Below are 56,006 nucleotides of genomic sequence, written 5' to 3'. Positions count from 1 at the left end.
GGCGAGAACTCGCGCCAGGACGACATGGACATCAACATCACCAAGGAGAAGAAGCTCACCAACATGCGTGCCGCTTCCTCCGACACCACCGAGAACCTGGTGCCGCCGCGCAAGCTCTCGCTGGAGCAGTCGCTGGAGTTCTGCCGCGAGGACGAGTGCATCGAGGTGACCCCGGAGACCGTGCGCATCCGCAAGGTCGTCCTGGACCAGAAGGAGCGCGGCCGTTCGGCTTCGCGCGCCAAGAAGGCCTGACGCCCGGGTTTAAACGGCCTTTGGGCTGAATCGATCGCCCCCCTTTCCACTGGAGAGGGGGGCGATCGTTTTCAACTACTCCAAGTTGTCGACGCGCGTATAAACGGAATAGCGCTTACCACGGTCAGGTGTCCGCTGAGCGAACGTGACAGTCCGTCATTCATGACGACTGTCCGTTTAATGCCTGTCTGAGTATGTCTTATATGTCCGATTTTCGAAACTTACCGACCGTTCATGTGACCTAATTGAGATCGCCAGTGGTCACATTCGTGTCCGTACGTGACACATAGTGGGTGCAGTCAGGCTCGGGTCAAGGGTTAACGCGCAGGGGTGCGCGCCGAAACCACGAGCGCGGACGGCACAACGGAAGCGGCGTCAGCCGCCCGCAGTGCTCTCCTCGTTGGAAAGTCGATTTCAGGAGGCATCCCCCATGCGCGGTGCAACCCAGACCAAGTGGATCGTCGCGGCGACCGCTATCGCCCTCGCGGCGACCGCTTGCAGCACCAGCTCGAAGAGCAGTGACAAGGCCTCTTCCGGTGGCGGCAGCATCGCCGTCCAGCTCGGTGAGCCGCAGCACGGTCTGGTTCCGCAGAACACCGCGGAGTCCGAGGGCACCGAGGTCGAGAACGCCCTCTTCGCCGGCCTGGTCGACTACGACTTCAAGACGAACGCCCCGACCCTGCGCGTGGCCGAGTCGATCGAGTCCCCCGACAGCAAGGTCTGGACGATCAAGCTGAAGGACGGCTACACCTTCCACAACGGCGAGAAGGTCACCGCCAAGTCCTTCGTCGACGCCTGGAACTGGGGCGCCAACCAGGACAACGCCGCCGAGGGCCTCCCCTTCTACGCGAAGATCGACGGCTCCGAGGAGCTGGCTCCGGGCAAGGACAAGAAGCCCACCGCCAAGGAGCTCAAGGGCCTGAAGGTCGTCGACGACAAGACCTTCACCGTCACCCTGTCGGCGCCGTTCTCGCAGTTCAAGACGATGCTCGGGTACAACCCGTTCTACCCGCTGCCGCAGGCGTTCTTCGCCGACCCGAAGGCCTTCGGCGACAAGCCGATCGGCAACGGCCCGTTCGAGATGGACGGCAGCTGGGAGCACAACAAGCAGATCAAGGTCAAGCGCTACGAGAACTTCCCGGCCTCGGACGGCAAGGCGAAGCTCCAGGGCGTCACCTTCAAGATCTACGACAACCTGGACACCGCGTACAACGACCTGCGCGCCGACAACATCCAGGCCACCGACAAGCTGCCGATCTCGGCCATGTCGACCGTCAAGAGCGAGTTCGGCGACCGCTACATCTACAAGCCGGAGTCGGGCGTCGGTTACATCGGCTTCCCGATCTCGACCAACCCGGCCGCGTACGGCAAGCCGGAGATCCGCAAGGCGATCTCGATGGCGATCGACCGCGAGGCGATCACCAAGACCATCTTCTCGGGCACCCGCGTCCCGGCCGACGACTTCGTCAACCCGCTCATCCCGGGCTACCGCAAGGGCGCCATGGGCGACGCGGCCAAGTACGACCCGGTCAAGGCCAAGGAGCTCTTCACCCAGGCCAACGGTGTTCCGGGCAACACCATCGAGCTGGGCTACAACGCCGACGGCGGCCACAAGGAGTGGATCGAGGCCGTCGGCAACCAGCTGAAGAAGAACCTGGGCGTCGAGGTCACCTTCAAGCCGTTCGAGAAGTTCGGCAAGATCCTGGACGACCTGCAGGCCAAGCAGTACTCGGGCGCCTTCCGGATGGCCTGGTCGATGGACTACCCGTCGATCGAGGACTACCTGCGCCCGATCTTCTCCAAGGTCGCGATCGAGAACGGCTCGAACTACGGCGGTTACGTCAACGAGCAGTTCGAGACCCTGCTGGACCAGGCCGACCAGGCGAACACGGACGACGCGGCCATCAAGCTGTACCAGCAGGCCGACGACATCCTCGTCCAGGACCTGCCGTACATCCCGGTGTACACCTACATGTCCTCCGCGGCTTACACCAAGAAGATCAAGAACTTCGACACCGACGCCCAGGGTCGCATGAACCTGGCCCAGGTCGAGCTCGCCGGCTGATCCGGTAGTCAGACGAACGGGGGCGGGTGGACCGGACTACAGTCCGGTTCCTCCCGCCTCCCTTCCTTGTCCGAAAGTATGGAGGTCTGATGGGCCGCTATGTCATCCGCCGACTGATACAGGCGATCCCTGTCCTGCTCGGTGCGACGCTGCTGATCTACGGGCTGGTTCACTACCTGCCCGGTGACCCGGTGCAGGCACTGGCCGGCGAAAAGCGAGCCGACCCGATCGTGGCGGACATGATCCGCCAGAAGTACCACCTGAACGACCCCTTCCTGCTCCAGTACTGGAACTACATCTCGGGGGTCTTCCAGGGGAACCTCGGTGAGAGCCTGACCGGTCGCTCCGTGACCGAAATGATCAGTGAGGCGTTCCCGTACACCCTCAACCTCGCCCTGGTCGCCTTCATCATCGAAGCGGTCATGGGTGTGCTGGCGGGTGTCCTGGCGGCCCTTCGCAAGGGCAAGTTCATCGACCAGCTGGTCCTCATCAGCACGCTGTTCGTGATCTCGATCCCGGTCTTCGTCACCGGCTTCGTGCTCCAGCTGGTGCTGGGCGTGAAGCTCAAGAACGACTACGGCTTCGACTTCTTCCCGGTCTCCTTCAACGAGGAGGACGGACTGCGGGCGTACCTGCTGCCGGCCTTCGTGCTGGCGTCCACCTCGCTCGCGTACGTCGCCCGACTGACCCGCACCAGCCTGATGGAGACCATGCGCGCGGACTACGTCCGCACCGCGGTCGCCAAGGGCCTGAAGCGCCGTCGGGTGATCGGCCGTCACGCCCTGCGCAACGCGCTGATCCCGATCGTCACCTTCCTCGGTGCCGACCTGGGCGGCCTGATGGGCGGCGCGGTCATCACCGAGAAGATCTTCAACATGCACGGCATCGGCGGCCTGCTCGCCCAGTCCGTGTACCAGAAGCAGGGCACGGTGATCGTCGGCATGGTCACCCTGCTGGTGATGATCTACCTCATCACCACCCTGCTCGTGGACCTGCTCTACGCCGTGCTCGACCCGAGGATCCGCTATGAGTGACACCATCACCGTGGGCAGCGAGGCCCCGTCCGAGGACAACAGCCCGAAGACCGCCCCGGAGAAGAAGCAGAAGCCGGAGCGGGTGGCCAGCCTCTGGACGGACGCGCTGCGCGACCTGCGCCGCAACCCGGTCTTCATCATCGGTGCCGTTCTGGTGCTGTTCCTGCTGGTCATCGCGGCCGTGCCGCAGCTGTTCACGGACGGCAGTCCGACCGCGAACGGTGCCTGCGACCTGGCCGACTCCCTGAAGCGCCCGAGCGCCGAGCACTGGTTCGGCTTCGACGTGCAGGGCTGCGACGTCTACACCCGTACGGTGTGGGGCGCCCGCAACTCGATCATCGTCGGTGTGCTGACCACGCTGCTGGTCACCCTGGTCGGCTCGCTCCTCGGTCTGCTGGCCGGCTGGAAGGGCGGGATCACCGACTCGATCCTGTCGCGCTTCACCGAGATCTTCTTCTCGATCCCGCTGCTGCTCGGCGGCATGCTGATCATGTCGATGCTCGGCAAGGGCAACGCCTACACCGTGTCGCTGGTCATGGCGGTCCTCGGCTGGCCGCAGATCTTCCGCATCATGCGCGCCTCGGTGATCTCCAACAAGCACAACGACTACGTGATGGCGGCCAGGGCGCTCGGCGCCGGCAGCTTCCGGATCACCTTCCGCCACATCCTGCCGAACGCCATCGCACCGGTGATCGTGATCTCCGCGATCAGCCTGGGCGTGTACATCGGCGCCGAGGCGGCCCTGTCCTACCTGGGCATCGGCGTCCAGTCCCCGGAGATCTCCTGGGGCCTGATGATCAGCGACGCCCAGCCCCGCTTCCTGAACGCCCCGCACGTGCTGCTCTTCCCGTCCGCGGTGCTGAGCATCACGGTGCTCGCGTTCATCATGCTCGGCGACGCGGTGCGCGACGCCCTCGACCCGAAGCTCCGCTGAGAGAAGAGGTGACGACCCGATGACCACCGTGATCGAGAAGAACAGCAAGAGCGGCCGCCTTGAGGTTGGCACCCCGCTGTTGGAGGTCCGCGACCTCCACGTGGAGTTCCACACCCGGGACGGCGTGGCCAAGGCCGTGAACGGCGTGAACTACTCCGTCGCCGCCGGTGAGACCCTGGCGGTGCTCGGCGAGTCCGGCTCCGGCAAGTCGGTGACCGCCCAGACCATCATGGGCATCCTGGACATGCCGCCCGGCAAGATCAGCCAGGGGCAGATCCTCTTCCGCGGCGAGGACATGCTCGCCATGAAGGAGGAGCAGCGCCGGCTGATCCGCGGCCAGAAGATCGCGATGATCTTCCAGGACGCGCTCTCCTCGCTGAACCCGGTGATGACCGTCGGTGCCCAGCTCGGCGAGATGTTCCGGGTGCACCGCGGCCTGTCCAAGAAGGACGCCCGGGCCAAGGCCATCGAGCTGATGGACCGCGTGCGCATCCCCGCCGCCAAGCAGCGCGTGGGCGACTACCCGCACCAGTTCTCCGGCGGTATGCGCCAGCGCATCATGATCGCCATGGCGCTCTCCATGGAGCCCGACCTGATCATCGCCGACGAGCCCACCACCGCCCTGGACGTCACCGTCCAGGCCCAGGTGATGGACCTGCTGGCGGAGCTGCAGGCCGAGTACAACATGGGTCTGATCCTGATCACCCACGACCTCGGCGTGGTCGCCGACGTCGCGGACAAGATCGCCGTGATGTACGCGGGCCGGATCGTCGAGACCGCCCCGGTGCACGAGCTGTACGCCAATCCCGCGCACCCGTACACCAAGGGCCTGCTCCGCTCCATCCCGCGCCTGGACCAGAAGGGCCAGGAGCTGTACGCGATCAAGGGCCTGCCCCCGAACCTGCTGAAGGTCCCGGCCGGCTGCGCGTTCAACCCCCGCTGTGACGTCGCCACCGACCTGTGCCGCTCGGAGACCCCGAAGCTGCACCAGGTGACCGACAAGGACGGCACGGAGCTCACCGGCCGCCGCAGCGCGTGCCACCTCTGGAAGGAGACCCTCCATGGCTGAGCCCATCCTGGAGGTCAAGGACCTGGTCAAGCACTACCCGCTGACCCAGGGCATCCTCTTCAAGAAGCAGGTCGGCGCGGTCAAGGCGGTCGACGGCATCTCCTTCGACCTGATGAAGGGCGAGACGCTCGGCATCGTCGGCGAGTCCGGCTGTGGCAAGTCCACGCTGGCCAAGGTGCTGATGAACCTGGAGCGGGCCACCTCCGGCCAGGTGCTGTTCAAGGGCGAGGACATCTCCAAGCTGTCCGGCGCCGCCCTCAAGGCGGTCCGCCGCAACATCCAGATGGTGTTCCAGGACCCGTACACCTCGCTCAACCCGCGGATGACGGTCGGCGACATCATCGGCGAGCCCTTCGAGATCCACCCCGAGGTGGCTCCCAAGGGCGACCGCCGCAAGGCCGTCCAGGACCTCCTGGACGTCGTCGGCCTGAACCCGGAGTACATCAACCGGTACCCGCACCAGTTCTCCGGCGGTCAGCGCCAGCGCATCGGCATCGCCCGCGGCCTCGCGCTCAAGCCCGAGATCATCATCTGCGACGAGCCGGTCTCCGCCCTGGACGTCTCCGTCCAGGCGCAGGTGATCAACCTGCTGGAGCAGCTGCAGAGCGACTTCGAGCTCTCGTACATGTTCATCGCGCACGACCTCTCGATCGTCCGGCACATCTCCGACCGCGTCGGCGTGATGTACCTCGGCAAGATGGTCGAGATCGGCTCCGACGAGTCGATCTACGAGAACGCGACGCACCCGTACACCCAGGCGCTGCTCTCCGCGGTGCCGGTGCCGGACCCGACCGCGCGCGAGTCCCGCGACCGGATCATCCTGACCGGTGACATCCCCTCGCCGGCCAACCCGCCGTCCGGCTGCCGGTTCCGCACCCGCTGCTGGAAGGCGGAGGAGCGCTGCTCCACCGAGGTCCCGCTGCTGGCGGTGCCCACCACGCTGAGCGGCGCGGCCGCCCACGAGTCGGCCTGCCACTTCGCCGAGGTCCGGGAGACGGCCGCCGCCGTCTGATCCCGAGGCGTTCTCCCCGGAAGGGCCCGCGGCTTCGAGCCGCGGGCCCTTCCGGCGTTCCGTCAACTTCCGTCAGGGCCCGCTGCACCCATCCGGGGGTACCCGACTCGCGCCGCCGAGCGGTCGCGCTTCTCATGGGGTGTGATGCGACACACACCTTGAGGAGGGACCTCCATGCCCGCAGGCACTCGCGCTCGATGGGTCCTCGCCGCTGCGACATCTGTGGCCCTGGTGGCCAGCGGGTGCAGCAGCAGCGGCGGAGGCAGTAGCTCGTCGGACAGCAGCAAGACCTTCAGCTACCAGAGCAGTGAGCCGCAGAACCCGCTCCAACCGGCGAACGCGAACGAGACCGGCGGCGGGCGCATCCTGCAGAACCTCTTCAAGGGGCTGGTCGACTACGACCCCACCAACGCCAAGCTCCGGATGCAGGTCGCGGACTCGATCGACACCAGCGACTCGCAGACCTTCAACGTCACCCTGAAGAGCGGCTGGACGTTCCACGACGGCACCCCGGTCACCTCGCAGAACTTCGTCGACGCCTGGAACTGGGGCGCGACCACGAGCAACAACCAGATCAACAGCTCCTGGTTCTCCGACATCGAGGGCTACCAGGACGTCCACCCGGCCAGCGGCCAGCCGACCACCACCAAGATGTCCGGCCTGACCGTCACGGACGACACGCACTTCACCATCAAGCTGCGGAACAAGGTCTCGTACTTCGAGTACAAGCTGGGCTACATCGCCTTCTCCCCGCTGCCCACCGCCTTCTTCAACGACCCGGCCGGGTACGGGCAGAAGCCGGTGGGCAACGGCGCCTACCAGTTCGTCAGCTGGGACCACAACCAGCAGGTGGTCACCAAGGCCTACCCGAACTACCAGGGCGTGGACAAGCCGAAGAACGGCGGCATCGTCTTCAAGATGTACAACACGGCCGAGGCCGCCTACGCGGACCTGCAGTCCAACAACCTCGACGTGATGGACCAGGTGCCGCCGTCCGCGCTGGCCACGTACAAGACCGACCTCGGGGACCGCGCGATCGACTCGCCGCAGGGCGCGATCCAGAACATCGGCTTCACGCTCTACCAGCCGGAATGGGCCGGCCCGGAGAAGGCGAAGGTCCGGCAGGGCCTGTCGATGGCGATCGACCGCCCGACCATCACCAAGACGGTCCTCCAGGGTTCGCGCGCGCCGGCCTCCGCCTGGGTCGCGGACGGCGTCGAGGGCTACAAGGCCGGCCAGTGCGGGGACTTCTGCAACTTCGACCCGACCAAGGCCAAGCAGCTGATCACCGAGGGCGGCGGCGTCCCCGGCAACAAGCTGACGATCACCTACAACGCGGACGGCGGCCACAAGGAGTGGGTCGACGCGGTCTGCAACTCGATCCGGCAGAACACCGGCGTGGACTGCGTGGGCGACCCGAAGCCCGACTTCAAGACCGCCCGTGCGGCGATCACCGGCCACCAGATCAGCGGCGTCTTCCGCACCGGCTGGGTGCAGGACTACCCGCTGAACGCCAACTTCCTGGCCGACGTCTACCGCACCGGCGCGGCGTCCAACGACTTCGGCTACAGCAGCCCGCAGTTCGACCAGCTGGCCGACCAGGCCGACCGGGCCGCCAGCGTGAGCGACACGGTCACCGGCTACCAGAAGGCCGAGGCGGTGCTGGCCAACGACATGCCGGCCATCCCGCTCTGGTACTACCGCACCAACTCGGGCTACTCCAACAACGTCCAGAACGTCACGTTCGACTCCTTCGGCAACCCCGCCTGGACCCAGGTCGAGGTCAAGGGCTGATCCAGCCCCTCGCGCCGGGCCCCGCCCTCCCCGCACGGAGGGCGGGGCCCGGGCACTCGACCCCCAACCGGCCCTCCGGACCCCGGTCACGGGCCGACCAGTCACCCTAGGAAGGAGGCTCGGATGGGCAGTTATGTGCTGCGGCGCGTGCTGCAGATGATCCCGGTGTTCTTCGGTTCCACATTCCTGATCTTCCTGATGGTCTACACGCTGCCGGGCGACCCGGTCGCGGCGCTGTTCGGGGACAAGGCCGCCGACCCGGCGGTGGTGGCCAACCTGAAGCACAAGTACTACCTCGACCAGCCGCTCTGGAAGCAGTACCTGCACTACATGGGGAACCTGTTCCAGGGCGACTTCGGGACGAGCTTCACCGGCCGCTCGGTCACCGACATCATGGCGGACGCCTTCCCGGTCACCATCCGGCTGGCGCTGATGGCCTTCGCCTTCGAGCTGATCGTCGGGCTGACGCTCGGTCTGGTCTCGGGCCTCAGGCGCGGCAGCGTCCAGGACACCCTGGTGCTGGTCCTGACCCTGGTGGTGATCTCGATCCCGGTGTTCGTGCTGGCGTACATCGCCCAGACGATCTTCGCGACCAATCTGGGCTGGGTCACCCCGACCGTGCAGGACTCCACGGACCTCTCCCAACTGATCCTGCCCGCCATCGTGCTGGGTTCACTCTCCCTCGCGTACGTCGCCCGGCTCACCCGGACGTCGATCGGGGAGAACCTGCGGGCGGACTACATGCGCACCGCGGTCGCCAAGGGTCTGCCCCGGCGCACCGTGATCACCCGTCACCTGCTGCGCAATTCGCTGATCCCGGTGGTCACCTTCCTCGGGACCGACCTCGGCGCGCTGATGGGCGGTGCGATCGTCACCGAGGGCATCTTCAACGTCCAGGGCATCGGCAACGTGCTGTACCGGGCGATCAACCAGAAGGAGGGCCCCACCGTGGTCGGCATCGTGACCGTCCTGGTGATCGTCTACCTGGTCGCCTCCCTGATCGTCGACCTGCTCTACGCGGTCCTGGACCCGAGGATCCGCTATGCCTGATCTGCATGACGAGAGCGAGTACAGGCCGCATCCGGCACCGGGCGTCGACCACCTCGACTACGCCGGCGAGCAGGGCATGGCGGTCGAGCAGGAGACCCTGGTCGAGGGCGATCCGGCCAAGCGGGAAGAGGCCCGCAGCCTCTGGGGCGACGCCTGGCGGGACCTCCGGCGCCGGCCGATCTTCCTGATCTCGGCGCTGCTGATCGTGCTGCTGATCGTGATGGCGATCTTCCCCTGGGCGTTCACCGACGCCAATCCGCGCAAGGCCGACCTGGTCAACGACTTCCTCAAGCGCCCGGACTGGACGGACTTCTTCGGCGCCGGCTGGTTCGGCTACGACGGCCAGGGCCGGTCCATCTACGCCCGGGTGATCTACGGGGCGCGGGCGTCGATCACCGTCGGCATCTTCGTGACCCTGGGGGTCACCCTGCTCGGCGGGCTGACCGGCATGGTCGCCGGGTACTTCGGCGGAGCGGTGGACGCCGTGATCTCCCGCGTCGTCGACATCTTCTTCGGCATCCCGTTGCTGCTCGGCGCGCTGGTCCTGCTGGGCGCCTTCTCCGCCCGCACGGTGTGGAGCGTGGTCATCGCCCTCGCGGTGCTCGGCTGGACGCAGATCGCGCGCGTCATGCGCGGCGCCGTGCTGACCGTCAAGCAGTCCGACTACGTGGTGGCCGGGCGCGCGCTCGGCGCGGGCACCGGGCGGTTGATGTTCCGGCACATCCTGCCGAACGCGCTCGCCCCGGTGATCGTCGTCGCCACCATCGCGCTGGGCGGCTACATCGCGACCGAGGCCACGCTGAGCTTCCTCGGCATCGGCCTGCAGGATCCGACCATCTCCTGGGGCATCGACATCGCCTCCGCCCAGAAGGTCATCCGGACGGCCCCGTACGTGCTGTTCTTCCCGGCCGCGGCACTCTCGATCACCGTGCTGGCCTTCATCATGCTGGGTGACGCGGTGCGCGACGCCCTCGACCCGAAGCTTCGCTGAGCGAGGGGACTCATCGTGACCACAGCTGTCGAAACCGGCAAGCCGAAGCGGGAGGGGCCCTACGAGGGGCCACTGCTGGACGTCCGGGACCTGCACGTCGAGTTCGTCACCCGGGACGGCGTGGCGAAGGCGGTCAACGGGGTCAACTACAGCGTCCGGGCCGGGGAGACCCTGGCGGTGCTGGGGGAGTCCGGTTCGGGCAAGTCGGTGACCGCGCAGGCGATCATGGGCATCCTGGACATGCCCCCGGCCCGCATCCCCCAGGGGGAGATCCGCTTCCGGGGCCAGGACATGCTGACGATGGGCAAGGAGGAGCGGCGCAGGATCCGGGGCCAGAAGATCGCGATGATCTTCCAGGACGCGCTCTCCTCGCTCAACCCGGTGCTGACCGTGGGCTTCCAGCTCGGGGAGATGTTCCGGGCCCACCACGGCACGTCACGCAAGGAGGCCAAGGCCAAGGCCGTCGAGCTGATGGACCGGGTGCGCATCCCGGCGGCGAAGGACCGGGTCAACGACTATCCGCACCAGTTCTCCGGCGGCATGCGCCAGCGCATCATGATCGCCATGGCACTGGCGCTGGAGCCGGACCTGATCATCGCGGACGAGCCGACCACCGCGCTGGACGTCACCGTCCAGGCCCAGGTGATGGACCTGCTGGCGGAGCTGCAGGCCGAGTTCCACATGGGTCTGATCCTGATCACCCACGACCTCGGCGTGGTCGCCGACGTGGCCGACAAGATCGCCGTGATGTACGCGGGCCGGATCGTCGAGACCGCCCCGGTGCACGAGCTGTACGCGCGACCGGCCCATCCCTACACCCGGGGCCTCCTGGACTCGATCCCGCGGCTGGACCAGAAGGGCCAGGAGCTCTACGCGATCAAGGGACTGCCGCCCAACCTGCTGCGGATCCCCCCGGGTTGCGCGTTCAACCCGCGGTGCCCGCGGGCCCAGGACATCTGCCGGGCCGAGGTGCCGAAGCTGTTCGAGGTCACCGCGGACGACGGAACCGAGCTGGCCGGGCGGGGCAGCGCCTGCTTCTTCTGGAAGGAGACCCTCCATGGCTGACGGGGCCAGCCCGCTCGGGCCGCCGGTGCCGGAGGAGGTGGCGTTCGCGCAGGAGGTGCCGCGCGGCGAGCCGATCCTCGAAGTCCGGGATCTGGTCAAGCACTTCCCGCTGACGAGGGGCGTCGTCTTCAAGAAGCAGGTCGGCGCCGTGAAGGCGGTCGACGGGGTCAGCTTCGACCTGGTGCAGGGCGAGACGCTCGGCATCGTGGGGGAGTCCGGCTGTGGCAAGTCCACGCTGGCCAAGGTGCTGATGAACCTGGAGCCGGCCACCGGCGGATCGGTGCGCTACAAGGGGGAGGAGATCTCCCGGCTCTCCGGCGCGGGGTTGAAGGCGGTGCGCCGCAACATCCAGATGGTGTTCCAGGACCCGTACACCTCGCTCAACCCGCGGATGACGGTCGGCGACATCATCGGCGAGCCGTACGAGATCCACTCCGAGGTGGCGCCGAAGGGCGACCGCCGCAGGGCGGTCCAGGACCTGCTGGACGTGGTCGGGCTGAACCCGGAGTACATCAACCGGTACCCGCACCAGTTCTCCGGGGGGCAGCGTCAGCGCATCGGCATCGCCCGGGGGCTGGCGCTCAAGCCGGAGGTGATCATCTGCGACGAGCCGGTCTCCGCCCTGGACGTCTCCGTCCAGGCGCAGGTGATCAACCTGCTGGAGCAGTTGCAGGGCGAGTTCAACCTCTCGTACATGTTCATCGCGCACGACCTCTCGATCGTGCGGCACATCTCCGACCGGGTCGGCGTGATGTACCTGGGCAGGATGGTCGAGATCGGCTCCGACCTGGAGATCTACGACCACGCGACGCACCCGTACACCCAGGCGCTGCTCTCCGCGGTGCCGGTGCCGGACCCGACCGCGCGCGAGTCGCGGGACCGGATCGTGCTCACCGGGGACGTCCCCTCGCCGGCCAATCCGCCGTCCGGCTGCCGGTTCCGCACCCGCTGCTGGAAGGCGCAGGAGCGGTGCGCGGTGGAGGTCCCGCTGCTGACCGCCCCCGCCTGGCTGGACGGGCTCGCCCGGCACGACTCGGCCTGCCACTTCGCGGCGGAGCGCGGGGGTCAGGGCGACGGAGGGGCCGGCCAGGGCGAGCCGCCGCCGGCGCCGGAATCCAGTTGACACAGTAGTCCCGACCCCGCACCAAGGGCGCGCCCTCCATCCGGAGGGCGCGCCCTTGCGTTGTCCTGCGGAAACGCCGGAATTCCCGGCCCGGAAATGATCATTACGCTCCGTAAAGCATCGGATACCGGCGCTTATTGTTCGGTATTCGGAAACCGGAACACGGCATTCCAGGTGCGATATGCAGGAATTTGGCGACCATTGTCACGACTTGGTCTGAGCATGTAACTGAAAAGAGATGTGACGCGGATTCCGCCGGAGGGGTCGGGTGATCGATAGTTGCTCTGCGCGTATCAGTGGTCACCTCGCCAACTGTGCGGATCGGCCCTGAGATGTCGACCCTCGCCATGCCCGGCACACCGACTGGCGGGGCGCCATTCGTTCGTAAGCCCCTAAACCGAGGAGCAGTTGAATGAGGCTCACCAAGACGATGCGTTGGACCGCGCTGGCGGCCTGCACCGCGCTTGCGATCTCCGCGTGCAGCACCGGCGGCGACAAGAAGTCCTCGGACCAGGCGAGCGGCGGGTCCGGCAAGAAGGGCGGCTCGATCAGCGTCGAGTCGGGTGAGCCCCAGCACGGCCTGGTGCCGCAGAACACGGCAGAGTCCGAGGGTGCCCAGGTCCTCGCGGGGCTCTTCGTCGGCCTGATCGACTACGACAACAAGGACAACTCGCCCAAGCTCCGGGCCGCAGAGTCGATCGAGAGCTCCGACGCGACCACCTGGACGATCAAGCTCAAGGACGGCTACACCTTCCACAACGGTGAGAAGGTCGTCGCGCAGAACTTCGTCGACGCCTGGAACTTCGGGGCGAACCAGGACAACGCGAACGAGGGCCTGCCGTTCTTCGACAAGATCCTCGGCTCCGACGAGCTGGCCCCGGGCAAGGACAAGAAGCCCGCCACGGACAAGCTCAAGGGCCTCAAGGTCGTCGACGACAAGACCTTCACGGTGACGCTCAAGGCGCCGTTCTCCCAGTTCAAGACCATGCTCGGCTACACCGCGTTCTACCCGCTGCCGAAGGCGTTCTTCGCCGATCCGAAGGCCTTCGAGGACGCGCCGATCGGAAACGGCCCGTTCCAGATGGACGGCAAGTGGGAGCACAACAAGCAGATCAAGGTGAAGCGGTACGAGAACTTCCCGGCGGCCGACGGAAAGGCCAAGCTGGATTCCGTCACCTTCAAGATTTACGACAAGCTGGAGACCTCGTACAACGACCTGCGCGCGGGCAACATCCAGATCACCAACAAGCTCCCGGTCTCGGCGATGTCGAGCGTCGCCCAGGAGTTCGGTGACCGCTACATCTACAAGCCGGAATCCGGGGTCGGTTACCTCGGATTCCCGATCTCGACCAATCCGGCGTTCGCGAAGCCGGACATCCGCAAGGCGATCTCGATGGCGATCGACCGGGAATCGATCACGAAGACCATCTTCTCGGGCACCCGCGTCCCGGCCGACGACTTCATCAGCCCGATCATTCCCGGGTACCGCAAGGGCGCCATGGGCGACGTCGCCAAGTACGATCCGAAGAAGGCCAAGGAGCTCTTCACCCAGGCCGGCGGCCTGCCCGGCAACACGCTGGAGATCGGCTACAACGCGGACGGCGGCCACAAGGAGTGGATCGAGGCCGTCGGCAACCAGCTGAAGAACAACCTCGGCGTCGAGGTCACCTTCAAGCCGTTCGAGAAGTTCGGCGCGATCCTCACCGCGCTGGGCGACCACAAGTACTCCGGCGCCTTCCGGATGGCCTGGCAGATGGACTACCCGTCGATCGAGAACTACCTGCGGCCGATCTTCTCCAAGATCGCGATCGACAACGGCTCCAACTACGGCGGCTACGTCAACGAGGACTTCGAGGCGCTGCTGGCGAAGGCCGACAGTGCGACGACCGACGCCGAGGGCATCAAGCTCTACCAGCAGGCCGACGACATCCTGATCAAGGAACTGCCGTACATCCCGGTCTACACGTACATGACCTCCGGCGCCTACACCAAGGCCGTGAAGAACGTCGTCATCGACGCCCAGAACCGCATCGACCTCGCCGACGTAGAACTGGCCTGACCGCGTCCCAGCTGACCGGCACGAGCTGACGGGCGGCGCGGGCAACCCCCGTGCCGCCCGGCACGGGCGTGCCCCGAACCACGAGGAGGCCGCATGGGCCGCTATGTGGTCCGCCGGATCATCCAGGCCATACCTGTGATCCTCGGCGCGACGTTCCTGATCTACGCACTGGTCTTCCTGCTGCCTGGCGACCCCATCACGGCACTGGCCGGTGAGAAGCGGCAGGACCCCGCCGTGGTAGCGGTCCTGCGGGACCGCTACCACCTGGACGACCCCTTCTTCATCCAGTACTGGGACTACCTGGTCGGCCTGTTCAAGGGCGACTTCGGCGAGGACTACCGCGGCAACCAGGTCGTGGACGTCATGAAGACGGCCTTCCCGTACACCATCAACCTGGCGGTGACCGCGCTGGTCATCGAGATGGTGGTGGGTGTCGCCGCAGGTGTGGTCGCCGCCCTGCGGCGCGGCAGGTTCATCGACAACGTGGTGCTGATCTCGACCCTGATGGTCATCTCGATCCCGGTCTTCGTGATCGGCTTCGTGCTGCAGCTGGTCATCGGGGTGAAGCTCAACACCGACTACGGCATCGACTTCTTCCCGGTGTCGTTCAACGAGGACGCCGGCTTCCGGTCCTATCTGCTGCCGGCCTACGTCCTCGCCTCGACCTCGCTGGCGTACATCGCCCGGCTCACCCGGACCAGCCTGATCGAGGTGATGCGGGCGGACTACGTCCGGACGGCGGTCGCCAAGGGGCTGAGCCCGCTGCGGGTGGTCGTCCGGCACGGCCTGCGCAACGCGCTGATCCCGATCATCACCTTCCTGGGCATGGACCTCGGCGGGCTGATGGGCGGCGCGGTCATCACGGAGGGCATCTTCAACATCCCCGGGGTCGGACACCAGCTCTTCCAGTCCGTCTACCTGCGGGAACGCACCATCGTGGTGGGCATCGTGAGTGCCCTGGTGCTCGTCTACCTGTTCGCCAACCTGGTGGTCGACCTGCTGTACGCCGTCCTGGACCCGAGGATCCGCTATGAGTGAGCCGACGAAGAGCGAGAACGCGAAGGTGGCGATCCCCGGGCAGCCCGGCTCCGGATCGGCCGCGAGCGGGCCGGCCGCCGAGGCCGCGACGCTCACCAAGGGCGGTAGGGCCGGCGGCGAGCGGGTGGCCAGCCTCTGGACCGACGCCTGGTACGACCTGCGGCGCAACCCGCTGTTCCTGATCGGCGGGTTCCTGGCGCTGTTCATGGTGGCGCTCGCCGTCGCCCCGCACCTGTTCACCGAGGGGGACCCGACCTCGGCGGGCTTCTGCAACCTGTCCGACTCGCTGAAGCGGCCCAGCGCCGACCACTGGTTCGGCTTCGACGTCCAGGGCTGCGACATCTACACCCGCACCGTCTGGGGCGCCCGCAACTCCATCATCGTGGGCATCCTGACCACCTCGCTGGTGGTCGCCGTCGGCGGTGCGCTGGGCCTCTGGGCCGGCTGGACCGGCGGGCTCTGGGACAGCCTGCTCTCCCGGATGACCGAGATCTTCTTCGCCATCCCGCTGCTGCTCGGCGGCATGCTGATCATGTCGACCTGGGGCAAGGGCAACGCCTGGACGGTCTCCGCGGTGATGGCCGTCCTCGGCTGGCCGCAGATCTACCGGCTGATGCGTTCGGCGGTGCTCGCCAACAAGCACAACGACTACGTGGTCGCGGCCAAGGCGCTCGGCGCCGGCACCGGACGGATCGTCTCCCGGCACATCCTGCCGAACGCGGTCGCCCCGGTGATCGTGGTCTCGACCATCAACCTGGGCGTCTACATCGGTGCAGAGGCCGCGCTCTCGTACCTCGGCATCGGCATCCAGTCCCCGGCGATCTCCTGGGGTCTGATGATCAGCGACGCGCAGTCCCGCTTCCTGACCGCGCCCCATGTGCTGCTCTTCCCGGCCGCCGTGCTGAGCATCACCGTGCTGGCGTTCATCATGCTCGGCGACGCGGTGCGCGACGCCCTCGACCCGAAGCTGCGCTGAGGAGGGCCGCGGACGATGAGTGACGCGACAAGGCTGTCGAAGCAGTCGAAGCAGTCGAAGGACGGCGCACCGCGCCGGGACACCGTCGAGTTGATCGGCGCCGGCCGGGAGAACCTGGTGCCCGGGACGCCGCTGCTGGAGGTCGACGACCTGCACATCGAGTTCCACACCCGGGACGGCGTGGCCAAGGCCGTCAACGGCGTGAGCTACTCGGTGTCGGCCGGGGAGACCCTGGCGGTGCTGGGGGAGTCCGGCTCGGGCAAGTCGGTGACCGCGCAGGCGATCATGGGCATCCTGGACATGCCGCCGGGGAAGATCACCGCCGGCTCGATCCGGTTCCGGGGCGAGGACCTGCTCACCATGAGCCCCAAGGCACGGCGGGCGGTGCGCGGCCGGAAGATCGCGATGATCTTCCAGGACGCGCTGTCCTCGCTGAACCCGGTGCTGAGCGTGGGCTACCAGCTCGGCGAGATGTTCCGGGTGCACCAGGGGGCGTCCCGCAAGGAGGCCAAGGAGAAGGCCATCGAGCTGATGGAGCGGGTGCGCATCCCCGCCGCCAGGCAGCGGGTGGGCGACTACCCGCACCAGTTCTCCGGCGGTATGCGCCAGCGCATCATGATCGCCATGGCGCTGGCGCTGGAACCGGACCTGATCATCGCCGACGAGCCCACCACCGCGCTGGACGTCACCGTCCAGGCCCAGGTGATGGACCTGCTGGCGGAGCTGCAGGCCGAATTCAACATGGGTCTGATCCTGATCACCCACGACCTCGGCGTGGTCGCCGACGTCGCGGACAAGATCGCCGTGATGTACGCGGGCCGGATCGTCGAGACCGCCCCGGTGCACGAGCTGTACGCGCGCCCGGCGCACCCGTACACCAAGGGCCTGCTCCGCTCCATCCCCCGGCTGGACCAGAAGGGCCAGAACCTCTACGCCATCCAGGGCCTGCCGCCGAGCCTGCTGCGGATCCCCGAGGGCTGCGCGTTCAACCCGCGCTGCGACCGGGCGGCCGACCGCTGCCGCAGCGAAGCCCCGCGGCTGGTACCGGTGCTGGCCGCCGACGGGGCCGACCTGCCCGGCCGGCGCAGCGCCTGCCACTTCTGGAAGGAGACCCTCCATGGCTGAGCCCATCCTGGAGGTCAGGGACCTGGTCAAGTACTACCCGCTGACCCAGGGCATCGTCCTCAAGAAGCAGGTCGGCGCGGTGAAGGCGGTCGACGGCATCTCCTTCGACCTGCGCAAGGGGGAGACGCTGGGGATCGTCGGCGAGTCCGGCTGTGGCAAGTCCACGCTGGCCAAGGTGCTGATGAACCTGGAGCGGGCCACCTCCGGCCAGGTGCTGTTCAAGGGCGAGGACATCACCCGGCTCTCCGGCGCGGGGTTGAAGGCGGTGCGCCGCAACATCCAGATGGTGTTCCAGGACCCGTACACCTCGCTCAACCCGCGGATGACGGTCGGCGACATCATCGGCGAGCCCTTCGAGATCCACCCCGAGGTGGCTCCCAAGGGCGACCGTCGCAAGGCCGTCCAGGACCTCCTGGACGTCGTCGGCCTGAACCCGGAGTACATCAACCGGTACCCGCACCAGTTCTCCGGCGGTCAGCGCCAGCGCATCGGCATCGCCCGCGGCCTCGCGCTCAAGCCGGAGCTGATCATCTGCGACGAGCCGGTCTCCGCCCTGGACGTCTCCGTCCAGGCGCAGGTGATCAACCTGCTGGAGCAGCTGCAGAGCGACTTCGAGCTCTCGTACATGTTCATCGCGCACGACCTCTCGATCGTGCGGCACATCTCCGACCGGGTCGGCGTGATGTACCTCGGCAAGATGGTCGAGATCGGGACGGAGGACGAGATCTACTCGCACCCGACCCATCCGTACACCCAGGCGCTGCTCTCCGCGGTGCCGGTGCCGGACCCGACCGGCCGGGAGCACCGCGAACGCATCCTGCTCAGCGGTGACCTGCCGTCGCCGGCCAACCCGCCGTCCGGCTGCCGGTTCCGCACCCGCTGCTGGAAGGCGCAGGAGCGCTGCTCCACCGAGGTCCCGCTGCTGGCGGTGCCCGGCACGCTGAGCGGCGCGGCCGCCCACGAGTCGGCCTGCCACTTCGCCGAGGTCCGGGACGTGATCGGCGCGGGCTGACCGCGCGGCGGGCCGGGCCCCGGGGTCGAGGCGACCCCGGGGCCCGGCGCGTCACAACGGCCCTGCCGGGCCGGTCACTTCTGGAAGGCGACGTTCTCCCAGACGATGTCGGAGAGGCCCTGGGCGCCGATGTTGGCCAGGTCGGCGCGGGCGCCGTACAGCTGCGGGCGCTGGTAGAGCGGCAGCACCCCGGCGACCTTCCACAGCTCGCCGTCGGCCTGGTTGATGGCCTCGAAGGCGGTGGCGGCGTCGGTCGCGGCGGCGGCCCGGTCGAGCGCGGCGTCGGCGGCCGCACTGCCGGCCTGGGAGTGGTTGGTGCCGCCGTTCTGGACGAAGTTGGCCCGGTTGCCGCTGGCCGGGAAGGGCGTGCCGAGCAGCGAGTACGCCGCGATGTCGAAGTCGTGCCGGTTGACGTACTTGTCGAAGAACTCGTTGGCGGCGGCGGTCACGGTGGTGACCTTGACCCCGACGTCCTTGAGCATCCGGGTGGTGACCGCGGCCTCGGTCTGGGCCTGGGTGACGCCGGACGGGATGACCATCCGCAGGTTCAGCTCCCGGCCGTCCTTGGTGCGGACGTCGCCGTCGAGCTTCCAGCCGGCCGCCTCCAGCTTGCGCACGGCGTCGGCCGGGTCGTAGCGGCTGAGACCGAGGGAGTTGTCCCGGTAGGCGTTCTGGTTGGCCACCAGCAGGTGGTTGTTGAGGGTCACGGTGGGCCAGTCCAGACCGTTGAGGTCGGAGCGGGTGATGGCGTCCCGGTTGATCGCCTGGAACAGGGCCTGCCGGACGACCGGGTCGGTCAGCACGGGGCTCCTGCTGTTCAGCGTGAACTGGCGGAAGTCGGGCCCGCCGGCGCGGCGCACGGCGGCGCCCTTGGTGCTCCTGACGAGCTGGTAACCGGCCACGTCCGGGCCGTTGTTGAAGAAGTCGATCTCGCCCTTGGCGAAGGCGGCGGCCATCGTGTTGGGCACCATGGCGCGGAACACGATCCGGTCCAGCAGCGGCTTCTCGCCCCACCAGGCGGGGTCGGCGACGAGGGTGACGGTCTGCGCCGCCCGGTCCAGCTTCTCCACCTTGAACGGGCCCGCGGTGACCGGTATCGCGTCCAGGTACGAGGTGTTGAACAGCTCCGGCGTGGCGATCCGGCTCGCGGGCAGCAGCGGGGCGTTGGCGGCGCCGTTGAACATCGACTGCCACTCGGAGAACGGCCGGTCGAAGGTCATCACGGCCTGGAACTCGTCCTTGCCCTTCTCGACCGAGGCGACCAGCTCGAAGCCGGTGCTGCTGGAGGTCTTGAAGGCCGGGTCCTTCCCGTTCAGCGCACGCCAGTTGGCCTCGATGTCGCGCCAGGTGACCGGCGTCCCGTCGGACCACCTCGCCTTCGGGTTGAGCGTCCAGGTGACGACCTGGTGGCCGTCCCTGAGCTCGGAGCGGGCGTCCTGGAGGTAGGCCGGGTTGATGCTCTGGGTGCCGGCGGCGTCGGAGCGGAAGAAGGTCGGCAGCAGCGGCTTGGTGACGGTGACGGTGGAGGCCTCGCTGCCGTCGGTGTGGATCGGCGACCACTGGGTGGAGTACTGCGCGACCGCGACCCGCAGGGTGCCGCCCTGGCGCAGCTCGGCGCGGTCGTGCGGGTTGATGTCGACCGCGGTGAGCTTGGGTGTTTCGAGCGGGGTGGGGAGCGTCAGGGCGCCACCCGTACCGGAGCCGCACGCGCAGAGGGTCAGCGAGAGCGAGACGGCGGTGAGGCCGGCGAGCAGGGCCGTGCGGTGGGGGGTGAGGCGGCCCATGATGCTTCTCCCGGTGCGGAGGTGAGGATGTGACGGGTGGTACGGCGTCACATCTTGCTGACCGGGGGAGTGGGTTGTCGAGGGGTGGGCCCGGATCCGGGCCCACCCCTCGGTCGTTCGGTCACCCTGCGGTGCGCCCGGCGCCGGTGGGTGTGCCCGGGCGGCGGGTGAACGTGCCCGGGCGACGGGTGAAGCCGCTCAGGCGACGGTGAACTTGAAGGTGCGGTCCTTGTCGCCGGTCTTGTCCAGCACCGAGGTGATGGCGTCGGCGACGTCCTGCGGGGTGATCGCGGCGGTCTGGCCGTTCTTCTTGACCTTCACCTTGTCGAACACGCTGCCCAGCTGGCCGTTCAGCGCGTCCAGGTCCCACTTGGGAACGATCTTGCCGGCGGCGTCGGGCACCAGGGTGAGCGTCTTGGGCGCGGTCTTCGGGCCGAAGTCCCAGGTCTTCGCGCCGGCCACGATGTGGATCTTGCCGTTGACCGCGGACTTGCCGAGGCTGTCCGCGGCGGCCTGCAGGGCCTGCGGCGAGACCTTGGGCTGGGCGGCCGTCACGGTGAGGGCGACGGGCTGCTCGGCCTTGCCCGCGGCGCGGTCCCGGTAGGCCTGCTCGACCTGGTCGACGGCGGACGCGGCGTCGACCGCCTGGCCGGCCTTGCCGGGCACCACGACGGGCTCGCCGGAGTCGCCGAACCTGACGTAGCCCTCCTGGAGGCCCTGCCCCGAACCGGTGGCCAGTGCCTCCAGGGCGGCCTTGAGCTTGGCCCGGTCCACCTTGACCTCCGGCGGCACGGCCTTCTCGTCGCCCTTCAGCGAGGTGATCACGTCCACCGGGCTGTACGAGTGCTGGGTGAGCCGGTCCACGGTGGCCGTGGTGTCGAAGCTCAGCCCGGCGACGGTCGGGTCGAGGTCCAGCGCCTGGTCGCCGATCTTCAGCTTGACCGGCTGCTGGCCGGCCTTGCCGACCGACTCGTCGAGCTGGTGGATCGCCTGGTCGCGGTTGCTGCCGCCGATGTCCGTGCCGAGCACCACGGTGCCCTTGGGGACGTCGGACTGGTTCAGCATCAGGCCGGTGCCGTACGCGGCGGCGCCGAGGAAGAGCACCGCGGCGACGCCGTAGACACCGAGCTTGACGAGCTTCTTGCCGGCGCCGCCACGCTTGGCCTTGCCGGTGGCGGCCTTGGGCGCCTTCGGCTCGGCGGGCGCGGACTGCTTCGGGGCGGGCGCCGGAGCCGGCACCGGGCCGGCCGGGGCCTCGGCCTCCGGGCCGCCGGGGTACGGCCGGCCGGGGGCGGCACTGCCGGGCCCCTCCTGCCAGCCGGCGTGCGGGTCGAGCGGGGCCGTCGGCTCGCCCTGGCGGCCGGGGGCGCCGGGGAAGAGGCCGCCGGGAGCGGTGCTGCCGTACGGCTCCGCGCCGGCCGGGGTGCGCTGGGCGGCGAACGGGTCGGCGCCGGCCGGGGCCGAGGCGAACAGGCCGTTCTGCGAGCGGCCGTTCTGCGGGGCGCCGTTCGGCGGCAGGCCCTGCTCGGCCGCGGCGCCGGTGGGCCGGCCGGATATGGCGGCGGGCGGCGGGGTGTTCTCGCGGATCGGCGCGAAGCCGTCGACCGAGGTGTCCTCCGGGTTCGCCGCGTCGGCCGGGCCGCCCACGGGGTGGCCGGGGCCCTGCGGCTGCGGCCGGCCGGCGCCGCGGGCGAAGGGGTCGGCGGCGGGGGCCGTGCCGAACGGGTCCGGCGGGGCGTCCTCGTAGACGCCAGCCTCGTCTGCGGTGGTGTCCGCTCCGGCACCGGCGCCGAACGGGGAGGCGGGCGCGCCGGTCGGGCGCGGTGCGGCGGCCTGTGCCGGCACCGGGCGGCCGTTCGGGCGGGTGGTACCGGGGCCCGGGGCCTGGGCGGGGCGGGCGGCCTTGGGCCGGGCGCCGTTCGGGCGGGCCTCGGCGCCTGCGCTCGGCGCGGGGGCCGGCGCGAACGGGTCGGCGGGCGCGCCCGGAGCGCCGGTCGGGACGGCGGCGGGGGCGGGCTCCGCGGCCGGGCCCTTCTTCTGGCGCGGCCGGAACCACGCACCGGTGGACTCCGACTCGGAGGTGGCGGGCGGGATCTCCCACTCCGGCGGCAGGTTCGGCGGGGTGGCCGTTCTCGCGCCGCCGTCCATCACGCCGAGCACGGGGGAGGCGGGCGCCGCGGAGCGGTGCCGGGGCCCGGCCGGCTCGGGGGCGGCCGGCGGGTTCTCCTCGCCCTGGCCGTCCTCGTTCTTGACGGTGCTGCGGACCACCACGGGCGGGATCGGGCGCGAGCCCGGGATGTTGATCCGGACCCGTGTGGTCAGTGTGGTCTCGGTCTTCGGGGATTCGTCCTCGCCACCCGACGCGGAGCCCGGGGCGGCACCGGCACCCGCGCGGTCGCCGCCGGGGAAGCCCGGTGTGCCGTAGGGCGGGGTGCCCGACGGGTAGGCGTCCGGACCCGTCCGCCGAGGCGTCGGGTGGGCGTTCTCAGATTCGCGGCTGCTCAATGCTGCTCTGCTCCGGGTTCGCGGGCGGGCCGTGCGGCGCGACCGCGGTTCGTGGTCGCCGGGCCTGGCGGGGCGGCGGTCGGGTACGGCGTTCTGCGGCACCACCATACTGGGAAGAACTGACCGGTGAACCGGTTCGGATAGAACCTGATACGTCCGGTTCCTCCGGTATGAGAGTACGGCCGTGTGGTCCTGACTGCGCGTCGTGCGCGGTACCGTACGCGGCCCGTCGGGGTGCTCAGCGCGGCGGGCCGGGCACCCCGGGGAACCAGCTCGTCCGGGTCGGCAGGGTGGCGCAGATCACGCCCAGGACGGAGCCGACGAACAGCCAGGCGAGCGACGTGGCATTGGTCCAGAGCACATTGTCGCCCTCGGGGCGGGGGACCATCACCAGCAGCAGGGCCAGGAACCAGCCGGCCGCCGGCAGTGCCGCGCCGAGCCGGGTACCGGTCACCCGCAGGCCCGCGTAGAAGGTGGCGCCGGTGGCGGCGAGTGCCAACAGGACTCCCACGGGCGGCCACAAGGCCTGCACAAATGCTCCGCAGACCGACACCGCGACGCCCAGCAGGAAGAACAGGACATAGGCCGCGATCCGCCCGATCCGCGGGGGTTGCGGCTCGGCCAGCCGCTCGGCGCGGGTGCCGAGGACGGTCGCCGGGATCGAGCGGCGACGGGCCTGCTGGGTGGCGGGCTCGGTCATCGGGCACTCTCCTCGAAGGTGCTGTCCAGGCCGGCGAAGAGGTCGTCCTCCGGCAGCCGCGGTCCGGCCTGGCCGCGTACCAGCTGGTAGTACTCGGTGGCGACCAGCGGCTGGCCGAGGTCGTTGGAGAGCGTGAACCAGTCGCCGTGCACGGTGATCTGGGTGGCGTGCGCGGCCATCGCGGCCGCCTTGCGGCCGGCGTACGCGGCGCCGTCCAGCACGGTGGTGATCACGGCGTCGTCCACCACGCCGGGGACGTCGCCGGGTTCGGCGACCCCGGGTGACGGCGCCTTGGCGGCGGTCTCGGCCAGCCCCCGCTCGATCACCGAGCGGGGCATCCGATTCCAGTACACCTTGGCGATCCGCCAGGCCGGGCCCAGGTCGGGCCGGTGCGCCGGGTCGGCGGCCAGCTCGGGGGCGCGCATCGCCACCCGGTGTGCCTGGATGTGGTCCGGGTGCCCGTAGCCGCCGTCCTCGTCGTAGGTGACCAGGACCTGCGGCCGCACCTCGCGGACCACCGCGACCAGGTGGTCGGCCGCCTCGTCCACGTCCGCCTGCCAGAAGCAGCCGGGCACGTCGTTGTCGGGGACGCCCATCATCCCGGAGTCCCGGTAGCGGCCAGGGCCGCCGAGGAAGCGGAAATCGGCGACGCCGACCGCGCGCATGGCGTCGGTCAGCTCGCCGATCCGGTGGGGGCCGAGGGCGTCGTCCCGATCCGCCGTCAGGTGGGCCAGCTCCGGCGGGATCACCTCGCCGCCCTCGCCGAGGGTGCACGTCACCAGGGTGACCAGGGCGCCCTCGGCGGCGTACCTGGCCATCGTGGCGCCGTTGCCGATCGACTCGTCGTCGGGGTGGGCGTGCACCAGGAGCAGGCGGCGGCCGGTAGTCGCGGTCATGGGGGGAAGCCTAACGACCGCCCGCGAGGGGTCAGAGCTTCAGGCCATTGATCATTCCGGCGAGGTTGCTGGTGACCTGGCTGATCGACGGCGCGATGGAGCTGGACGCCAGGTAGAAGCCGAGCAGCGCGCAGACGATCGCGTGCGCGAGCTTCAGGCCGGAGCGGCGGATCAGCACCACCACGATGACCAGCATCAGCATGGCTGCGGAGATGGACAAAGCCATGTCGGCTCACACCCCTTCTCGGGTGCGCCACCCCCTCGCGGAGGGCGGCGTCGGGACCGTGCGGGACTTGCGGTCGGGCGACCGGGGCCCGGGACGGGGCCTGGCGATCACTCGTTGAACCAGTCATACCCGATGAGTGAGGGGCGCATTACGTTCAGTGAGTCTGCACACGCCGGGGCATGGTGGCACAAATAGGGCGCATGGGCCGGTCGGAAGGGGTGTGCAGCCCCTTCGGGCGTCCTCGCGGACGATGCTCCGAACGAGTGATCACAATCCACCGGGCGGGGGTGCGGGAACGTCATAGGGTCTGGTGCCATGACCTCCCACACCCCCGCGGACACCTTCCCGCGGCAGTACGCGCGCACCCTGCGCTACACCGTCGGCGCCCCCCGGTCCTTCTCCGTCGCATCCGACGGCTCCCGGGTCGTCTTCCTGCGCTCCCTCCCCCGCCCCTCGCCCGGGGAGACCCCCGCGGGCAGCGACCGGGCCAACCGCCTCTGGACCCTCGACACCGCCACCGGCGAGGAGCGGATCGCCGCCGATCCGGTCACCCTGCTCGGCGGCGGCGAGGAGGACCTCTCCCCGGCCGAGAAGGCCCGTCGCGAGCGCAGCCGCGAGGGCTCGGCCGGCATCGTCGGCTACTCCCTGGACGGCGCCGGCGCGCTGGCCGCCTTCGCCCTCTCCGGCCGGCTCTTCACGGCCGACCTGGCCGCCGGCGGGACCGCCGAGCTGCCGGTCGAGGGCCCGGTGGTCGATCCGCGCCTCGCCCCGGACGGCTCCCACGTCGCGTACGCCAACACCGCCGGCGAGCTGCGGCTGACCCGTACCGACGGCAGTGGCGACCGGGCCCTCGCGCAGCCCGACGGCCCGGGGGTGACGTGGGGCCAGGCCGAGTTCATCGCCCAGGAGGAGATGAGCCGCGACCGCGGCTTCTGGTGGTCGCCGCAGAGCGACCGGCTGCTGGTCGAGCGGGCCGACGACACTCCGGTGCGCCGCTGGTGGATCGCCGACCCGGCCAACCCGGGCACCGAGCCCGCCGAGATCGCCTACCCCGCCGCCGGCACCGCCAACGCCGAGGTCGGGCTCTGGCTGATCGGCCTGGACGGCGGCCGGACGCAGGTCGTCTGGGACGACGAGGCCTTCCCCTACCTGGCCCGGGTGCACTGGTCGACCGGCGGCGTGCCGCTGCTGCTCGTCCAGGCCCGGGACCAGCGCAGCCAGCGGATCCTCGGGGTGGACGTCGCGACCGGCGCCACCGAGGTGCTGGTCGAGGAGCGTGACGACGCCTGGCTGGAGCTCTTCCAGGGCGTCCCGGCCTGGACGCCGGACGGCAAGCTGGTCCGGATCTCCGACGGCGCGGGCGAGGGCGGAGCCCGGGCGCTGGTGATCGGCGACCAGACCGTCACCGGGAGCGACCTGCTGCTGCGCTCGGTGCTGGCGGTGACGGACGAGGAGGTCTTCTTCACCGCCTCCGGCGGCGCGGAGGAGACCGACCCCGAGCCGGGCTGGATCGCGGTCGGCCGGATCAGCCACGACGGCAAGCGGCTCTCCTGGGAGGCCGCGAACGACCGGCCGTTCACCTCGGTCACCACGGCGGTGCACGCGGCCGGCGTCACCGTCCGGGCCACCGCGGAGCCCGACCTGCCGGGGACGCTGGTCCAGGTCGCCCGGGACCTCCCGGAGGGCGTGGTGGTCGATGTCGTCGCCACCGTCGCGTCCTACGCCGAGACCCCGGTCCTCACCGCGCGCCCGGTCTTCCGGTTCGCCGGCGAGCGCCGCATCCCCGCCGCCGTCTTCCTGCCCACCGGCTACGACCGCGAGCGGGACGGCCTGCTGCCCGTCCTGATGGACCCGTACGGCGGCCCGCACGGGCAGCGCGTCGTCCAGGCGCACAACCCGCACCTCAACTCGCAGTGGTTCGCCGACCAGGGCTTCGCGGTGGTCGTCGCCGACGGGCGCGGCACCCCCGGGCGCGGGCCGCACTGGGAGAAGTCGATCGCCTTCGACTTCGCCGGCGCCACCCTGGACGACCAGGTGGACGCGGTCCAGGCGCTCGCCGAGGAGTTCCCGCTGGACCTCGGCCGGGTCGCCATCCGCGGCTGGTCGTACGGCGGCTACCTCGCGGCGCTCGCCGTGCTGCGCCGTCCGGACGTCTTCCACGCGGCCGTGGCCGGCGCCCCGGTGACCGACTGGGAGCTGTACGACACCCACTACACCGAGCGCTACCTGGGCGACCCCGCCGAGCGGCCCGAGGTCTACGCGGCCAACTCGCTGACCGGTCACGCGGCCGGGCTGGAGCGCCCGCTGATGATCATCCACGGTCTGGCGGACGACAACGTGGTGGCCGCGCACACCCTGCGGCTTTCCTCGGCGCTGCTCGCGGCCGGCCGGCCGCACACCGTGCTGCCGCTCTCGGGCGTGACGCACATGACGCCGCAGGAGGAGGTCGCGGAGAACCTGCTGCTGCTCCAGGTCGACTTCGTGAAGAAGTCGCTCGGGATCTGAGCCGCCCCGGGCCGACGCGGGCGAGGAGGGGGAGCGGGTCGTGGGCCCGTGCGGCCGCTCCCCCCGGTGCCGCGGGTGCCCGTACGGGTCGATCCGTCCGGCCGCTGCCGGGGACGGTGGCACGCGCCTCCGACGATCGCCCGTGACCTGCGGCTTCGGCGGCCGGTACCCGTGCTCCGGGTACCGGCCGCCGGCATGACATCCGTCATGCCGAAGGCACGACGGCGGGCACTGCCGCCGTACCCGTCCGGCGCGGGACTCTGAGCTGGTGCGAACGACACCAGCAGGGGAGAGGACCGGGACGATGGGTACGGAGGTGGCCGCCTTCCGGGGCGTCGGCAAGAGCTACGGACGGGTGCGGGCCGTGGACGGCCTCGACCTCGTGCTGCGGCAGGGCGAGACCGTCGCCCTGCTCGGCCCGAACGGAGCCGGCAAGTCCAGCACCCTGGACCTGCTGCTCGGTCTGCGCGAGCCGGACCACGGCAGCGTCACACTGTTCGGCGGCGCCCCGCGCGCCGCGATCGCGGCCGGCCGGGTCGGCGCGATGCTGCAGAGCGGCGGCCTGATGGCCGACGTCAAGGTCCGCGAGCTGGTCGGGCTGGCCTGCGACGTCCACCCGCGCGGCCGGGCCGTGCGGGAGGTGCTCGCCGACGCCGGGGTCACCGACCTGGCCGAGCGCCGGGTCGACAAGCTCTCCGGCGGCCAGGAGCAGCGGGTGCGCTTCGCCCTGGCGATCGCCGGGGCCAACGACCTGATCGTGCTGGACGAGCCCACCACCGGCATGGACGTCTCCGTACGCCAGTCGTTCTGGGCGAGCATGCGGGCGCAGGCCGACGCCGGGCGCACGGTGCTGTTCGCCACCCACTACCTGGAGGAGGCGGACTCGGTCGCCGACCGCGTCCTGGTGCTGCACCGGGGCCGGCTGATCGCCGACGGCTCGTCCGCCGAGATCAAGGCGAAGGCCGGGGCCCGCCGGATCACCTTCGAACTGCACGACGCGGATGGCCCCTTCGACGAGTCGGCGCTGCGCGGCCTGCCGGGGGTACTGGCCCTGGACGTCAGCGCCCGGGTACCGGGGGTGCGGACGGTCCGGATCCGGACGGCGGACGCCGACGCGGGCGTCGCCGGCCTCTACCGGGCGGGCCTGTACCCGCGCGGCCTGGAAGTCACCGGCCTGGGCCTGGAGCAGGCCTTCCTGACCATCACCGGCGAGCAGGACGCCGCCGACACCACCGAGTCCGCGACGGAGGCCGCGCGATGACCACCCTGATCCGCCTGGAGATCATGCGCACCCTGCGCAACAAGCGGTACCTGCTCTTCACCGTGCTCTACCCGGCGCTGATGTACTTCTTCTTCATCAACGCCTACGGCACCGACCAGCTGGCCGGCGGCCTGCCGGTGAAGACCTACTTCATGGTCTCGATGGCCACCTTCGGTGCGGTCGGCGCGGTGCTCACCGGCAGCGCGCAGCGGATCTCCCTGGAACGCAAGAGCGGCTGGGTGCGCCAGCTACGGCTGACGGCGCTGCCCGGCCGGGCGTACACCGTCGCCAAGATCGCCGCCAGTTCGGTCACCACGCTGCCCGCGATCCTGGTGGTCTTCGCGGTCGGTGCCACCCAGGGCGTGCGGCTGGGAGCCGCGCAGTGGCTCGGTCTGGCGGCCGCGCTCTGGCTGGGCAGCTTCGTCTTCGCCGCGCTCGGGGTGGCGCTCGGTTACGCGGCGGCGCCGGACTCGGTGCAGACCATCGTGATGATCACCTACATGGTGATGGCGCTGTTCGGCGGGACGTGGTTCCCGGTGACCGGCACGCTGCGGACGGTCGCACGGGTCGACCCCGTCTACCTGTACAACGAGTTGGCCACCTTCACGCAGCCCGGGCACGCGCTGGACCTCGGCGCGGTGGCCGGTCTGGCCGGCTTCCTGGTGGTCTTCGTCGCGGCCGCGGCCGCGCTGTACCGGCGGGACACCCGGCAGGCATGATGACCTCCATGCCCGACACGCCCCGTACCCACCCGACCGACGACCGGCCGGAGGCGGGGACGGGGCGCGTGTCGTTCATGAACGTCCCCGGAGCCCCGGTGGAGAACCGGCGACAGCTGCTGGTCAAGGTCAGCTGGATGCTGCTCTGGATGGTCTACCTGCTGTACCCGGTGAGCGACCTGCTCAAGGGCGGGCACTCGTCGGCGGCGACGCTGGCCGGCTGGACCGCCCTGGTGGCCTTCGTCGGCTGCTACATCGGCCTGGTGGTGCTCCGCTCGACGGCGGACCGGCGGCCGCGGGCCTGCCGGCTGGTGGTCGCGGCGATGATCGTGACCGCGATCGTCACCCCCTTCGGCCTGGGCACCGCCTGGCTCACCCTGTTCACCTACGCCTCGGTCGCCGTCGGGATCATCGCGCCGCTGCGCTTCGCGCTCGCCGGGGTCGGCGCGATGGCCGGGCTGACCGTCGTGGTCGGGCTGCTCAGCCATGCCGACCGGGGCGACATCCCCACCATCGCGCTCACCGCCTTCCTCTCCGGTGTCGCCATGACCGGGCTGCAGCGGCTGGTCGCGACCATGAGGGAACTGCGTGAGGCGCGGGCCGCCGTCGCCCATCTCGCCGCCTCGGAGGAGCGGCTGCGGATGGCCCGGGACCTGCACGACCTGCTCGGGCACTCGCTGTCGCTGATCACCCTGAAGAGCGAGCTGGCCGGGCGGCTCATGGACGCCGGCAAGGACGAGGCGGCGCGGGCGCAGGTCGCCGACATCGAGAAGGTGGGCCGGCAGTCGCTGATCGACGTCCGGGAGGCGGTGACCGGTTTCCGCCGGCCCACCCTGCCCGTCGAACTCGCCGCCGCCCGGACGGCGTTGGCGGCGGCGCAGGTCAGCCTGGAGGCCTCGCCGGAGCTGGTGGACGCCTGGCCGGGGCTGGCCAACGAGGAGGCGGGCGCGCTGGCCTGGGCGCTGCGCGAGGCGGTCACCAACGTCGTCCGGCACGGTGAGGGTGCCACCGTCTGCACGGTGCGGGCGGACGAGACCTGGGAGGGCGGCGGCGAGCGGTACGCCGTCCTGGAGATCGCCGACAACGGGGCCGGGCCCGGCAAGTCCGCGCCGGGCAACGGGCTTTCCGGCCTGGAGGAGCGGCTGGCGCTGGTCGGCGGCCGGCTGGAGACGGGGCCGGGCGACCGCGGCCGGGGCTTCCGGCTGCGCGCGCTGGTGCCGCTGCGGACGGTCTCGGTCGCCTGACGCGGCACAGGTCGTGCCGCCGGTGGCCGGCTACGGCGCGACCCGTGCCCGCAGCGCCTCGGTGAACCAGGCGAAGACCTCGGTCAGGCTCGCCGGGACCGGCCAGCCGTTGACCACCGCCAGCAGCCGCCAGTACCGCTCCGCGCGCGGGTCGTCCGCGGCCTCCAGCCGCCGCAGCAGCCAGCGGCGCAGCTCCGCGTCGTCCGGGCGGCCGAAGGTGGCGGCGTACCGGGCGGTGAGCCCGTCCACCACCGCGTCGGCCGCCGGGGAGCGCGGCGGGACGGCGGACGCGAGCGCGGCGCCGACCCGTTCGCGGACCGCCTCGGTGAGGGCGTGGTGCAGGCCGGTGGTGTCGCCCGCCGCCCGCTCGGCGGCCTGGTGTTCGGCCATCCGCCGCACCGAGGCGCGGAACTCCCCGTCCTGGACGAGCTCGCCCAGTTCGACCCAGGCCTCCACCTGCTCGGCGGCGGGCTCGTCCGGGAGTTCGGGCATCGCCGAGCGCATCATGGCGACGAACTCGGGGTTGGCGTCCAGGCCGCCGAACACGTCGTCGACGAAGTCGTGGACGAGGCGCCGGCGTTCGGCGTCCGAGAGCTGGGCGAGCTTGTGCATGAATCTCATCTCCTCAGGGGTGGAACCACGTTGGGCGACCGCCCGGAGCACCGTGCGCCGCAGCCGCAGGGTGCGGATCTGCACGTCCAGGGCGTCCGCGTGGGCGGCGGCGACGTCGTGCAGCGGCGCCTCCCGGTCCAGTACCCGCCGGATCGTGGCCAGGTCCAGGCCGAGTTCGCGCAGCGTCCGGACCAGGTCGAGCCGGGCCAGGGCGTCGACGCCGAAGCGGCGGTAGCCGGCCGGTGTCCGGTCGGTGGGCGGGACGAGGCCCTCGTCGGCGTAGAACCGGATGCTCTTGACCGTCAGGCCGGTGCGCCGGGCCAGGTCACCGATCGAGTACCGCACGTCGTCGTCCATGCGGACCACTCTGGCGTCTCCCCCCGGGGGAGACTCAACAGGTGATTCCCGCAGACCCTAGGGTCGACGGCATGAGTGAGATTCGAAGCGACGGTGCCCCGTCCGTCCGCGTGCTGCTGGCGGAGGATCAGGGGATGGTCCGGGAGGCGCTGGCCGCGCTGCTCGGGCTGGAGGGGGACATCGACGTGGTGGCCCAGGTGGGGCGCGGCGACGAGGTGGTGGACGCGGCGATCGCCCAGGACGTGCAGGTCGCGGTGCTGGACATCGAGATGCCCGGCATGACCGGGATCGAGGCCGCGGCGGAGCTGCGCAAGCGCCGGCCGCAGACCAAGGTCGTGATCGCGACCACCTTCGGCCGCCCCGGCTACCTGCGGCGGGCGATGGAGTCGGGTGCGGACGCCTTCCTGGTGAAGGACGCCCCGGCGGCCGAGCTGGCGGAGGCGATCCGCCGGGTGCTGCGCGGCGAGCGGGTGATCGACCCGGTGCTGGCCGCCGCCGCGCTCGCGGAGGGGGCGAACCCGCTGACGGCCCGCGAGCGCGACGTCCTGGCGGCCGCGGCGGACGGGGCGGTGAACGCGGACATCGCCCGCCGGCTGCACCTGTCCGAGGGGACGGTGCGCAACTACCTCTCGATGGCGATCCAGAAGACCGAGGCCCGCAACCGCACCGAGGCGGTCCGGATCGCCCGCGAGAAGGGCTGGCTGTAGGGCGCGGGGTCGCGCGGCGGGCGGCCCCCGCCCGGCCCGGCGGCGCTCAGTTGAGCCGGTGCCGGGCCGACCGCGCCTCCTGGCGGACCTTCGCCGCGGTGTCCGGGTCGAAGGTGTCGAGGATCTCCGCGTAGGCGTCCATCTCGGCCGACCCGCCGAGGAAGTCGCCGGTCCGCACCAGCAGCTCCGCGCGCTCCAGCCGGAGCTGGGCCGGGTGGCGGGGCAGCAGCAGGGCGAGTTCGGTGGCCCAGAGCTGGGTCCGGGCGTGTTCGGGGCGCTCGGCGGCCCAGGCGCGGATGTTGCCGAGGACCCGGTGCACGGTGTCCAGCGGCTGGGCCGGGGTGAGCAGTTCGGGCGAGAACGGGTGGCCGGCGGCCCGGACCAGACCGGCCGCGTCCTCCAGGTCGAGCAGCCGCCCGCCGTGGAAGGGGTCGGCCAGGACGTAGTCGTCGCCGCCGCCCGGGTCGCCGACCGCGACGATGAAGTGGCCCGGCAGCGCGATCCCGTGCACCGGCACCCCGGCCCGTCGGCCGACCGCCGTCCAGACCAGCGCGAGCATGATCGGCAGCCCCCGTCGGCGCCGCAGGACGTCCGGCAGCAGCGAGGACTCCAGTCGCCGGTAGTCGGACTGCCGCCCGTGGAACCGCTCCCGCCCGCCGAGCACCGCGGCCAGCAGCGCGGCCGTCTCCTCCGGTCCGGCCGGTTCCCGTTCGGCGACGGCGAGCCGGACGGCGGCGGCATGCCGCTCCAGCGCCGCCTCGCAGGCGGCCAGCAGGGCCTCCAGGGTCGGCGGGTCCCGGGGGTCGTCCGGGTCCAGGACGGGGCTGTGCTCGGCGGCCGCGAGCAGGCAGAGCAGCACCGGATCGGGGTGCTCGGCCCGGGCCTCGGTCCGGAAGCGTGCTCTGCTCTGCTCGGTCACGGTGGCTGCGACGGCTTTCATGCGGGCGGACAGACAGGCGGGACTGACGGGTGGCACCGGCGGGCGGAACCGGGGTGGAACCGACGGCCGGGGCCGGTGGATCGGACGGACGGGCGTGGCGGTGCGTGCGCGCTATCCCTGGGGCAGGCGCGCGTAGTGGTAAGTGTGACTGGTCGTGAAGCCAAGTCCGTCATAGAGCGCGATCGCACCATCGTTCTCCGCCTCGACCTGGAGGTAGGCGCCGGTCGCGCTCTCCTCGGCGGCCCGGGCGGCGAGCACCGCCATCAGTGTGGTGGCCAGCCCGGTGCGGCGGGCGTACGGGGCGACCTCGATCGCGCCGAAACAGGCCCACGGCCCGTCGATGACGCAGCGTCCGATGGCCAGCGGCGGCTGCCCGGGCGCGCCCGGCACGGTGGCGAACCAGACCGACGGGCCGCCGTGGATCACCTGCCGTGCGGCCTCCTCCACCGCCGGGTCGTCGGTGACCCGCCGGTACAGCGACATCCACTCGGCACCGGCCGTCCGGGCGAGCCGCACGCGGTGGTGGCCGGAGCCGAGCCGGGTGAGCGGCGCGAGTGCCGCGACCAGCACCAGCGTGGGCGAGTACGCAGCCCCCAGCCGGTCCAGCTCGCCGCGCAGGTCCTCCGGCGAGCCGGGTGTGCTGATCTCCACCCAGGCCGGCAGCCCGCGCGCCGCGTACCACCGCCGGACCGCCGCGAGCGCCTCGGCCGGCGGCAGGCCGGGGTCGCCGAGCGCCTGGACGGAGTTGGCCCGCCGGGTGAAGCCGGCGGAGGCCCGCAGCGTCCACTCGCCGAGCGGCTCCTGTTCGACGGCGGGCCAGCCGAGCGCCGCGATCCGCTGGAGTTCCGCCGGCGAGGCGACGGGCGGCGTCGCGCGGCGGGCCGGGAAGAGCGGCACCACCTTGCCCGCGACCAGCAGCTTCTCCGCGAAGGTGACCGGATCGCCGCTCCGGGGGACGACGGTAAGCTCAAGATCGTCCCAGGATGTGAGCACGCCGATCACATCGCGGAACACCGGCCTGTCGTTCACGAACTCGGCGACACGCCGAACTGACACTCGTAGTCCCACGTCAGAGCGATCTATCCGGACCTCCGGACGGTTCTGGACCGGCCCGTCAGCCGCCATCTGGGCACCTCCTGTGCATTTGCGGTCTCCGACCCGCGATACTAGGGGCGGGCATCGACGACGCCGCGCTCACCCGCGCACGCGAGCAAACAGAATGGGCCGCCGAGCCCTTCCGAGGAGGAACGACAGCGTGACCTACGTCATCGCGCAGCCTTGTGTCGACGTCAAGGACAAGGCCTGCATCGAAGAGTGCCCGGTTGACTGCATCTACGAGGGCGAGCGATCGCTCTACATCCACCCGGATGAGTGTGTCGACTGCGGTGCTTGCGAGCCGGTCTGCCCGGTCGAGGCGATCTTCTACGAGGACGACACTCCGGAGGAGTGGAAGGACTACTACAAGGCGAACGTCGAGTTCTTCGACGACCTCGGTTCGCCCGGTGGTGCCTCGAAGCTCGGCCTGATCGAGCGGGACCACCCGTTCATCGCCGCTCTGCCGCCGCAGAACACCGACGAGCACTGAACGATCGGTGGCAACAGAGCTGTGAGTACCAAGAACAGCACGCTCGCGCCGTTCCCGGGTCACCCGGGGGCGGCGCGCCGCGTTTCCGATCTCCTGCCGGTCTTCCCCTGGGACAAACTGGAGCCCTACAAGAAGACCGCGCTGGCCCACCCCGGCGGGCTCTGCGACTTCTCGGTGGGCACCCCGGTCGACCCGGTTCCCGAGGTGATCCAGAAGGCGCTGGCGGCGGCCACCGACACCCCCGGCTACCCGACCGTCTGGGGCCCGCTGGAGCTGCGCGAGGCGATCGCCGGGTGGCTGCGCCGCCGGGTCGGCGCGGAGATCGGCCCGCAGGCCGTCCTGCCCACGGTCGGTTCCAAGGAGCTGGTGGCCTCGCTGCCGACCCAGCTCGGTCTCGGCCCCGGTGACCAGGTGGCCTACCCGCGGCTGGCCTACCCGACCTACGAGGTGGGCGCGCGGCTCTGCGGCGCGGAACCGGTCGAGTACGACTCGGTGGACGAGCTGGACGGGTCGAGGGTCCGCCTGCTCTGGGTCAACTCGCCGTCCAACCCGACCGGGCGGGTGCTCGGCACGGACGAGCTGCGCCGCACGGTCAGGTGGGCCCGGGAGCACCGGGTGCTGCTGGTCAGCGACGAGTGCTACCTGGAGCTGGGCTGGGAGGCCGACCCGGTCTCCGTCCTGCACCCGGACGTCTGCGGAGACGACCACGAGGGCCTGCTGGCCGTCCACTCGCTCTCCAAGCGCTCCAACCTGGCCGGCTACCGCGCCTCCTTCGTGGCGGGCGACCCGGTGGTGGTCAAGGAACTGCTCGGGGTGCGCAAGCACGGCGGGATGATCGTCCCGGCCCCCGTCCAGGCGGCGCTCGTCGCCGCGCTCGCGGACGACGCGCACGTGGCCGAGCAGCGCGGGCGCTACGCGGCCCGGCGTTCGGCGCTGCGGGCGGCACTGGAGGCGTACGGCTTCCGGGTGGAGCACTCGGAGGCGAGCCTGTACCTGTGGGCGACCCAGGACCGGCCGTGCTGGGAGACGGTGGCCGAACTGGCCGGGCTGGGCATCCTGGTGGCGCCCGGCGACTTCTACGGGCCGGCCGGCGAGCGGTTCGTCCGGGTCGCGTTCACCGCGACCGACGAGCGGGTCGCGGCGGCCGTGGAGCGGCTGCGCGGCTGACCGGCGCAGCCCGCGCACGGCGAAGGGGGCCGGTGTCCAGGACGGGACACCGGCCCCCTTCAGTGCTGTGCGGGGCGCGCCGGGCGGAGCCGGTCAGTCGGTCAGCCGATCGGCAGGCCGCCGAGGCCGCCGCCGCCGAGCAGGCCGGTGATCGGGCCGAGGCCGGCCAGCGGGGAGTTCGGGCCGAGGTCGGCGCCGCCGAGGCGGTTGGCCGAGCCGTGCTCGGCCAGGCCGAGCACGTCCGCGCCGGGGACCTCGGCCGGCAGCGCGCGGCCCAGGGCGCCCAGCGGGAGCGCGGAGGTCACGGCGTCGGCACCGGGGACGGCGCCGGTGAGCGCGCCGGCGCCCGGCAGGCCCTGGGTCAGGTCGGCGGTCTGCGAGAGCCCGCCGACCGGGTTGGCGCCGGCGCCCGCGCTGCGGCCGGTCGCGCCGCTGCCGCCGGTGACGGCCTCGCCGAGCTTGCCGGCCAGGGCGGCGGCGACCTTCGGGGTGACGGCGGAGAGCTGGCCGGTGGTGGCGGCGGTCTTGTCGACCGGGGCGGTCAGCGAGCCGGCCTTCTCGTTCGCCTCGGGCAGCTGGTGGGCGACGATGTTGCCGGTGGCGTCGGCGGTGGCCGGTACGCCCGCGGTGACGGTGGCGGCGCCGGTGTCCCCGGCGGCCTGGCCCAGCTCGTGGGTGGTGTGCTGCAGGGTGGACCCCGCGTCGGTGTTGGTGAGCTGGCCCAGCGGCGCGGCCAGGTCGGACTTGGGCAGCAGCGCGTCGGCGGCGGACGCGGAGCCGGCCGCGACAAGCGGGGTCGCGCCGGCCGCCACGAGCAGCGCGGCCTGAGCGATCCGGCGCGTGAGGGAGTGAGACATGGGGCTCCTCGAAGGGGTCTTGGGTCCGTCCTGTCCGCCGGGCGGACGACCTTGTTACCGCTTGAGAAGCCAGAAGGTTTCGGCCGGTGCAAGGAAACGGTCTTACCGATGATCGGATCATCGACCCGGTGCCGGAAGGGGTGGCCGGTCCGGCCGGAGCCGCGAAGGCGGGGCGGGCCAAGGGGAGTGACGGTTCTGCGGCCGGCTCTCGGCGCCCCCCGCGCCGTCCACCGGGGTTGACCGGAATCACTCCTTCGGCGGCAACCCGGACACCAGTGCGCCAGCCCGCTGGACGGCCGGGCGGCCGTCCTCGTGCACGGCCACCGAGCGGCGGCCCCGCAGGCCACCGGGAGGCCTTAAGGAGCGTTCCTCAGGCCTTTCCGGGCGCCGCGAGCGCGACCAGCACCAGCTTGGTCGAGGTGCCGGTCGGCTGCGGCTTCCAGCCGCCCTCGGACTTGGACCTGCGCCAGATCTTCCCGTCGTAGGCGATCGTCTCGATGCCCAGCTGCTGGGCCTGCGTCACCGCCCAGTGCGCCACCGCCCAGCCGCTCTGCCGCTCGGCGTCCGGACCGGCATCGGTGCTGGCCGCCGGGTCCGGGGTCAGCGAGACGGCGTTCTCGGCGCCCTTGACCGTCGAGGTGTAGCCGGCCGCCGGCGTCACCGTCCGGCCGAACTCGCGGCGCACCCGGTCGCTCAGCACCTGCGTCCGGTCCGGCCGGGGGGCCGGGGCGGCCGAGGGCGCGGCGGAGCCGGTGGCGGCCGCCCCGGCGACGTCGACCTCCTCCTCGGGCGCGGCGAAGTCGTGCACCACGCAGTTCAGCGCGCCCGCCTCGCGGCCGGTCAGCGCCGAGGCGAGCAGCGTCGCCTTGGTCTCGTGCTTGGCGTACGCCTGCGGGTAGCCGCTCTTCTGCACCTGCTGGGCCGCGTCGGTCAGCGGCAGCCGGGTGTAGCCGGGGACCTTGACCAGGCCGTCGAGGAACTTGTTGGTCGCGTAGACCGGGTCCATGATCTGCTCGACGGTGCCCCAGCCCTGCGAGGGACGCTGCTGGAACAGGCCGACCGAGTCCCGGTCGCCGCCCGCCAGGTTGCGGATCTTGGACTCCTGCATCGCCGTCGCCAACGAGATGGTCACCGCCCGGTCCGGCAGGCCGCGCGAGTGCGCCACGGCGGCGATCGTCGCGGCGTTGGCCGCCTGCGGGATCTCCAGCGTGCCCTCGCCCGACGGGGTCTTCACGGAGCAGCCCTCGGGGGTCAGCTTCTGGTCGCGCAGCCAGTACAGGCCCACCGCGACCACCACGAGCGCCAGCAGGACGATCAGCACCGCACGCAACGGCCTGCGCCGTCGCCGCCCGGGCGCCGTGTCGCCGCCCTGCTCGCCGCGCCTCTTCCTGGCCACCGCCGCCCCTTTCCGCCTGCTCCTGATCGGACACCGTACCCACTCGGACGGATGTGCGGCGCCACCGGTTGCGATCCGCGGCACGGGACGGCCGGCCGCCCGGGACTAGGCTGAAGGACCATGAGCAGCTCTGAGACGCCCCTGGACCTCACCCTCGACGGCGGTGCGCTGACCGCCCGGCTCGTCGACTTCCCGTCGGTCAGCGGCGACGAGCAGGCGCTCGCCGACGCCGTGGAGGCGGCGCTGCGGGCCTACCCGCACCTGACCGTGGACCGGCACGGCAACAACGTGGTCGCCCGCACCGGCCTGGGCCGCGCCGAGCGCGTGCTGCTCGCCGGCCACCTGGACACCGTGCCGATCGCCGACAACGTGCCCTCCTACGTCGAGGGCGACCTGCTCTACGGGTGCGGCACCTCCGACATGAAGTCCGGCGTGGCCGTCCAGCTCCGGCTGGCCGCCACCCTGGCCGAGCCCAACCGCGACCTCACCTACGTCTTCTACGACTGCGAGGAGGTGGAGGCCCACCGCAACGGCCTCGGCCACCTCGCCGCCGAGCACCCGGACTGGCTGGCCGCCGACTTCGCCGTGCTGATGGAGCCCAGCGGCGCCGCCGTGGAGGGCGGCTGCCAGGGCACCATGCGGGTCCAGATCCGGCTGACCGGTGTGCGCGCCCACGCGGCCCGCGGCTGGCTCGGCGACAACGCCATCCACCACGCCGCCGAGGTGCTCGGCCGGCTCGCCGCGTACCGGCCGCGCCGGGTCGAGATCGACGGCCTGGAGTACCGCGAGGGCCTCAACGCCGTCCGGATCGACGGCGGGGTGGCCGGCAACGTCATCCCCGACGAGTGCGTGGTGACGGTCAACTTCCGCTTCGCGCCGGACCGCAGCGAGGCGGACGCCGAGAAGCACCTGCGCGAGGTCTTCGACGGCTTCGAGGTGACCGTCACCGACTCCGCCCCCGGCGCCCTCCCCGGCCTCGACCAGCCCGCCGCCCGGGCCTTCCTGGCCGCCACCGGCGGCGTCGCCCGGGCCAAGTTCGGCTGGACCGACGTCGCCCGGTTCAGCGCGTTCGGCATTCCCGCGGTCAACTACGGCCCCGGCGACCCGAACATGGCGCACAAGCGGGACGAGCACTGTTCGCTCAGCGCCATCGCCGAGACCGAGGAGCGGCTGCGCGCCTGGCTGACCGCCTGAGCCGCCCCGGGCGGTCCGGCCGGCCCGCGGTCGCCCGGACTGGTCGGCCCGTGGTCGAACGCCATCTTCCGGTTGCCCAACCGACCTTTCACCGTTGCCTGAAAACGGGGATCGGCGGGCGTAGGGTTTCGTCATGACAGGCACTGGAGACGAAAAGCACTACGGACACGGACCCGAGCAGGTGGGCGAGCCGCGCCCGAAGAAGGCGTGGCCCGAGAAGCAGAAGGGCCCGGTGCTGGTGCGCCGGGACCAGGTCGGCACCAGCACGACGGACCAGCGCCTGCTGGACACCACCGGCCCGACGGACTGGCTGCACACCGACCCGTGGCGGGTGCTGCGGATCACCTCGGAGTTCGTCGAGGGCTTCGGCGCGCTGGCCGAACTCCCGGCCGCGATCAGCGTCTTCGGTTCCGCCCGGACTTCGGTCGACTCCCCCGAGTACGCGGCCGGCGTGGCGATCGGCCGGGCGCTGGCGGAGGCCGGCTACGCGGTGATCACCGGCGGCGGCCCGGGCGCGATGGAGGCGGCCAACCGCGGGGCCTCGGAGGCCGGCGGCCTGAGCGTCGGCCTCGGTATCGAGCTGCCCTTCGAGCAGGGGCTCAACGAGTTCGTCGACCTCGGGCTGAACTTCCGTTACTTCTTCGTCCGCAAGACGATGTTCGTGAAGTACGCGCAGGGCTTCGTGGTGCTGCCCGGCGGCCTCGGCACGCTGGACGAGCTGTTCGAGGCGCTGACCCTGGTGCAGACGAAGAAGGTCACCCGGTTCCCGGTGATCCTGTTCGGCAGCGAGTACTGGGGCGGCCTCTACGAGTGGCTGAAGAACACCCTCGTCGCGCAGGGCAAGGCGGCCCCGCACGACCTGGAGCTGTTCCACATCACCGACGACATCGACGAGGTCATGAAGATCCTCGCCGACGCCCGCCGCCCGGCCCACGAGATCTAGCGAGGGCGGGACACGGGGCCGGCGAGGCCACGCGAGCGGGCGGGGGGCGAGCCGAGCCTGAGAACGGGGGCCTGTCAGGCCAGCCCCCGGCGGGCGACCGCCGGGGGTCGGGTGCCCCGGATCGAGGCGACCATGTCCAGCACCTGCCGGGTCTCGGCGACCTGGTGCGCCCGGTAGATCCGGGCGCCCAGCCAGGCCGAGACGGCCGTGGTCGCCAGTGTGCCGAGCAGCCGTTCGTCCACCGGCCTGTCCAGCGTCTCGCCGACGAAGTCCTTGTTGGAGAGCGAGACCAGTACGGGGAAGCCGGTCGCGGTCATCTCGGGCAGCCGGCGGGTCGCCTCCAGCGAGTGCCGGGTGTTCTTGCCGAAGTCGTGCCCCGGGTCGATGATCACCGCGTCGCGCCGCACGCCCAGCTCCACCGCCCGTTCGGCGAGCCCGACGGTCACCCGCAGGATGTCCGCCATCACGTCCGCGTAGCCGACCCGGTGCGGCCGGGTCCGCGGCTCGGCGCCGCCCGCGTGGGTGCAGACCAGGCCGACGTCGCGGCGGGCGGCCACCTCGGCGAGCTTCGGGTCGACCCCGCCCCAGGCGTCGTTCAGCAGGTCCGCGCCGACCTCGCAGACCGCCTCGCCGACCTCGTGCCGCCAGGTGTCCACGCTGATCACGGCCTCCGGGTGGCGCTTGCGCAGCTCCGCCACGAAGGGCACGGTGCGCCGCAGTTCCTCCTCGACGGTGACCTCGTCGCCCGGTCCGGCCTTCACCCCGCCGATGTCCAGGATCGCGGCGCCCTCGGCCATCGCGCGGTCGGCGGCGGCGAACGCGGCCTCGTCCGCGAAGGTGGCGCCCTTGTCGAAGAACGAGTCCGGGGTGCGGTTGACGATCGCCATGATCACCAGCTCGTCGTCACCGAATTCCCGTGGTCCCAGGCGCAGTGCCACCGATGTCTCCTCCACAGTTGCTGCGGGTGCGATGATGGCCCCCGGCCTATCGGGAACCATGCTGTCATGATCGTGAGCCGGGCACTGTTGTCAGCGCCGGCAGGGAAGTCGGGAGGACCGCTCGTGTTCTGGGTGATCGTGGTGGCGATGGCCGTCGTGGTCGGAGGCGCCGCGCTGGTGGCGCTCGGCGGGGGCGGCTCACTGCCGGAGGCAGTGCAGGACCGCATCGCCGCACGGCTGCCGCAGGACCGTCCGCTGAGCCGGGACGACGTGGACGGCATACGCCTGCCGATGGCCGTGCGCGGCTACCGGATGGACGAGGTGGACGACGTGCTGGACCGCCTCGGCGCCGAACTCGCCTACCGGGACTCGCGGATCGCCGAGCTGGAGGCCGCCGGTGCGCTGCGCGGCGCCGTCGAGGCCACCACCGGCCCGGACGCCGGTGCCGAACCGCTGCCCGGGCTGGAGGAGTTCGCCCAGGTCGTCGAGCCCGCCGCCACGCTGACCAAGGACCCCGAGGGCGCGCGGCCGGCGGCGGAGCAGTGACCGACGCCGGCGCGGTGCTCGGCACGGACGGCCTGCGCCGCTGCGGCTGGGGCGACTCGACGGAGGACTACCGGCTCTACCACGACACCGAGTGGGGCCGCCCGGTCCACGGCGACGACGCGCTGTTCGAGCGGGTCTGTCTGGAGGCCTTCCAGTCCGGCCTCTCCTGGATCACCATCCTGCGCCGCCGTGAGGGCTTCCGGGCCGCGTTCGCGGGCTTCGCGATCGACGAGGTCGCCGTGTTCGGCCCGGCCGACGTCGAGCGGCTGCTCGGCGACGCGGGCATCATCCGCAACCGGGCCAAGATCGAGGCGTCCATCGCCAACGCGAGGGTCGCCCGCGACCTCGACGGCGGCCTGGACGCGCTGATCTGGCAGTACGCCGGGGATCCGGACCGGCCGGCCCCCCGCACCCTGGCGGAGGTACCGGCCGTCACGCCCGAGTCGACGGCGCTGGCGAAGGCGCTCAAGAAGGCGGGATTCCGTTTCGTCGGCCCGACCACCGCCTACGCGCTGATGCAGGCCTGCGGCCTGGTGGACGACCACCTGGCGGACTGCCACGTCCGGAGCGCCCCGCGGGCCGTCTAGGTCCCGTCGGGGCCCTGTGCGGGTGCCACCCGGGCCGTCCGGGGCCCGGGCGGTACCCGCGGCGGGGCGTCAGCGGCCCAGGTACGTCGGCTTCTCCTTGGCGATGAACGCGCGGACCGCGATCCGGTGATCCTCGCTGTCGCCGGCCAGGGTCTGCAGCTCGTCCTCCTTGTCGAGCAGTTCGTCCAGCGAGTGCGAGGCGCCGTACGCCAGCGACTCCTTGACGGCGCCGTACGCCACCGTCGGACCCTCGGCCAGCTCCTTGGCGAAGACCCGTGCGGTGGCGGCCAGCTCGGCGGCCGGAACGACCTTCGTGGCCAGGCCCAGCTCCATCGCCTCGGTGGCCTTCACCGTGCGCGGCAGCATCAGCAGCTCGGTGGCCTTGGCGTGCCCGACCAGCCGGGGCAGCGTCCAGGAAGCGCCCGAGTCGGCGGTCAGCGCGATCCCGGCGAAGGCCGTGTTGAACCCGGCCGTGTCCGCGACGATCCGGAAGTCGCAGGCGAAGGCCAGGGAGGCGCCCGCGCCCGCCGCGACACCGCCGACCGCCGCGACCGTCGGCTTGCGCATCCCGGCCAGCGCCCGCACCAGCGGGTTGTAGTGCTCGGCGACGGTCCTGAGCGCGCCCTCGCCGGTCTCCTCGGCCCGCTTGAGCAGGCCCAGGTGCTCCTTGAGGTCCTGCCCGACGCAGAACGCCCGCTCGCCGGCGCCGGTGAGCAGCACCGCCCGCACCGCCCGGTCCTCGGCCGCCGCGGTCACGGTGTCGCGCAGCGCCACCTTGGTGGGGGTGTCCAGCGCGTTCATCGCCTCGGGGCGGTTGATGGTGATGACGGCCAGGCCGCCGTCCAGCTCGTACAGCACGGAATCGGACATGGGCGAGGGCTCCCTTGAGGTCGTCACAGGTCGGTCGTGTGTCAGGATGCCGGAGCACGCGGCCGGGTGGGGAGTGTGAGGTATCGCACCTTTCGGCGGCGCGCCGACCGCCGCCGCGCCGGGGCTTATGGCGGGAAATGTGGCGCTTGGAGCCGGTCCGGCCATGGTTGCACCGAGAGTGATGTTGGTCATCAGGGCGTGGCATGCGGGATAATGGCTTCCGATCAATGCGTTCGATACCGGCGGTGGACGGACTGCCGGTGCGTAGCTGAGCGGTTGCAGGAAGGGGAACGAGCATGGCGGCCATGAAGCCGCGGACGGGTGACGGCCCGCTCGAAGTCACCAAAGAGGGGCGGGGCATCATCATGCGCGTTCCGCTCGAAGGCGGCGGACGCCTTGTGGTGGAGCTCACGCCTGACGAGGCCGACGCCCTGGGCGAGGCCCTGAAGAAGGCCTGCGGCTGACCGCAGCGGGCGCTCCCCATCTCCTGGAGATGTGCCGCCGGGCCCGGGTACGACATCACGTCGGCCCGGGCTCTGTGGTTTCCGGGGGCTCTGCGGTTTCCGGGGCCGGTGGCTCCGGGGCCCGCGGCCTCCGGACGCCGCCACCGGCCGGGTCAGCGCTTCACGGCGCAGAGCAGCCCGTCCGACACCGGCAGCAGAGCCGGCAGCAGGGACTCGCTCTCCCGGACGTCCCGGACCAGGTCGCGCACCGCGTGCGTCTGCGGGTCCTGCTGGTCGGGCTCGGCGAGCCGGCCCTCCTGGAAGACGCCCTCGAAGCAGACCATCCCGCCCGGGCGCAGCAGCCGCAGCGATTCCGCCAGGTACTCCCGCGACTCCGCCGGGTCCCCGTCGCAGAACACCAGGTCGTACTGGCCGTCCGCGAGCCGCGGCAGCACGTCCAGCGCCCGGCCCGGTATGAAGCGGGACCGGTTCGCCGCGAATCCGGCCGCGTGGTACGCCTCCCGGGCCAGCTGCTGGCGCACCGGCTCGGTGTCCACGGTGGTGAGCACCCCGTCCGGTCGCATTCCGCGCAGCAGATAGACCCCGGAGACGCCCGTCCCGGTACCGATCTCGGCCACGGCCTTGGCGTCCAGTGCGGCCGCCAGCAGCCGCAGACAGGCCCCACCGCCCGGCCCGATCGCCCTGATACCGGTGCGCGCGGACTGTGCCCGGGCGTAGGTCAGCACCGCGTCCTCGCCGACGAAGGTGTCGGAGAGGGCCACGCGCGCGGGCCCGAACTCGCTGATGGCTGCCTCTTTCGGAGCCCCGGGCAGTGGCCCGGTGCCGAGCGGAAGTCGATATTTCCTGGCACAGATTACTGGCCGCCCGGGAACCGCGTACGGCGGCGGGCCGTTGCAGAGGAAGGGACCGGGTAACGGATACCCCCGGGATACCCCCCGGGCACTTTTATCCGGGCTTGACGGGTGAGGTGGATATGGTGGTGGCCCTGCTGGGCAGAAGAGCCAACCGAGGAGGTGTGGCCGAGGGCGACGTCCCTGTGCGGCGGCACTCCCGCGGCACCGCGTCAGCCCGTACGCCGAAGCCCGTGATGAACCAGCCTGCGCACTCCACCCTGGACCAGCCGGCCGCCGCGACGCCGGCCGCCGGTACCACCGAGGCACCCGCCGCCCTCGCGAGCTTCGCCGAGGGGCCCGACGCGCAGACCTGGACTCCGCCCTCCTGGGAGGAGATCGTCGAGGCGCACAGCGCCCGCGTCTACCGCCTCGCCTACCGCCTGACGGGCAATCAGCACGACGCCGAGGACCTCACCCAGGAGGTCTTCGTCCGGGTGTTCCGTTCGTTGTCGACCTACACCCCCGGCACGTTCGAGGGCTGGCTGCACCGGATCACCACCAACCTGTTCCTGGACATGGTCCGCCGACGCCAGCGGATCCGCTTCGACGCGCTCGGCGACGACGCGGCCGAGCGTCTGGCCAGCCGCGAGCCCAGCCCGGCCCAGCACTTCAGCGACACCCACTTCGACGCCGACGTCCAGCAGGCGCTGGACACCCTCGCCCCGGAGTTCCGCGCCGCCGTGGTGCTCTGCGACATCGAGGGCCTCTCCTACGAGGAGATCGCGGCGACGCTCGGCGTCAAGCTCGGCACCGTCCGCAGCCGCATCCACCGCGGCCGTTCGCACCTGCGCGCCGCCCTGAAGCACCGCGCCCCCGGCGCGGCCCCGGGCCGCGAGCGCCGGGGCGGCTCCGAGGAGCCGGTGCCGGTGCCGGTCGGCGCCGTCGTGGGGGAGGCCCCGGGCGCGCCGGGCGGGCGCGGACGGAGGCGATCGTGAGCGGAACCGGCCGGTCGGGGCCGGGCCGACCGGACGCTCCCGGCAAGGGCGCCGCCTGGCGCGGCGGCTGGCCCCAGCTGGGCCGCCGCGGCCACGAGGACGGAGCCGACGAGCCGCTGCCGCCCACCACGGCCCTGCCGGGCGAGGCTTCGCTGCGCTCGGTGGCCGTCAAGCCCACCGAGCCCGCCGCGGAGGAGCACCACCTCGGGGAGCGGCTCTCCGCCTTCGTGGACGGCGAACTCGGCCACGACTCCCGCGACCGCGTCCAGGCCCATCTGGCGACCTGTCCGCAGTGCCTCGCCGAGGCCGACGAGGGCCGCGCCGTGAAGCACCTGCTGACCCGTACCGGCACCCCCGGCCCGTCCTCGGCGCTGATGTCCCGGCTGCTCGCCGTCGGGGCCCTCCAGGACGAGGAACCTCCCGCCACCGACCGGCCGCGCCGGGACGACGACGACCTGCCCGGTGGCGGACTGCCCGCGGCCTGGGGGACCCCTCGGCCGGACGCCCGGGGAGGCACCCTCGGCGGCAGCCGGCTGAACGGCGGCTCCTTCGGCCGTGGCGCGGGTGCCTTCGGCGCGGGCGCGCTCGGCGCCGACGCACCGGTGCCGGGCATCGACCCCAGGGCGTTCGCGCGCGGCGGCTCGGTGCTGCGCCCCCTGATGGGCCGGCGTTCCGGCCGGCCCGAGGCCGCCGCACCGCAGCCGGCCGCGGCCGCCACCGGGCCGGCGGTGGCCCGGCAGGCGCCGCCGCGCGGTCGCCGGTTCGTCTTCGCGGCCGCCGGGGCCTTCTCGGTCGCCGCGGTGACGCTCGGCGGGGTCGGCGGCTTCGCCGCCCAGAGCGAGGACCAGCACGGCACCTCGGTGAGCCCGGCCGGCAACACCGACCGCAGCGGCGGGTACGCCCCCATGAAGGCACAGGTCCCGGTGGACTTCCCGGTCCGCCCGGTGGCGGCCACCCGCAGCGCGACCGCGCCGCACGTCGTGCCGGACCGCATTCCCAGCTCGGGTCTCGCCGGTCTGCACCGGGAGAACCGGTAGCGCACGCCGCTCACCACGGCGATGGCCATCGGCGGGTCTTCACCACGGCTTCATCACAGTGTGGGGTCCGGACCCGACGGTGGCCATTACGCTGTAGGAACCGTTGTCCGACGAGCTGAGGGAGCTTAGGTGTTCAGCGACGTAGGCGGGCTGGAGATCGTGACTCTGGTCATCATGGCCATCGTGATCTTCGGGCCGGACAAGCTGCCGAAGCTGATCCAGGACACCATGGGCTTCATCAAGAAGATCCGTTCCTTCGCCGACAGCGCGAAGGAGGACATCCGCAGCGAGCTGGGACCGGAGTTCAAGGACTTCGAGTTCGAGGACCTCCACCCCAAGACCTTCGTCCGCAAGCAGCTCATGGGCGGCCAGGAGGACCCGCTGGGCCTCAAGGAGATCCGGGAGAGCCTGGACATCCGCTCGGTGCTGGACGACAAGCCCGCCGTCGCGGTGAACGGCCACGGCCGCGCGGGCACGGTCAGCATGGACAAGGCCGGCGCCGCGGGCGCGGCCTCCGCCGGCCCCGCGCTCCAGCCCGGCGAGCGCCCGCCGTTCGACCCTGACGCGACGTAACCCGTCCGTTCCTCACGGGCTCCTCGCCTCTCCCTCTCGACCCCGGCGCGCCCCGCACGACGACGCCACCGCGCCGCCAGGCCGCACGGCTGAGCGGGGCGGTGGCGTGTGCGCCGCTATTGTGCTGATTGTTCCCGCTGTGCCGTCGGTCACTTCCGGTCGCTTCCGGATCGAAGGCACCCGGCGGAGACGCCGCGGTACGCCACGATGGGAGCGCGCCACGGCAGGCAATCTGCGTTGAGGAGGTCCGGGGATGGACGCGACGAGTCATGCGGTGGGGACGGCGACGGCTGACGGCCCGATGGTCGGCGGACAGGCCGGCCCGGCGGACCCACTGGTTCCCTACCTGTCGGCGGACTTCCCCTGGTACGGGCTGGACGACGGCTGGAGCGGCCGCCGCTACCTGATGCAGGCCGGCGCCGGCGGCCCGCGCGGCGGGGCGGTCGGCAGCGTCGACTACGGCACCCTCGGCCACGGTGAGGAGCCGGCCCGGCAGTACGAGCCCCGCGACATGCGCAAGTTCGCGGTCGTCGTCACGGTGGCCCGCCGGGCCAGCCGCCGCAGCGCCGACAACACCGGCACGCTGGAGGCGACCTCGGCCTCCTCCGCCGCCTGGCTGGCCGGCTCCGGCCTGCTCGCGTCCACCTGGCCGGGCCAGTTGGACCGTGCGCTGCGCCAGGACTGGCTGGACCAGCAGAGCACCCTCGCCTGGGACCTCGCCGACGACCTGGCCGGCCCCGGCTGGTCCACCCTCAGCCTCCCGGTGAACGGGCTTCCGCAGCCCTTCCGCTACCGCGAGTCCGAGTACGGCTGGGTGCTCGCGGGCGAGGCCCCCGGCGTCCTCCTCGGCGCCTACGGCCGCGGCGTCAGCGCCTACGGCACCGGCTTCTCCACCGTCCCCGACCTGACGGCCTACACCCGCCCGTAGGCCCGGCCCGACCGGGGCAGCACGAAGGGCCGGGCAGCCGCCCGGCCCTTCGCGGCGATCAGAACTTGTTCTTCGGGGTGAGTCCGAGAGAGAGGCCGGAGAGGCCACGCTGGCGGCCGCCGAGCTTGCCCGCGACGGCGCGCAGGGCGGCGCCGGCGGGGGAGTCGGGGGCGGCGAGCACGACCGGGCGGCCGTCGTCGCCGCCCTCGCGCAGCCGGACGTCGATCGGGATCGAGCCGAGCACCGGCACGTTGGCGCCGACGGTCCGGGTGAGCGCGTCCGCGACGATCTGGCCGCCGCCGGTGCCGAACACGTCGATCATCTCGTCGCAGTGCGGGCAGGGCATGCCGGACATGTTCTCGATCACGCCGACGATCTTCTGGTGCGTCTGCACCGCGATGGTGCCGGCCCGCTCGGCCACCTCGGCGGCGGCCATCTGCGGGGTGGTGACGATCAGGATCTCCGCGTTCGGGACCAGCTGCGCGACCGAGATCGCGATGTCGCCGGTGCCGGGCGGCAGGTCCAGCAGCAGGACGTCGAGGTCGCCCCAGTACACGTCGGCCAGGAACTGCTGGAGGGCGCGGTGCAGCATCGGGCCGCGCCAGACCACCGGGGCGTTGCCGGGGGTGAACATGCCGATCGAGATGACCTTCACGCCGTTCGCCTGCGGCGGCATGATCATGTCCTGGACCTGGGTGGGCCGGCCCTCGACGCCCAGCATGCGCGGCACGCTGTGGCCGTAGATGTCGGCGTCCACCACGGCGACCTTCAGGCCGTCCGCGGCCATCGCGGCCGCCAGGTTCACCGTCACGGAGGACTTGCCGACGCCGCCCTTGCCGGAGGCGACCGCGTAGACGCGGGTCAGCGTGCCGGGCTTGGCGAACGGGATCTCCCGCTCCGGGGCGCCGCCGCGCAGCAGCTGGGAGAGCTCCTTGCGCTGCTCGTCGCTCATCACGTCGAGCTCGACCTCGACACCGGTCACGCCGAGGACCTTGCCGACGGCGTCGCGGACCCGGGTGACGATGGTGTCGCGCATCGGGCAGCCGGAGACGGTGAGGTAGACCGCGACGCGGACCTCGCCGCCCTCGGCGATCTCGACCGATTTCACCATGCCGATCTCGGTGATCGGGCGGTTGATCTCCGGGTCGTTCACGGTCGACAGCGCCTGGCGTACGGACTCCTCCGTGACGCCGGCCGCGACCTCTGTCTCGTTGGCCATGCCTTGATGGTACGGCGCCGCGCGTACCGCTTAACCCGTCGGTAGCGTGCTGCCGGTCACAGCATCTCGGAGCCCTGCCGGCGCTCGTCGATCTCCTTGAGCAGGGACTGCAGGTCGGAGCGGACGGTGCCCAGCTCCGAGGCGATGAAGGCCCTGGTGGCGACCTCCCCGAGGCCCTGGCGCAGCGCCGCGACCTCCCGGGTCAGGTACTCGGTGTCGGCGATGTTCCGGTCGCTGCGGGCGCGGTCCTGCTCCATGTTGACGCGGTCCCGGTCGTCCTGGCGGTTCTGGGCCAGCAGGATCAGCGGCGCCGCGTACGAGGCCTGCAGCGAGAGCATCAGGGTGAGGAAGATGAACGGGTAGTCGTCGAAGTGGACGTCGTCCGGCAGCAGGGTGTTCCAGCCCACCCAGACGACCACCACGACCGTCATCCAGACGATGAACCGCCCGGTGCCGAGGAAGCGCGCGATCCGCTCGGAGAGCTTGCCGAAGGCCTCCGGGTCGTACGTCGGCAGGGTGATCAGGCCGGGGCGGGTGGTCCGCGGCTGGTCGAGCCGGGAGCGGGCGGGGCCGCCGGTCGAGGGCTCGCTGCGCCGGTCGCGGGCGCCCTCGCGGGCCCGCAGTTCGCGCAGCTGGCGCAGTTGGCGCAGTTCGCCCTGCAGGCGCTGGCGGGGGCTGTCGTCCCGTCGGCCCTTGCGGTCAGCGTCCACCGGTCACCTCTCGCTCGTCGTCCAGTCCGTGCAGTGCCGCCTCGCGCCAGTCCTCCGGCAGCAGGTGGTCGAGCACGTCGTCGACGGTGACCGCGCCGACCAGGTGGTCGGCCTCGTCGACCACGGGCGCGGCGACCATGTTGTACGTCGCCAGGTAGCTGGTGATCAGGGGCAGCGGGGTGTCCGGCGGCAGCGGGTCGAGGTCGTCGTCGACCAGCGAGCCGACCAGGGTGTACGGGGGTTCGCGCAGCAGCCGCTGGAAGTGCACGGTGCCCAGGTACTTGCCGGTCGGCGTCTCGTTCGGCGGGCGGCAGACGAAGACCTGGGCGGCCAGGGCCGGCTTGTTGTCGGAGACCCGGACGCGGGCCAGCGCCTCGGCCACCGTGGCGTCCGGCTCCAGCACGATCGGCTCGGTGGTCATCAGACCGCCGGCGGTGTTCTCCTCGTACGTCAGCAGGCGGCGGACCGGTTCGGCCTCGTCCGGCTCCATCAGCTGGAGCAGCCGCTCGGCCTCCTCGCCGGGCAGTTCGGAGAGCAGGTCGGCGGCGTCGTCCGGGTCCATCGCCTCCAGGACGTCGGCGGCGCGCTCGTCCTTCAGCTTGCCGATGATCTCGACCTGGTCGTCCTCGGGCAGCTCCTCCAGGACGTCGGCGAGCCGTTCGTCGTCGAGTGCGGCGGCCACCTCGGCGCGGCGCTTGGCGGAGAGGTGGTGCATGACGTTGGCGAGGTCGGCGGGGCGAAGCTGGTCGAAGGTGGCGAGCAGGTTGGCGGCGCCCTGGCCCTCCTCGGGGAGGGTGAAGCCGGTGACGTCCTTCCAGTTCAGGGTGAGCGACTCGCCCTTGGCCTTGCGCAGCCGGCCGACCCGGCCGACTTGGACGAAGACCTTGCTGATCTCCCACTCGCGCAGCCGGGTCTGCACCATCGCGACGTCCAGGACGGTGACGTCCTGACCGGTCTTGGTCCAGGTGACGGTGCGGTCGAGGAGTTCGCCGAGGACGAGGGTCTCGGCCGGGCGCTGCTCGAAGCGGCGCATGTTGATCACGCCGGTGGTGAGCACCTGGCCGGACTCCAGGCTGGTCACCCTGGTCATCGGCAGGAAGATCCGGCGGCGGCCGATCACCTCGACCACCAGCCCGAGCACCCGGGGCGGCCGGCCGCCGAGGCGGAGCGTGACCACCACGTCGCGGACCCGGCCGGTCTGGTCGCCGTTCGGGTCGAAGACGGCGACGCCGGAGAGGTGCGAGATGAAGACCCGGCTGCCTGGCCCTGCCATGGACTCCCTCGCCTCGCTCGACGCCCGGAGGGGCGCGCGGGCACGCCCCGCGGCCAAGGCTACCCGCGCCCCCCGCACCCGGCCCGACGAGCCACGACGACGCTTCCGCGCCCTGGCGCGGACCGGCGCGGGCCGGGCGCGGACCGGCCGGGCACCCGGGCGGCGCGGGGCGGGCTCAGCCCTTGCGGCGCTTGAACAGCAGCTTCGGGAGGCCGGCCGGAATCGGCTTGCGGGTGGTGGCGGAGGTGGGCATCGGGGCGGTGGCGTGGGAGTCCTCGGGCATGGCACCCGGGTGCTCGTCGAGCAGGCCCGGACCCGTGCCGGTCGGCTCCAGCCGGAGCACCCGGCACTCGCGGGCCCAGCGGTCGGTGATGGTGTCGGTGTCGGGCGCGTTCAGCCGCTTGCCCTTGAGCTCCTCGACCGCGCCGAGCCAGGCCTCGCTCCGCGGCGCCGGTTCGACGACGCGGGCCGCCCAGCCGGTCAGCCGGCCGCCCTTGTCCTTGCTGCGGACCGTCACCACCGCGCCCGATCCGGCGGTCAGGCCGTGCAGCGGCTGCTCGCCGCCGTCGCCGACCACGACCACCGCGCCGTCGTGCCAGGCGTGCCAGAGCGGGCGGCTGTGCTCCTGGCCGTCCGCGCGCACCCAGAGCAGGCCGGACTTCTTCGCGGCCTCCTCCAGCAGGGCCCGGTCGAGGAAGTCGTCGGCGGTGGCGGCGGGCGTACGGTCCATGGCGGACAGCGTACGGCCTGCGGCGTCCACGGGGAGTCTCACCCGTCGGGCGACAGTTCCGTGGGGGCCGCACGGGCCTTACCTTAGGAGCCGCCCAGTCCCACCCCGAGCCCGAGGAGTGCCGTGCCCGCCCGGCCCGAGACCGCAGCCCCCTCCGTCGTGTCCGATTCCGCCGTGGCGGCGCCGTCCCAGCCGCTCCCCAGGGCCGACCTGCTGTTGCTCGCCGTCTCGATCTCCGGCATCTCGCTCTCCGCGCCGCTGATCAGCGCCACCGCCGCACCCGCCCTGGCGATCGCGTTCTGGCGCAACGTCATGTCGGTCGGCGTGCTGGGTCCGTACGCGCTGCTGCGGCACCGGGCCGAACTGCGCGGGATCGGCCGCCGGGCGCTGCTGCTGGCGGCGGCGGCCGGCGCGCTGCTCGCCGTGCACTTCGCGCTCTGGATGCCGAGCCTGCGGATGACCTCGGTGGCCTCGGCGACCGCGCTGGTGACCACCACCCCGCTCTGGACCATCCTGCTGATGCGGCTGCGGGGGGTGCGGGCGCCCCGCGCGGTCTGGATCGGCATGACGGTGGCCTTCGCCGGCGTGCTGGTGCTCACCGGGGTCGACCTCACGCTCTCGCCGCGTGCCCTGCTGGGCGATGCGCTGGCGCTCGGTGCGGGCCTCGCCGCGGCCGGCTACATGCTGCTGGGGGCCGAGGTCCGCCGGACCGTCAGCACCACCGCCTACACCCTGGTCTGCTACGCCACCACGGCGGTGGTCCTGCTGGTGGTCTGCCTGGCCGCCGGGACGTCGATGGCCGGGTGGCCGGCCGGCGTCTGGTGGCAGATCGTGCTGCTGATGGTCACCGCCCAGTTGCTCGGCCACTCGCTCAGCAACCGCGTGGTGCGGACCCTCGGCCCGTCCCTCACCTCGACCGCGATCCTGCTGGAGACCCCGGGCGCCGCGCTGATCGCGGCGCTCTGGCTCGGCCAGTGGCCGCCGGTGGCCGCCTACCCGGCGGTGGTGCTGATCCTGCTGGGCCTGGTGCTGGTGGCCCGGGGCGGCCGGCGCCGGGGCCCGGCCTAGGCGGCCGGCTACAGCCAGCCGTTGCGGCGGAAGCCGCGGTACATCCCGACGCAGATCAGGACGACGCTGCCGAGCACCATCGGGTAGCCGTACCTGTGGTGCAGCTCCGGCATGTAGTCGAAGTTCATGCCGTAGACGCCGGTGATCATGGTGGGCACGGCGAAGATCGCCGCCCAGGCGGTGATCTTGCGCATGTCCTCGTTCTGCGCGACCGAGACCTGGGCCAGGTTGGCCTGGAGCAGCGAGTTCAGCAGTTCGTCGAAGCCGTGCACCTGCTCGGTGACCCGGGCGAGGTGGTCCGCGACGTCCCGGAAGTACTTCTGGATGTCCGGGTCGACCAGCCGCTGGAGCGGCTCGGAGAGCTGCTGCATGGGCCGCAGCAGCGGCGTCACCGCCCGCTTGAACTCCAGTACCTCGCGCTTGAGTTGGTAGACCCGGCCGACGTCGGTACCCCGGCCGCCCTTGTTGGAGAAGACGTCGAACTCGATCTCGTCGACGTCCGTCTGCAGCCGGTCGGCGACCAGCAGGTAGTTGTCCACCACGTGGTCGGCGATGGCGTGCAGCACCGCGGAGGGGCCCTTGGCCAGCAGCCCGGAGCCGTCCGCGTCCGCCTCCAGCCGGTGCCGCAGCTCCTGCAGCGAACTGTGCCCGCCGTGCCGGACGGTGATGACGAAGTCCCGCCCGGCGAAGACCATCAGCTCGCCGGTCTCGACCACCTCGCTGGTCGGGGTGAGCTGGTCGTGCTCGACGTAGCGGATCGTCTTGAAGACGGCGAACAGCACGTCGTCGTACCGCTCGACCTTGGGCCGCTGGTGCGCGTGGACGGCGTCCTCGACCGCCAGGGGGTGCAGGCCGAAGCGCTGCGCGATGCCCTCGAACTCGGCCTCGGTCGGCTCGTGCAGCCCGATCCAGCTGAACGAGCCCGTGCCGTCCGGCAGTTGCTGCGAGGCCTTCACCCGGCGGGCCGCCTCGCGCGGGCTGCAGCTGTCGCCGTGCCGCTTGCCGGACTGGTAGACCGCGCAGTCCACCACCGCGGAGGCGGACTGGCCCGGGTGGATCGAGTCGAACAGGCCGGCCGCGGAACGGCGGCGGTTGGTGCGGACGGCTGCGCGCAGGCTGTTGATCATCGACATGGCAGGCTCCCTGGGCAGGAACCGCCGCACGGCGGCGCGGTGGCGGGTGGCCGTGGTGCGACGGCATGGAACACCGGTGGAATGACGCCTGCGGTCGGTCCTCGGCCTTGCTGGGGCTCGCGCTGGAACGACCGGACGTCGGTGAGGGTGCTCTCCCGGCCGGGCCGACACCGCCTCGATCGTCTCGGTGGACGCGGCTGCAGTTCCAGCTAGTGGTGCTGCTGTTTCAGCCTGCGAGGCGAGGGGTACGGGGAAGGCGTCCGGGCCGGGTAGAGCTGCCGGTACTGCATGGTCGGCTGGTATCCACCGCAACCACCTCCTTCACGCCGCTGCCCCGGAGAGAGGATCCCCGGTGGCCAGTCGCTCACACTAACATCTGACCGGGCATCGTCGCTGCGACGTTCTCCTGGTGGCCGTGCCGGCTCCGCGGACGCACCGGGTTACGCTCACCGGCATGGCGCACGACTTCCCGCTCTTCGGTGACCCTTCCGGTGGCTCCCACGACCCCGCCGGCCTCTCCCGCGAGGCGGTCCTGGCCGCCGTCGAGGCCCGGCTGCTGACCACCTTCGGCGAGCCGAGCGGCCGCGCCGCGGTCACCTTCCTCGGCGCGGACCGGATCGAGGTGCTGCGCTTCGGGCCGGACCCCGAGGGCCTGGTCCGCTACGCCACGCTCGGGATGGCCGCCGCGCCGATGGCGGACCCGACCGCGCCGGTCGCCGACCAGCTCCGCGGCCCGCGCGCCGAACTGGTGCTGACGGTCCGTGGAGCCCGGGACAGCGTGCTCCGCACCCTGGCCACCTTCGCCGCGACGCCGCAGGTGGAGGGCCTGGTGCTGGCCCCCGGCGGCTCGCTGGACCTCGGCGCCCCGCTCTGGGACGGCGCCCCGTTCACCTCGGTGCTGGCCGCGGAGCCGGGCGGTCTGGTGGCCGATCTGGAGCTGGACGAGCCGGCCGACCCGGTGCGCTTCCTGCCGCTGCTGCCGATGACGCCCAACGAGGCCGGCTGGAAGCGGGTGCACGGCGCGGCCGCGCTGGAGGAGCGCTGGCTGAAGCACGGCACCGATCTGCGCGACGCCGACCGCCGTGGCGTGCCGCTGGACTGACGCCCGGTCACCCGGGGCCGGCGCCCGCCGCCGGCGTCGCGGGGCGCGTGCCGTAGCCGCACCCGGCCGTACGCTCCCGCACGCCCGCGTGCCCGGCTGGGAGGGCTCAGCCCTCGATCGGCTTCGCGCCGCTGGCCTGGGCCAGCAGCGCCTCGTAGACGGCCGGGTCGGTGGTGTGCTCGCCGAGCCGGACGGTCTTGCGGTCGCCGTGGTAGTCGCTGGAGCCGGTGGTGAGCAGACCGAGGTCGGCGGCCAGGGCGCGCAGCCGGGCCCGGGTGGGCTCGTCGTGGTCGGTGTGGTCGACCTCCAGCGCCGCGAGCCCGGCCGCCGCGAGGTCCGCGATCACCTGGTCGGAGACGGTCCGCCCGCGCTTGACCGCGCCCGGGTGGGCGAAGACCGGCACTCCGCCCGCCGCCCGGACCAGTCGGACGGCCTCGGCCGGGTCGGTCTCGTGCTTGCGGACGTCCGCCCGCCCGCCGTTGGCCAGCCAGTCCGGGGTGAAGGCGTCGGAGACGGTGGCCACCACCCCCGCCTCGACCAGGGCGCTCGCGATGTGCGGCCGGCCGACCGAGCCGGTTCCCGCGATCCGCTGGACCTGCTCCCAGCTGATGTCGGCGCCCAGCGCGCGGCAGCGCTCGACGACCGCCCGCCCGCGCCGGAACCGGTCGGTGCGCACCAGCTCGCGCTCGCGCGCGAAGGCCGGCTCGGCGGGGTCGAAGAGGTAGGCCAGCAGGTGCAGGCTGACGCCGTCCACCGTGCAGGACAGCTCGGCGCCCGGGACGAGGGTCAGCCGGGTGCCGGCC

53 protein-coding genes (2 of these 53 cut by a window edge) are annotated in these 56,006 nt (G+C 71.7%); 34 read left to right on the top strand and 19 right to left on the bottom strand.

The genetic code is table 11. The features are described from left to right. The 16 genes from typA to AB0J08_RS15550 form a co-directional block, all read left to right on the top strand. Positions 1-252 carry the 3' portion of a translational GTPase TypA gene (gene typA, locus AB0J08_RS15625; protein ID WP_360633021.1) on the top strand. 1,617 nt of this gene lie to the left of the window's left edge, so the window shows 252 of its 1,869 coding nt (coding positions 1,618-1,869); its start codon lies beyond the left edge, outside the window; its stop codon occupies positions 250-252. 430 nt (positions 253-682) lie between these two features. Continuing rightward, positions 683-2,317 carry an ABC transporter substrate-binding protein gene (locus AB0J08_RS15620; protein WP_360633018.1) on the top strand — a complete coding sequence of 545 codons (1,635 nt, stop codon included), beginning with the start codon at positions 683-685 and terminating at the stop codon, positions 2,315-2,317. An 89-nt stretch (positions 2,318-2,406) separates the two neighbouring features. Next, a complete protein-coding gene (locus tag AB0J08_RS15615; protein WP_360633015.1) occupies positions 2,407-3,351 on the top strand; it encodes an ABC transporter permease in 945 nt (314 codons plus the stop codon). Next, the gene (locus AB0J08_RS15610) at positions 3,344-4,285 is read left to right on the top strand and encodes an ABC transporter permease (RefSeq protein ID WP_360633012.1); all 942 of its coding nucleotides are present in this window, start codon (positions 3,344-3,346) and stop codon (positions 4,283-4,285) included. The genes AB0J08_RS15615 and AB0J08_RS15610 overlap by 8 nt, the downstream gene beginning before the upstream one ends. A 19-nt stretch (positions 4,286-4,304) precedes the next feature. Beyond that, on the top strand, positions 4,305-5,354 hold the full coding sequence (locus AB0J08_RS15605; RefSeq protein ID WP_360633009.1) for an ABC transporter ATP-binding protein: 1,050 nt from the start codon (positions 4,305-4,307) through the stop codon (positions 5,352-5,354). After that, positions 5,347-6,366 carry a dipeptide ABC transporter ATP-binding protein gene (locus tag AB0J08_RS15600; protein ID WP_360633006.1) on the top strand — a complete coding sequence of 340 codons (1,020 nt, stop codon included), beginning with the start codon at positions 5,347-5,349 and terminating at the stop codon, positions 6,364-6,366. The genes AB0J08_RS15605 and AB0J08_RS15600 overlap by 8 nt, the downstream gene beginning before the upstream one ends. A 174-nt stretch (positions 6,367-6,540) precedes the next feature. After that, entirely contained in the window at positions 6,541-8,160 is a 1,620-nt protein-coding gene (locus AB0J08_RS15595; RefSeq protein WP_360633003.1) for an ABC transporter substrate-binding protein, read from the top strand. 123 nt (positions 8,161-8,283) lie between these two features. Next, on the top strand, positions 8,284-9,210 hold the full coding sequence (locus AB0J08_RS15590; protein WP_360633000.1) for an ABC transporter permease: 927 nt from the start codon (positions 8,284-8,286) through the stop codon (positions 9,208-9,210). 76 nt (positions 9,211-9,286) lie between these two features. Then, positions 9,287-10,201: an ABC transporter permease gene (locus AB0J08_RS15585; protein WP_360633059.1), complete on the top strand. Its 915-nt coding sequence runs from the start codon at positions 9,287-9,289 to the stop codon at positions 10,199-10,201. A 15-nt stretch (positions 10,202-10,216) separates the two neighbouring features. Then, on the top strand, positions 10,217-11,266 hold the full coding sequence (locus AB0J08_RS15580; RefSeq protein ID WP_360632997.1) for an ABC transporter ATP-binding protein: 1,050 nt from the start codon (positions 10,217-10,219) through the stop codon (positions 11,264-11,266). Continuing rightward, on the top strand, positions 11,259-12,389 hold the full coding sequence (locus AB0J08_RS15575; protein WP_360632994.1) for a dipeptide ABC transporter ATP-binding protein: 1,131 nt from the start codon (positions 11,259-11,261) through the stop codon (positions 12,387-12,389). The genes AB0J08_RS15580 and AB0J08_RS15575 overlap by 8 nt, the downstream gene beginning before the upstream one ends. A 412-nt stretch (positions 12,390-12,801) precedes the next feature. After that, complete coding sequence (locus AB0J08_RS15570) at positions 12,802-14,448, top strand: ABC transporter substrate-binding protein (RefSeq protein WP_360632991.1); 1,647 nt, start codon at positions 12,802-12,804, stop codon at positions 14,446-14,448. A 93-nt stretch (positions 14,449-14,541) separates the two neighbouring features. After that, complete coding sequence (locus AB0J08_RS15565) at positions 14,542-15,486, top strand: ABC transporter permease (RefSeq protein WP_360632988.1); 945 nt, start codon at positions 14,542-14,544, stop codon at positions 15,484-15,486. Continuing rightward, the gene (locus AB0J08_RS15560) at positions 15,479-16,462 is read left to right on the top strand and encodes an ABC transporter permease (protein WP_360632985.1); all 984 of its coding nucleotides are present in this window, start codon (positions 15,479-15,481) and stop codon (positions 16,460-16,462) included. Before AB0J08_RS15565 ends, AB0J08_RS15560 begins: the two co-directional genes overlap by 8 nt. 15 nt (positions 16,463-16,477) lie before the next feature. Next, on the top strand, positions 16,478-17,587 hold the full coding sequence (locus AB0J08_RS15555) for an ABC transporter ATP-binding protein (RefSeq protein WP_360632982.1): 1,110 nt from the start codon (positions 16,478-16,480) through the stop codon (positions 17,585-17,587). Further along, positions 17,580-18,599 carry a dipeptide ABC transporter ATP-binding protein gene (locus AB0J08_RS15550; RefSeq protein ID WP_360632979.1) on the top strand — a complete coding sequence of 340 codons (1,020 nt, stop codon included), beginning with the start codon at positions 17,580-17,582 and terminating at the stop codon, positions 18,597-18,599. Before AB0J08_RS15555 ends, AB0J08_RS15550 begins: the two co-directional genes overlap by 8 nt. A 74-nt stretch (positions 18,600-18,673) precedes the next feature. Here the strand turns inward: AB0J08_RS15550 and AB0J08_RS15545 are convergent, their stop codons facing one another. From AB0J08_RS15545 to AB0J08_RS15525, 5 genes are all read right to left on the bottom strand, one after another. Beyond that, a complete protein-coding gene (locus AB0J08_RS15545; RefSeq protein ID WP_360632976.1) occupies positions 18,674-20,383 on the bottom strand; it encodes an ABC transporter family substrate-binding protein in 1,710 nt (569 codons plus the stop codon). Between the two features lie 198 nt (positions 20,384-20,581). After that, positions 20,582-22,888, bottom strand: a complete 2,307-nt coding sequence (locus AB0J08_RS15540) for a peptidoglycan binding domain-containing protein (protein ID WP_360632973.1) — start codon at positions 22,886-22,888, stop codon at positions 20,582-20,584. A gap of 238 nt (positions 22,889-23,126) precedes the next feature. Further along, entirely contained in the window at positions 23,127-23,588 is a 462-nt protein-coding gene (locus AB0J08_RS15535; protein ID WP_360632970.1) for a DUF6113 family protein, read from the bottom strand. Next, positions 23,585-24,484: an N-acetyl-1-D-myo-inositol-2-amino-2-deoxy-alpha-D-glucopyranoside deacetylase gene (gene mshB, locus AB0J08_RS15530; RefSeq protein ID WP_360632968.1), complete on the bottom strand. Its 900-nt coding sequence runs from the start codon at positions 24,482-24,484 to the stop codon at positions 23,585-23,587. Before mshB ends, AB0J08_RS15535 begins: the two co-directional genes overlap by 4 nt. Before the next feature lie 31 nt (positions 24,485-24,515). Beyond that, positions 24,516-24,710, bottom strand: a complete 195-nt coding sequence (locus tag AB0J08_RS15525; protein ID WP_030307746.1) for a DUF2304 family protein — start codon at positions 24,708-24,710, stop codon at positions 24,516-24,518. Between the two features lie 315 nt (positions 24,711-25,025). Here AB0J08_RS15525 and AB0J08_RS15520 point away from each other — a divergent pair, with 315 nt between their 5' ends. The 4 genes from AB0J08_RS15520 (at position 25,026) to AB0J08_RS15505 (ending at position 30,439) form a co-directional block, all read left to right on the top strand. Further along, positions 25,026-27,215, top strand: a complete 2,190-nt coding sequence (locus AB0J08_RS15520) for a prolyl oligopeptidase family serine peptidase (RefSeq protein WP_360632965.1) — start codon at positions 25,026-25,028, stop codon at positions 27,213-27,215. A 304-nt stretch (positions 27,216-27,519) separates the two neighbouring features. Beyond that, positions 27,520-28,476 carry an ABC transporter ATP-binding protein gene (locus AB0J08_RS15515; RefSeq protein WP_360632962.1) on the top strand — a complete coding sequence of 319 codons (957 nt, stop codon included), beginning with the start codon at positions 27,520-27,522 and terminating at the stop codon, positions 28,474-28,476. Further along, complete coding sequence (locus tag AB0J08_RS15510) at positions 28,473-29,195, top strand: ABC transporter permease (RefSeq protein WP_360632959.1); 723 nt, start codon at positions 28,473-28,475, stop codon at positions 29,193-29,195. The genes AB0J08_RS15515 and AB0J08_RS15510 overlap by 4 nt, the downstream gene beginning before the upstream one ends. Before the next feature lie 8 nt (positions 29,196-29,203). Beyond that, positions 29,204-30,439 (top strand): histidine kinase, encoded by a 1,236-nt coding sequence (locus AB0J08_RS15505; protein WP_360632957.1) that lies wholly within the window; start codon positions 29,204-29,206, stop codon positions 30,437-30,439. Between the two features lie 30 nt (positions 30,440-30,469). On the opposite strand, the gene AB0J08_RS15500 is transcribed toward AB0J08_RS15505, so the two are convergent. Next, positions 30,470-31,408, bottom strand: a complete 939-nt coding sequence (locus tag AB0J08_RS15500; RefSeq protein WP_360632954.1) for a MerR family transcriptional regulator — start codon at positions 31,406-31,408, stop codon at positions 30,470-30,472. A gap of 71 nt (positions 31,409-31,479) precedes the next feature. Between AB0J08_RS15500 and AB0J08_RS15495 the strand changes: the two genes are divergently transcribed. After that, entirely contained in the window at positions 31,480-32,115 is a 636-nt protein-coding gene (locus tag AB0J08_RS15495) for a response regulator transcription factor (protein ID WP_360632951.1), read from the top strand. A 46-nt stretch (positions 32,116-32,161) separates the two neighbouring features. On the opposite strand, the gene AB0J08_RS15490 is transcribed toward AB0J08_RS15495, so the two are convergent. Both AB0J08_RS15490 and AB0J08_RS15485 read right to left on the bottom strand, forming a co-directional pair. Further along, entirely contained in the window at positions 32,162-33,055 is an 894-nt protein-coding gene (locus AB0J08_RS15490) for a transglutaminase-like domain-containing protein (RefSeq protein ID WP_360632949.1), read from the bottom strand. A 111-nt stretch (positions 33,056-33,166) separates the two neighbouring features. Beyond that, positions 33,167-34,084 (bottom strand): GNAT family N-acetyltransferase, encoded by a 918-nt coding sequence (locus AB0J08_RS15485; RefSeq protein WP_360632946.1) that lies wholly within the window; start codon positions 34,082-34,084, stop codon positions 33,167-33,169. A 226-nt stretch (positions 34,085-34,310) separates the two neighbouring features. On the opposite strand from AB0J08_RS15485, the gene fdxA reads away from it, so the two are divergent. Continuing rightward, on the top strand, positions 34,311-34,640 hold the full coding sequence (gene fdxA, locus AB0J08_RS15480; RefSeq protein ID WP_329489462.1) for a ferredoxin: 330 nt from the start codon (positions 34,311-34,313) through the stop codon (positions 34,638-34,640). 21 nt (positions 34,641-34,661) lie between these two features. Beyond that, the gene (dapC, locus tag AB0J08_RS15475; protein WP_360632943.1) at positions 34,662-35,807 is read left to right on the top strand and encodes a succinyldiaminopimelate transaminase; all 1,146 of its coding nucleotides are present in this window, start codon (positions 34,662-34,664) and stop codon (positions 35,805-35,807) included. 101 nt (positions 35,808-35,908) lie between these two features. Here dapC and AB0J08_RS15470 read toward each other — a convergent pair whose 3' ends face one another. Continuing rightward, positions 35,909-36,664: a hypothetical protein gene (locus tag AB0J08_RS15470; RefSeq protein ID WP_360632940.1), complete on the bottom strand. Its 756-nt coding sequence runs from the start codon at positions 36,662-36,664 to the stop codon at positions 35,909-35,911. Positions 36,665-37,034: 370 nt separating this feature from the next. Further along, the gene (locus AB0J08_RS15465) at positions 37,035-38,060 is read right to left on the bottom strand and encodes a hypothetical protein (protein WP_360632937.1); all 1,026 of its coding nucleotides are present in this window, start codon (positions 38,058-38,060) and stop codon (positions 37,035-37,037) included. A 120-nt stretch (positions 38,061-38,180) separates the two neighbouring features. Between AB0J08_RS15465 and dapE the strand changes: the two genes are divergently transcribed. Then, positions 38,181-39,254, top strand: coding sequence for a succinyl-diaminopimelate desuccinylase (gene dapE / locus AB0J08_RS15460; protein ID WP_360632934.1), 1,074 nt, complete (start codon positions 38,181-38,183; stop codon positions 39,252-39,254). A 133-nt stretch (positions 39,255-39,387) separates the two neighbouring features. Then, positions 39,388-40,197: a TIGR00730 family Rossman fold protein gene (locus tag AB0J08_RS15455; RefSeq protein WP_360632931.1), complete on the top strand. Its 810-nt coding sequence runs from the start codon at positions 39,388-39,390 to the stop codon at positions 40,195-40,197. A 74-nt stretch (positions 40,198-40,271) separates the two neighbouring features. Here the strand turns inward: AB0J08_RS15455 and folP are convergent, their stop codons facing one another. After that, positions 40,272-41,084: a dihydropteroate synthase gene (gene folP / locus AB0J08_RS15450; protein WP_360633056.1), complete on the bottom strand. Its 813-nt coding sequence runs from the start codon at positions 41,082-41,084 to the stop codon at positions 40,272-40,274. A 174-nt stretch (positions 41,085-41,258) separates the two neighbouring features. Between folP and AB0J08_RS15445 the strand changes: the two genes are divergently transcribed. Further along, on the top strand, positions 41,259-41,681 hold the full coding sequence (locus AB0J08_RS15445; protein WP_360632928.1) for a DivIVA domain-containing protein: 423 nt from the start codon (positions 41,259-41,261) through the stop codon (positions 41,679-41,681). Continuing rightward, positions 41,678-42,268, top strand: coding sequence for a DNA-3-methyladenine glycosylase I (locus AB0J08_RS15440; RefSeq protein ID WP_360632924.1), 591 nt, complete (start codon positions 41,678-41,680; stop codon positions 42,266-42,268). The genes AB0J08_RS15445 and AB0J08_RS15440 overlap by 4 nt, the downstream gene beginning before the upstream one ends. Positions 42,269-42,337: 69 nt before the next feature. On the opposite strand, the gene AB0J08_RS15435 is transcribed toward AB0J08_RS15440, so the two are convergent. Beyond that, entirely contained in the window at positions 42,338-43,138 is an 801-nt protein-coding gene (locus tag AB0J08_RS15435) for an enoyl-CoA hydratase-related protein (RefSeq protein WP_360632921.1), read from the bottom strand. Positions 43,139-43,434: 296 nt separating this feature from the next. Here AB0J08_RS15435 and AB0J08_RS15430 point away from each other — a divergent pair, with 296 nt between their 5' ends. Then, positions 43,435-43,602, top strand: coding sequence for a DUF3117 domain-containing protein (locus tag AB0J08_RS15430; protein WP_014137929.1), 168 nt, complete (start codon positions 43,435-43,437; stop codon positions 43,600-43,602). A gap of 152 nt (positions 43,603-43,754) precedes the next feature. Here the strand turns inward: AB0J08_RS15430 and AB0J08_RS15425 are convergent, their stop codons facing one another. Continuing rightward, positions 43,755-44,363 carry an O-methyltransferase gene (locus AB0J08_RS15425; RefSeq protein WP_360632918.1) on the bottom strand — a complete coding sequence of 203 codons (609 nt, stop codon included), beginning with the start codon at positions 44,361-44,363 and terminating at the stop codon, positions 43,755-43,757. A 212-nt stretch (positions 44,364-44,575) separates the two neighbouring features. Here AB0J08_RS15425 and sigE point away from each other — a divergent pair, with 212 nt between their 5' ends. From sigE to AB0J08_RS15405, 4 genes are all read left to right on the top strand, one after another. Then, positions 44,576-45,430 (top strand): RNA polymerase sigma factor SigE, encoded by an 855-nt coding sequence (gene sigE / locus AB0J08_RS15420; protein WP_360633053.1) that lies wholly within the window; start codon positions 44,576-44,578, stop codon positions 45,428-45,430. Beyond that, entirely contained in the window at positions 45,427-46,467 is a 1,041-nt protein-coding gene (locus AB0J08_RS15415; RefSeq protein WP_360632915.1) for a zf-HC2 domain-containing protein, read from the top strand. Before sigE ends, AB0J08_RS15415 begins: the two co-directional genes overlap by 4 nt. A gap of 129 nt (positions 46,468-46,596) precedes the next feature. After that, entirely contained in the window at positions 46,597-47,040 is a 444-nt protein-coding gene (locus AB0J08_RS15410) for a sec-independent translocase (RefSeq protein ID WP_360632912.1), read from the top strand. Positions 47,041-47,341: 301 nt separating this feature from the next. Further along, positions 47,342-47,968: a hypothetical protein gene (locus AB0J08_RS15405; protein ID WP_360633050.1), complete on the top strand. Its 627-nt coding sequence runs from the start codon at positions 47,342-47,344 to the stop codon at positions 47,966-47,968. Positions 47,969-48,026: 58 nt separating this feature from the next. Here AB0J08_RS15405 and AB0J08_RS15400 read toward each other — a convergent pair whose 3' ends face one another. The 4 genes from AB0J08_RS15400 to AB0J08_RS15385 form a co-directional block, all read right to left on the bottom strand. After that, positions 48,027-49,187, bottom strand: coding sequence for an Mrp/NBP35 family ATP-binding protein (locus tag AB0J08_RS15400; protein WP_360632909.1), 1,161 nt, complete (start codon positions 49,185-49,187; stop codon positions 48,027-48,029). A 56-nt stretch (positions 49,188-49,243) separates the two neighbouring features. Beyond that, the gene (locus AB0J08_RS15395) at positions 49,244-49,810 is read right to left on the bottom strand and encodes a DUF1003 domain-containing protein (protein ID WP_360633047.1); all 567 of its coding nucleotides are present in this window, start codon (positions 49,808-49,810) and stop codon (positions 49,244-49,246) included. Positions 49,811-49,886: 76 nt separating this feature from the next. Then, positions 49,887-51,170: a CBS domain-containing protein gene (locus tag AB0J08_RS15390; RefSeq protein WP_360632906.1), complete on the bottom strand. Its 1,284-nt coding sequence runs from the start codon at positions 51,168-51,170 to the stop codon at positions 49,887-49,889. Between the two features lie 175 nt (positions 51,171-51,345). Continuing rightward, positions 51,346-51,900, bottom strand: a complete 555-nt coding sequence (locus AB0J08_RS15385; RefSeq protein ID WP_360632903.1) for a hypothetical protein — start codon at positions 51,898-51,900, stop codon at positions 51,346-51,348. Between the two features lie 159 nt (positions 51,901-52,059). On the opposite strand from AB0J08_RS15385, the gene AB0J08_RS15380 reads away from it, so the two are divergent. Next, positions 52,060-52,968 (top strand): DMT family transporter, encoded by a 909-nt coding sequence (locus AB0J08_RS15380; protein ID WP_360632900.1) that lies wholly within the window; start codon positions 52,060-52,062, stop codon positions 52,966-52,968. Positions 52,969-52,976: 8 nt separating this feature from the next. Here the strand turns inward: AB0J08_RS15380 and corA are convergent, their stop codons facing one another. Then, a complete protein-coding gene (corA, locus tag AB0J08_RS15375) occupies positions 52,977-54,101 on the bottom strand; it encodes a magnesium/cobalt transporter CorA (protein WP_360632897.1) in 1,125 nt (374 codons plus the stop codon). A 454-nt stretch (positions 54,102-54,555) separates the two neighbouring features. On the opposite strand from corA, the gene AB0J08_RS15370 reads away from it, so the two are divergent. Continuing rightward, complete coding sequence (locus AB0J08_RS15370) at positions 54,556-55,203, top strand: suppressor of fused domain protein (RefSeq protein WP_360632894.1); 648 nt, start codon at positions 54,556-54,558, stop codon at positions 55,201-55,203. A 106-nt stretch (positions 55,204-55,309) separates the two neighbouring features. Here the strand turns inward: AB0J08_RS15370 and AB0J08_RS15365 are convergent, their stop codons facing one another. Continuing rightward, on the bottom strand, positions 55,310-56,006 hold the 3' portion of the coding sequence (locus AB0J08_RS15365) for a PHP domain-containing protein (protein ID WP_360632892.1). It continues 164 nt past the right edge of the window; only the last 697 of its 861 coding nucleotides appear in the window; the start codon falls outside the window, past its right edge — the gene reads right to left on this strand; its stop codon occupies positions 55,310-55,312.

Origin of the sequence: Kitasatospora sp. NPDC050463, assembly GCF_040655255.1 — a bacterium.
Taxonomy (GTDB): domain Bacteria; phylum Actinomycetota; class Actinomycetes; order Streptomycetales; family Streptomycetaceae; genus Kitasatospora.
The sequence above is the reverse complement of the archived record's forward strand: the minus strand, read 5'-3'. Positions and strand labels throughout refer to the sequence as shown.

Excerpts from the sequence above, each read along its gene's own strand:
- AB0J08_RS15490 (WP_360632949.1), bottom strand. The coding sequence starts at position 33,055 with ATGAAAGCCGTCGCAGCCACCGTGACCGAGCAGAGCAGAGCACGCTTC.
- AB0J08_RS15495 (WP_360632951.1), top strand. The coding sequence starts at position 31,480 with ATGAGTGAGATTCGAAGCGACGGTGCCCCGTCCGTCCGCGTGCTGCTG.
- AB0J08_RS15590 (WP_360633000.1), top strand. The coding sequence starts at position 8,284 with ATGGGCAGTTATGTGCTGCGGCGCGTGCTGCAGATGATCCCGGTGTTC.
- AB0J08_RS15520 (WP_360632965.1), top strand. The coding sequence starts at position 25,026 with ATGACCTCCCACACCCCCGCGGACACCTTCCCGCGGCAGTACGCGCGC.
- mshB (WP_360632968.1), bottom strand. The coding sequence starts at position 24,484 with ATGACCGCGACTACCGGCCGCCGCCTGCTCCTGGTGCACGCCCACCCC.
- AB0J08_RS15385 (WP_360632903.1), bottom strand. The coding sequence starts at position 51,900 with ATGGACCGTACGCCCGCCGCCACCGCCGACGACTTCCTCGACCGGGCC.
- AB0J08_RS15585 (WP_360633059.1), top strand. The coding sequence starts at position 9,287 with ATGGCGGTCGAGCAGGAGACCCTGGTCGAGGGCGATCCGGCCAAGCGG.
- AB0J08_RS15405 (WP_360633050.1), top strand. The coding sequence starts at position 47,342 with ATGGTCGGCGGACAGGCCGGCCCGGCGGACCCACTGGTTCCCTACCTG.
- AB0J08_RS15610 (WP_360633012.1), top strand. The coding sequence starts at position 3,344 with ATGAGTGACACCATCACCGTGGGCAGCGAGGCCCCGTCCGAGGACAAC.
- AB0J08_RS15370 (WP_360632894.1), top strand. The coding sequence starts at position 54,556 with ATGGCGCACGACTTCCCGCTCTTCGGTGACCCTTCCGGTGGCTCCCAC.
- AB0J08_RS15550 (WP_360632979.1), top strand. The coding sequence starts at position 17,580 with ATGGCTGAGCCCATCCTGGAGGTCAGGGACCTGGTCAAGTACTACCCG.
- AB0J08_RS15555 (WP_360632982.1), top strand. The coding sequence starts at position 16,478 with ATGAGTGACGCGACAAGGCTGTCGAAGCAGTCGAAGCAGTCGAAGGAC.
- AB0J08_RS15595 (WP_360633003.1), top strand. The coding sequence starts at position 6,541 with ATGCCCGCAGGCACTCGCGCTCGATGGGTCCTCGCCGCTGCGACATCT.
- dapE (WP_360632934.1), top strand. The coding sequence starts at position 38,181 with ATGAGCAGCTCTGAGACGCCCCTGGACCTCACCCTCGACGGCGGTGCG.
- AB0J08_RS15470 (WP_360632940.1), bottom strand. The coding sequence starts at position 36,664 with ATGTCTCACTCCCTCACGCGCCGGATCGCTCAGGCCGCGCTGCTCGTG.
- AB0J08_RS15455 (WP_360632931.1), top strand. The coding sequence starts at position 39,388 with ATGACAGGCACTGGAGACGAAAAGCACTACGGACACGGACCCGAGCAG.
- AB0J08_RS15570 (WP_360632991.1), top strand. The coding sequence starts at position 12,802 with ATGAGGCTCACCAAGACGATGCGTTGGACCGCGCTGGCGGCCTGCACC.
- AB0J08_RS15390 (WP_360632906.1), bottom strand. The coding sequence starts at position 51,170 with ATGGCAGGGCCAGGCAGCCGGGTCTTCATCTCGCACCTCTCCGGCGTC.
- AB0J08_RS15435 (WP_360632921.1), bottom strand. The coding sequence starts at position 43,138 with ATGTCCGATTCCGTGCTGTACGAGCTGGACGGCGGCCTGGCCGTCATC.
- AB0J08_RS15505 (WP_360632957.1), top strand. The coding sequence starts at position 29,204 with ATGCCCGACACGCCCCGTACCCACCCGACCGACGACCGGCCGGAGGCG.
- AB0J08_RS15500 (WP_360632954.1), bottom strand. The coding sequence starts at position 31,408 with ATGGACGACGACGTGCGGTACTCGATCGGTGACCTGGCCCGGCGCACC.
- folP (WP_360633056.1), bottom strand. The coding sequence starts at position 41,084 with ATGGCGATCGTCAACCGCACCCCGGACTCGTTCTTCGACAAGGGCGCC.
- AB0J08_RS15515 (WP_360632962.1), top strand. The coding sequence starts at position 27,520 with ATGGGTACGGAGGTGGCCGCCTTCCGGGGCGTCGGCAAGAGCTACGGA.
- AB0J08_RS15535 (WP_360632970.1), bottom strand. The coding sequence starts at position 23,588 with ATGACCGAGCCCGCCACCCAGCAGGCCCGTCGCCGCTCGATCCCGGCG.
- sigE (WP_360633053.1), top strand. The coding sequence starts at position 44,576 with ATGGTGGTGGCCCTGCTGGGCAGAAGAGCCAACCGAGGAGGTGTGGCC.
- AB0J08_RS15510 (WP_360632959.1), top strand. The coding sequence starts at position 28,473 with ATGACCACCCTGATCCGCCTGGAGATCATGCGCACCCTGCGCAACAAG.
- AB0J08_RS15605 (WP_360633009.1), top strand. The coding sequence starts at position 4,305 with ATGACCACCGTGATCGAGAAGAACAGCAAGAGCGGCCGCCTTGAGGTT.
- AB0J08_RS15615 (WP_360633015.1), top strand. The coding sequence starts at position 2,407 with ATGGGCCGCTATGTCATCCGCCGACTGATACAGGCGATCCCTGTCCTG.
- AB0J08_RS15620 (WP_360633018.1), top strand. The coding sequence starts at position 683 with ATGCGCGGTGCAACCCAGACCAAGTGGATCGTCGCGGCGACCGCTATC.
- AB0J08_RS15565 (WP_360632988.1), top strand. The coding sequence starts at position 14,542 with ATGGGCCGCTATGTGGTCCGCCGGATCATCCAGGCCATACCTGTGATC.
- AB0J08_RS15430 (WP_014137929.1), top strand. The coding sequence starts at position 43,435 with ATGGCGGCCATGAAGCCGCGGACGGGTGACGGCCCGCTCGAAGTCACC.
- AB0J08_RS15560 (WP_360632985.1), top strand. The coding sequence starts at position 15,479 with ATGAGTGAGCCGACGAAGAGCGAGAACGCGAAGGTGGCGATCCCCGGG.
- corA (WP_360632897.1), bottom strand. The coding sequence starts at position 54,101 with ATGTCGATGATCAACAGCCTGCGCGCAGCCGTCCGCACCAACCGCCGC.
- AB0J08_RS15575 (WP_360632994.1), top strand. The coding sequence starts at position 11,259 with ATGGCTGACGGGGCCAGCCCGCTCGGGCCGCCGGTGCCGGAGGAGGTG.
- AB0J08_RS15545 (WP_360632976.1), bottom strand. The coding sequence starts at position 20,383 with ATGGGCCGCCTCACCCCCCACCGCACGGCCCTGCTCGCCGGCCTCACC.
- AB0J08_RS15525 (WP_030307746.1), bottom strand. The coding sequence starts at position 24,710 with ATGGCTTTGTCCATCTCCGCAGCCATGCTGATGCTGGTCATCGTGGTG.
- AB0J08_RS15400 (WP_360632909.1), bottom strand. The coding sequence starts at position 49,187 with ATGGCCAACGAGACAGAGGTCGCGGCCGGCGTCACGGAGGAGTCCGTA.
- AB0J08_RS15600 (WP_360633006.1), top strand. The coding sequence starts at position 5,347 with ATGGCTGAGCCCATCCTGGAGGTCAAGGACCTGGTCAAGCACTACCCG.